General features: G+C 45.6%; 47 protein-coding genes and 1 riboswitch. Of the genes, 2 read left to right on the top strand and 45 right to left on the bottom strand.

The annotated features are described in order from the left end of the window. Positions 1-343: 343 nt before the first annotated feature. The 17 genes from ARA78_RS12555 to ARA78_RS12475 all read right to left on the bottom strand — a co-directional run bounded on the left by ARA78_RS12555 (position 344) and on the right by ARA78_RS12475 (position 24438). A complete protein-coding gene (locus ARA78_RS12555) occupies positions 344-1276 on the bottom strand; it encodes a cation diffusion facilitator family transporter (RefSeq protein ID WP_015534011.1) in 933 nt (310 codons plus the stop codon). A gap of 175 nt (positions 1277-1451) precedes the next feature. Further along, positions 1452-1535, bottom strand: a riboswitch (NiCo riboswitch). Positions 1536-1608: 73 nt separating this feature from the next. Then, positions 1609-4377: a glycoside hydrolase family 3 protein gene (locus ARA78_RS12550; protein ID WP_055280632.1), complete on the bottom strand. Its 2769-nt coding sequence runs from the start codon at positions 4375-4377 to the stop codon at positions 1609-1611. Between the two features lie 255 nt (positions 4378-4632). Then, positions 4633-5877: a bifunctional glutamate N-acetyltransferase/amino-acid acetyltransferase ArgJ gene (gene argJ, locus ARA78_RS12545; RefSeq protein ID WP_022216915.1), complete on the bottom strand. Its 1245-nt coding sequence runs from the start codon at positions 5875-5877 to the stop codon at positions 4633-4635. 245 nt (positions 5878-6122) lie between these two features. Continuing rightward, the gene (gene gltX, locus ARA78_RS12540) at positions 6123-7799 is read right to left on the bottom strand and encodes a glutamate--tRNA ligase (protein ID WP_015534016.1); all 1677 of its coding nucleotides are present in this window, start codon (positions 7797-7799) and stop codon (positions 6123-6125) included. A 145-nt stretch (positions 7800-7944) separates the two neighbouring features. After that, positions 7945-8463: a pyridoxamine 5'-phosphate oxidase family protein gene (locus ARA78_RS12535; protein WP_022216916.1), complete on the bottom strand. Its 519-nt coding sequence runs from the start codon at positions 8461-8463 to the stop codon at positions 7945-7947. A 105-nt stretch (positions 8464-8568) separates the two neighbouring features. Then, positions 8569-9453 carry a diacylglycerol/lipid kinase family protein gene (locus ARA78_RS12530; RefSeq protein ID WP_015534018.1) on the bottom strand — a complete coding sequence of 295 codons (885 nt, stop codon included), beginning with the start codon at positions 9451-9453 and terminating at the stop codon, positions 8569-8571. After that, positions 9428-10177, bottom strand: coding sequence for a lysophospholipid acyltransferase family protein (locus ARA78_RS12525; RefSeq protein ID WP_022216917.1), 750 nt, complete (start codon positions 10175-10177; stop codon positions 9428-9430). Before ARA78_RS12525 ends, ARA78_RS12530 begins: the two co-directional genes overlap by 26 nt. Then, positions 10174-11130: a Gfo/Idh/MocA family protein gene (locus ARA78_RS12520; protein ID WP_055280631.1), complete on the bottom strand. Its 957-nt coding sequence runs from the start codon at positions 11128-11130 to the stop codon at positions 10174-10176. The genes ARA78_RS12525 and ARA78_RS12520 overlap by 4 nt, the downstream gene beginning before the upstream one ends. A gap of 297 nt (positions 11131-11427) precedes the next feature. Continuing rightward, positions 11428-12402, bottom strand: coding sequence for an aldolase catalytic domain-containing protein (locus tag ARA78_RS12515; RefSeq protein ID WP_055280630.1), 975 nt, complete (start codon positions 12400-12402; stop codon positions 11428-11430). A 250-nt stretch (positions 12403-12652) separates the two neighbouring features. Next, complete coding sequence (locus tag ARA78_RS12510; RefSeq protein ID WP_055280629.1) at positions 12653-14071, bottom strand: glycoside hydrolase family 1 protein; 1419 nt, start codon at positions 14069-14071, stop codon at positions 12653-12655. 99 nt (positions 14072-14170) lie between these two features. Beyond that, complete coding sequence (locus ARA78_RS12505) at positions 14171-15136, bottom strand: ROK family protein (RefSeq protein WP_015534022.1); 966 nt, start codon at positions 15134-15136, stop codon at positions 14171-14173. Between the two features lie 58 nt (positions 15137-15194). Beyond that, entirely contained in the window at positions 15195-16682 is a 1488-nt protein-coding gene (glpK, locus tag ARA78_RS12500; protein WP_055224567.1) for a glycerol kinase GlpK, read from the bottom strand. 33 nt (positions 16683-16715) lie between these two features. Then, on the bottom strand, positions 16716-19517 hold the full coding sequence (locus ARA78_RS12495; protein ID WP_055224565.1) for a translation factor GTPase family protein: 2802 nt from the start codon (positions 19515-19517) through the stop codon (positions 16716-16718). Positions 19518-19618: 101 nt separating this feature from the next. After that, entirely contained in the window at positions 19619-20686 is a 1068-nt protein-coding gene (locus ARA78_RS12490) for a lysylphosphatidylglycerol synthase transmembrane domain-containing protein (protein WP_156329488.1), read from the bottom strand. Between the two features lie 161 nt (positions 20687-20847). Continuing rightward, complete coding sequence (locus ARA78_RS12485; RefSeq protein ID WP_055280627.1) at positions 20848-21894, bottom strand: Fic family protein; 1047 nt, start codon at positions 21892-21894, stop codon at positions 20848-20850. Between the two features lie 224 nt (positions 21895-22118). Further along, the gene (gene cysK, locus ARA78_RS12480; protein WP_004851367.1) at positions 22119-23048 is read right to left on the bottom strand and encodes a cysteine synthase A; all 930 of its coding nucleotides are present in this window, start codon (positions 23046-23048) and stop codon (positions 22119-22121) included. Between the two features lie 79 nt (positions 23049-23127). Then, positions 23128-24438, bottom strand: a complete 1311-nt coding sequence (locus tag ARA78_RS12475) for an O-acetylhomoserine aminocarboxypropyltransferase/cysteine synthase family protein (RefSeq protein ID WP_022058096.1) — start codon at positions 24436-24438, stop codon at positions 23128-23130. A 504-nt stretch (positions 24439-24942) separates the two neighbouring features. On the opposite strand from ARA78_RS12475, the gene ARA78_RS12470 reads away from it, so the two are divergent. Next, on the top strand, positions 24943-25377 hold the full coding sequence (locus tag ARA78_RS12470; RefSeq protein WP_015534027.1) for an RrF2 family transcriptional regulator: 435 nt from the start codon (positions 24943-24945) through the stop codon (positions 25375-25377). Between the two features lie 29 nt (positions 25378-25406). Here ARA78_RS12470 and ARA78_RS12465 read toward each other — a convergent pair whose 3' ends face one another. From ARA78_RS12465 to ARA78_RS12385, 18 genes are all read right to left on the bottom strand, one after another. Further along, complete coding sequence (locus ARA78_RS12465) at positions 25407-26603, bottom strand: hypothetical protein (RefSeq protein WP_055280626.1); 1197 nt, start codon at positions 26601-26603, stop codon at positions 25407-25409. A gap of 95 nt (positions 26604-26698) precedes the next feature. After that, positions 26699-28462 (bottom strand): threonine--tRNA ligase, encoded by a 1764-nt coding sequence (thrS, locus tag ARA78_RS12460; protein ID WP_022216928.1) that lies wholly within the window; start codon positions 28460-28462, stop codon positions 26699-26701. Positions 28463-28902: 440 nt separating this feature from the next. Beyond that, complete coding sequence (locus tag ARA78_RS12455) at positions 28903-29922, bottom strand: S66 family peptidase (RefSeq protein ID WP_055280625.1); 1020 nt, start codon at positions 29920-29922, stop codon at positions 28903-28905. 33 nt (positions 29923-29955) lie between these two features. After that, positions 29956-30264, bottom strand: coding sequence for an AzlD domain-containing protein (locus tag ARA78_RS12450; RefSeq protein WP_022216930.1), 309 nt, complete (start codon positions 30262-30264; stop codon positions 29956-29958). Beyond that, positions 30264-30971 (bottom strand): AzlC family ABC transporter permease, encoded by a 708-nt coding sequence (locus ARA78_RS12445; protein WP_004851386.1) that lies wholly within the window; start codon positions 30969-30971, stop codon positions 30264-30266. Before ARA78_RS12445 ends, ARA78_RS12450 begins: the two co-directional genes overlap by 1 nt. A 32-nt stretch (positions 30972-31003) precedes the next feature. Beyond that, positions 31004-33124 carry a transglutaminase-like domain-containing protein gene (locus ARA78_RS12440; RefSeq protein WP_156329485.1) on the bottom strand — a complete coding sequence of 707 codons (2121 nt, stop codon included), beginning with the start codon at positions 33122-33124 and terminating at the stop codon, positions 31004-31006. Positions 33125-33163: 39 nt separating this feature from the next. After that, on the bottom strand, positions 33164-34255 hold the full coding sequence (locus ARA78_RS12435; RefSeq protein WP_055224555.1) for a DUF58 domain-containing protein: 1092 nt from the start codon (positions 34253-34255) through the stop codon (positions 33164-33166). A 36-nt stretch (positions 34256-34291) separates the two neighbouring features. Then, entirely contained in the window at positions 34292-35251 is a 960-nt protein-coding gene (locus tag ARA78_RS12430) for an AAA family ATPase (RefSeq protein WP_055280623.1), read from the bottom strand. A 74-nt stretch (positions 35252-35325) separates the two neighbouring features. Beyond that, the gene (locus ARA78_RS12425) at positions 35326-36126 is read right to left on the bottom strand and encodes a tetratricopeptide repeat protein (protein WP_015534032.1); all 801 of its coding nucleotides are present in this window, start codon (positions 36124-36126) and stop codon (positions 35326-35328) included. Between the two features lie 41 nt (positions 36127-36167). Further along, positions 36168-37157 carry a 2-hydroxyacid dehydrogenase gene (locus ARA78_RS12420; RefSeq protein ID WP_015534033.1) on the bottom strand — a complete coding sequence of 330 codons (990 nt, stop codon included), beginning with the start codon at positions 37155-37157 and terminating at the stop codon, positions 36168-36170. A 106-nt stretch (positions 37158-37263) separates the two neighbouring features. After that, positions 37264-38799: a HAMP domain-containing sensor histidine kinase gene (locus ARA78_RS12415; protein WP_055280622.1), complete on the bottom strand. Its 1536-nt coding sequence runs from the start codon at positions 38797-38799 to the stop codon at positions 37264-37266. Position 38800: 1 nt separating this feature from the next. Then, a complete protein-coding gene (locus ARA78_RS12410; RefSeq protein WP_015534035.1) occupies positions 38801-39511 on the bottom strand; it encodes a response regulator transcription factor in 711 nt (236 codons plus the stop codon). 254 nt (positions 39512-39765) lie between these two features. Beyond that, complete coding sequence (locus tag ARA78_RS12405) at positions 39766-41265, bottom strand: TrkH family potassium uptake protein (protein WP_055280621.1); 1500 nt, start codon at positions 41263-41265, stop codon at positions 39766-39768. 23 nt (positions 41266-41288) lie between these two features. Next, positions 41289-42692: a Trk system potassium transporter TrkA gene (gene trkA / locus ARA78_RS12400; protein WP_055147099.1), complete on the bottom strand. Its 1404-nt coding sequence runs from the start codon at positions 42690-42692 to the stop codon at positions 41289-41291. Between the two features lie 94 nt (positions 42693-42786). Next, a complete protein-coding gene (locus ARA78_RS14420) occupies positions 42787-42918 on the bottom strand; it encodes a hypothetical protein (protein WP_278319472.1) in 132 nt (43 codons plus the stop codon). 39 nt (positions 42919-42957) lie between these two features. Then, positions 42958-43725: a hypothetical protein gene (locus ARA78_RS12395; RefSeq protein ID WP_015534038.1), complete on the bottom strand. Its 768-nt coding sequence runs from the start codon at positions 43723-43725 to the stop codon at positions 42958-42960. Beyond that, complete coding sequence (locus tag ARA78_RS12390) at positions 43709-45214, bottom strand: AAA family ATPase (RefSeq protein ID WP_015534039.1); 1506 nt, start codon at positions 45212-45214, stop codon at positions 43709-43711. The genes ARA78_RS12395 and ARA78_RS12390 overlap by 17 nt, the downstream gene beginning before the upstream one ends. 101 nt (positions 45215-45315) lie before the next feature. Beyond that, entirely contained in the window at positions 45316-46194 is an 879-nt protein-coding gene (locus tag ARA78_RS12385; protein WP_015534040.1) for an AraC family transcriptional regulator, read from the bottom strand. Positions 46195-46389: 195 nt separating this feature from the next. On the opposite strand from ARA78_RS12385, the gene ARA78_RS12380 reads away from it, so the two are divergent. Further along, positions 46390-47694 carry an MATE family efflux transporter gene (locus ARA78_RS12380; protein ID WP_055280620.1) on the top strand — a complete coding sequence of 435 codons (1305 nt, stop codon included), beginning with the start codon at positions 46390-46392 and terminating at the stop codon, positions 47692-47694. Between the two features lie 61 nt (positions 47695-47755). On the opposite strand, the gene feoB is transcribed toward ARA78_RS12380, so the two are convergent. The 10 genes from feoB to ARA78_RS13945 form a co-directional block, all read right to left on the bottom strand. After that, positions 47756-50092: a ferrous iron transport protein B gene (gene feoB / locus ARA78_RS12375; RefSeq protein ID WP_055280619.1), complete on the bottom strand. Its 2337-nt coding sequence runs from the start codon at positions 50090-50092 to the stop codon at positions 47756-47758. 159 nt (positions 50093-50251) lie between these two features. Beyond that, entirely contained in the window at positions 50252-51667 is a 1416-nt protein-coding gene (locus tag ARA78_RS12370; RefSeq protein WP_055147091.1) for an MATE family efflux transporter, read from the bottom strand. A 33-nt stretch (positions 51668-51700) separates the two neighbouring features. Continuing rightward, positions 51701-52327, bottom strand: a complete 627-nt coding sequence (locus tag ARA78_RS12365) for a methylated-DNA--[protein]-cysteine S-methyltransferase (RefSeq protein ID WP_055280618.1) — start codon at positions 52325-52327, stop codon at positions 51701-51703. Positions 52328-52362: 35 nt separating this feature from the next. Next, positions 52363-53037 (bottom strand): DNA alkylation repair protein, encoded by a 675-nt coding sequence (locus ARA78_RS12360; RefSeq protein WP_055280617.1) that lies wholly within the window; start codon positions 53035-53037, stop codon positions 52363-52365. Positions 53038-53136: 99 nt separating this feature from the next. Next, positions 53137-54087, bottom strand: coding sequence for a hypothetical protein (locus tag ARA78_RS12355; RefSeq protein ID WP_055280616.1), 951 nt, complete (start codon positions 54085-54087; stop codon positions 53137-53139). Between the two features lie 126 nt (positions 54088-54213). After that, a complete protein-coding gene (locus ARA78_RS12350; RefSeq protein WP_004851427.1) occupies positions 54214-54408 on the bottom strand; it encodes a hypothetical protein in 195 nt (64 codons plus the stop codon). Positions 54409-54423: 15 nt separating this feature from the next. Beyond that, complete coding sequence (gene gltS / locus ARA78_RS12345; protein ID WP_055273905.1) at positions 54424-55611, bottom strand: sodium/glutamate symporter; 1188 nt, start codon at positions 55609-55611, stop codon at positions 54424-54426. A 124-nt stretch (positions 55612-55735) separates the two neighbouring features. Next, entirely contained in the window at positions 55736-56713 is a 978-nt protein-coding gene (locus ARA78_RS12340) for a TAXI family TRAP transporter solute-binding subunit (protein WP_055280615.1), read from the bottom strand. 233 nt (positions 56714-56946) lie between these two features. Continuing rightward, positions 56947-57093: a hypothetical protein gene (locus tag ARA78_RS13950; RefSeq protein ID WP_156329483.1), complete on the bottom strand. Its 147-nt coding sequence runs from the start codon at positions 57091-57093 to the stop codon at positions 56947-56949. Between the two features lie 101 nt (positions 57094-57194). Further along, positions 57195-57362: a hypothetical protein gene (locus ARA78_RS13945; protein ID WP_156329481.1), complete on the bottom strand. Its 168-nt coding sequence runs from the start codon at positions 57360-57362 to the stop codon at positions 57195-57197. Between the last annotated feature and the right edge of the window lie 309 nt (positions 57363-57671).

Below are 57671 nucleotides of genomic sequence, written 5' to 3'. Positions count from 1 at the left end.
TGTGTATTTTCTTTTTTCGTGGCTTTTCAGAATGCATATATCTGCATCCGGTGCTTTTAACTTTTCTTTAGGATAACATATTTTTTGACTGTTTTCAATTATTTGTGATTGTTTCAAGGTGATTTTCACTTGATTTCAGTCACTTTCAATCAATCTATATGCATAATATCATCGTAAATGAAGATTGTCAATCATTATTCTGCATATTTTTGAAGATTTCTGAATTATTCTGATTGTTTTTGACTATTTGCAGGTTTGGTACTCGTTTTGCAGCTTCCAACACACAAAAATAAGACACAGACCAAATCTGATCCGTGCCTTACTCTGCGTTATCAATCTATGATTATTCTGCCACATCCGCAGGATTGACATGCACCATCACATGCTTTACCTTTGGAAAATTCTTCTCTATTCCCTCATGGACCTCTTCCGCTATCTCATGCGCATGTCTTAATGTATATGAACCGTTTACACCTATCTCCACATCTACATATATTTTGTTGCCAAATATCCTTGTGTGAAGAAGATCAACACTGAGAACTTCTTTCTGGGCGAGCACAAAATCCCTCATCTCTTTCTCTGTCTCTTCATCGCATGAGTGATCCACCATCTTATCCATGGCATCCTTGAAGATATCGTATGCCGCCTTAGCTATGAATACAAAGATAACAATACTTGCAATGGAATCCATAACCGGGAATCCCATCATCGCACCACCGATACCGACAAGCGCGCCGACCGATGACAGCGCATCTGATCGGTGATGCCATGCATCTGCCATAAGTGCGCTTGAATCTATCTTCTTCGCATAGTGTCTTGTGTACCAGTACATTATCTCCTTTGTGACAATGGATACAACAGCCGCCACCAGTGCCAGCATCCCCGGTTTCTGCAGGCTTTGGTAATTGCCACCGATTATGTCCTTAACCGCCTGCGAGCCGATCTTGATACCGGTATACAGCAGCACTATAGACAACACGATCGCTGCCACACACTCAAGCCTCTCATGGCCGTAAGGATGCTCCTTGTCGGATTCCTTCGACGCCAGCTTCACCCCAATTATGACTATTATGGTGCTGAACACGTCTGATGCTGAATGTACCGCATCACTTATCATTGCATTTGAATGTGCAAATATTCCCGCAAATAATTTGAATACTGACAACAGTACGTTCTGTACTATCGTTATAAACGATACTTTATTTGCAACCTTTTTAAACTCATCCTCTGATACGGCAGATGCCGCCATCGTGTTTATTTTGTTTGCGCTTTCCATATAATCAGCCATCCTTTCCTAATGAACACCAGTCTATTGATAATCACCTTAATCAAAAGACCGATGCTGTGCGATCAATATATTTCAGAAAGCTCTTATCACTAAATATATGTGGGAGATTTTATAGAATGTCTAAAAGAGTATAAAAAAACACCCACGACTCAGTATTAGTAACTACTGTCCCGTGGATGTAAAGATTCCACTGCCATGATGGCCCGACTCCTTGGCTTTCGCCAATGGTCTGCTCAGTTTGTACTGTAGATTTATATGCAGTGCAAAGAGTTAATTTAGGTTACCATCTATGGCAGTCTATGTCAATATTTATTTTCAGATCAAAATTCTTTTTCAAAACTAAACTTAATATCCTTGAGATCAAGTCCATTCGATTTCACATACAGTCGGAGCACATTGAATCTGCCGTAAAATTTGACCTCTTTCCTGATCACAACATCCTTGCCGTCAGTTCCGTTAAATGTGAAATTGCTCACAGGGAATCCGTTGAAAAACAGGGTACACGGCAGCTGGGCAAGCTTTTCGAGTGTCGAGCTTCCCCTCAGGCTCACCTCATACTCTCCCGGATGTTCAACATCAAGTGCTATGACATAATTCGTGTCGGCGGTGCTGGCCTTCTCTGTCAGATCTATAAGTATGTCTCTGTCGACATTGATGTATTCCACATCATCAATTGAAAAATCGTCCGCCTGCTTTGGACGGTTTATTATCTCTACCTCTACAGGCTCTCCCACAAGACGCTTAAATGCATTCGTATTCATGGCAAAGTTACACACATTCTTTGCAATTCTCTGAAGCTCAGCTCTCAATATACGTCCGTCCTGAAGTGCCTCTATGACATTATCTCCGCCCATGTTCTTCGAGCCGTCCGGGCAGCACATATACATGTCATTCTGTGCCTGTATCATAGTCGCAAAGTCATTTGCATCCGGCTCCATACCCCTGCGGTTGATGGATGCCCACCAATCTGTCATGACCACGCCTGTAAATCCCCACTCATTTCTGAGTATCGTGGTATTCAGATCATAACTTCCTGCGGTGTAGAGACCATTTACCAGACCATATGTTGTCATAACAGAGTCGGCATATCCCGACTTGACAGCTATCTCAAATCCCTTCAGATATATCTCCCTGAGTGCCCTCTGGGAGATGATCGAGTCAGTTGTATGGCGGTGATACTCCTGATTATTTCCGCAGAAATGCTTGATCGTTCCGGACACGCCGCTGGACTTAAGTCCCTCTAACTGTGCAGTTGCAATGGAACCCGTAAGGTATGGATCCTCGGAGAAATACTCAAAGTTTCGTCCATTAAGCGGGTGACGGTGGATATTCATTCCCGGTCCAAGAAGAACCTCAACCTTATTTACTGTCATCTCAAGTCCGAGAAGTGCGTAAAGCCTTGTATTCAGTTCCCGGTTGAATGAAGATCCGCACAGAGTGCCATTTGGAAGTGAGAATGCCTTCATACCTGAGTCGAGTCTCATTCCCGATGGTCCGTCATCACAGCACACCGACGGAATCTTATGTGCGATCAAATTTGGCGATACCCCGGCAAATGCTGACGCTGTTCCCGCCGTCACAAGAGAACTTCCCATTCCCTCGCCGCGGACAAAGCATGCCAGATCCTCATCATCAAACTGCGCTATAAACTCATCCATGGTGGCCCTGCCTTCTCTTACATCAAGAAGCATAATTCCCTTGTCACCGGTAACCGGTATCTCCTCCGGCAGCTCCTGCTCTCTCCTGTCATACATATCAACAGTGACTAGAGGTGTCTCCTCATACTCTATAAGCATCCTGCCGTTCTCATCACAGAATGGTTTCATGCGGTCAAACTTCTCATATGGTGCAAGTGCCTCCTGAAGCTTCTGAAGCTCCACAGTCTCGGTAAGCTCAAAGAACAGACACTCTGTTGTATTTCTTATGCTGTTTCCTACATGGATAGTGTAGTCTCCAGCTTCAAGCACATAACAGTTTCTATGGCCCGTGACTCCCGAATCGTCAAATGATGCCATACGGTCAAGCGGAATCTCAAACTTCAGCTCATCGCTGAGTCCCGGAACAAGCTCCTTTGTCTTCGCAAAATCAATGAGCACTCTGGATGGCTTGCCAAGCCTGCCCTGTGGCATCTCACCGTACACCTGGACAACCTCCTTGCCAAGTCTCTTTCCTGTATTTGTGACTTTGACACAGATATTCGCCACGCCTTTTTCAAAATCCAGGCTTGCATGTTTTACGCCGATCTTGAAGTCTGTGTATGACAATCCGTATCCAAACGGATATCTGACCTTATCCTTTGCAAATGTCTCAAAGTAACGGTATCCCACATAGATATCCTCAGCGTAGAAGTTTCTCTCTTCGCCGCCGAAATTGTCATACGCAGGATAATCCTTGATATCGTAGGCTATCGTGTCTGTGAGTTTTCCTGAAGGGCTGACATCTCCTACGAGGACATCAGCCACTCCATATCCTCCGACCATTCCACCTTGCCATACATACATGCAGGCATCCGGGGAAATCGTGTCAAGAAATGACATATCTATAAGACCGCCGACATTCAAGAGAACGACCATCTTCTGGAAATTCTCTCTGACAAGTCTAAGCATATCAGTCTCTATATCAGTGAGCATAAATGCTCCTTTTTCAAGTGTATTGTCCTTGTCCTCGCCTGCCGTCCTAGCGATTATCACTATGGCCGAATCCGACTCGCCGGCAGCCTCCTGCACGAGCTCCTCTGTAACCGGCATCTCTGCCTGTGACCACGGCTCCTGTCCCCAGCCAAGTCCCAGCTCCACAGGATGTTCCTCATCCCATGCGGCATAAGTCTCTGCCAGCTTCTGATTGACATTTACATCTTTGCACTCGTTAAGTGCATCAAGGATTCCTACCACTCTGGCAACATTCACCATACCGCCTGAACCGGTTCCACTCTTATAATAATGGTTCTGCATACGTCCAAATACAGAAACCGTCTCTCCCTGCTTAAGTGGCAGAGCTTTGTTGTCGTTCTTTAACAGAACAAGTCCCTCTGCAGCCATCTCACGGGCTGTCTTCTCATATACTGCCCAGTCAAGTACTCTATCTTCCATGTATTTAACCTCCAACGTTTTGAACACCTATTTATTCACTACTTCACTATGTTATTTATTTTACAAGATTTATCCATTTTTTGATATGGAAAACTCTGTTTATTTGCTGTGCTGATAGCATTTCTATCCTGCTTACTATCTTACTTATTATCTTGCTTATTATTATTTTCCCGGTAATGCAGAAAAAACAATGGCGGGGATAAAGCTCCCCACCTCTGTTATTATATATTCAAATCTCACTGTATATATTTAAGACTATGAACGATAATCCCCATTGATCTTCACGTAATCATATGTCAGATCACAGCCCCATGCCTTGGCTGTAACATCGCCGATTCCGAGATCTATGTTGATGTGGATTTCATCTGAGCTCAATACCTTGGCTGCCTTCTCCTCTGAGAATGGTACGCCTGCGCCGTTGCGGCATACAGGAACTACGCCAAATTCTGACTCAAGGTCAACTGCAACCTTATCTATATCAAAGTCTGCCTCCGCATATCCGATGGCACAGAGGATACGTCCCCAGTTGGCATCCTCGCCGAACATAGCACACTTTGTAAGTGGGGAACGGATAACGCTCTTTGCCACGATAATGGCTGTGTCAAGGTCAGGTGCCCCTGCAACTGTACACTCGATCATCTTGGTTGCGCCCTCGCCGTCTGATGCAAGCATCATGGTCATGCACTCCATAACTATATAGAGGGCCTTCTTGAACTTCTCATAAGCTTCGTTCTCCGTGTCGATGAGCTTGTTGCCAGCAAGGCCATTTGCCATGACTGTCAGGGTATCATTTGTGGACTGGTCTCCATCTACTGAGAGACAGTTGTAAGTAACCTTTACGATCTCTGAGAGCGCCTTCTGGATCAGCTCTGATGTAATGGCTATGTCTGATGTGATGAAGTTAAGCGTTGTAGCCATGTTTGGATGGATCATTCCGCTTCCCTTTGCCATACCTCCGAGGGTGCATGTCACTCCGTCTATGTCAAACTGGACAGCAACCTGCTTGTCAACTGTGTCTGTGGTCATGATAGCATTTGCAGCCTTGTCGTTGCCGTCTGCTGTGAGACCGTCTGCAAGTTCTTTCATATGCTCCTCAAATGGCTCGATAGGGATGATCTGTCCGATGACACCTGTTGAAGCATTGATGACAAGGTTCACATCTATACCCAGGGCATCCGCTGCAAGCTGGGATATCTTCTCAGCCTTCTCTATTCCATCCGCGTTGCATGTGTTGGCATTCTTGGAGTTCACAATGACTGCCTGTGCCTTGTTGCCAGATTTCTTCAGGTGTTCCTTGGTAACTGTGACCGGTGCGCCCTTCACCTTGTTCTGTGTATACACGCCTGCTGCCACACATGGCACCTCTGAAAATACCATTCCGAGATCATTCTTGTTCTTGTCAGGGTTCAGTCCACAGTTAAGTCCATTTGCCGTGAAACCCTTGGCCGCGCACACGCCACCGTCTACATATGTATAACCATCATATATCTTCTTGTTCATAGTAATCCAATCCCTTCTAAATATATTTTAACCAATCTTCATCAATTGGATGTGCACAAGTATATAGTACAATCTGTAATCGTTTTGACATTAACTGATGCAGGACATACGAAGGCGCCGGCTCTCAGTGAGCCTGCGAGCGCTAGTGCCGCTGCAGCCTGAGTTGAGCGGGAGCGCTCCTGCATGGTTATGTCAAACACGATACAGACTATGTCAACTTAATGTGCACATCCAATTGATACATCCTATCTATTCACCCACGCAAGGAACTTGTCCAGTCTGCCCACGGTCTTGTCTTTTCCTATCACGTTCATGATCGTAAACAGGTCAGGTGAGTTCTGCTTGCCTGTGATGGCAACTCTGACTATAGTACATACATCTGTGATGCTTCCCTTGTATCCGTCAGGATTCTGCTTGTACTCCTTGACATTTGGACAGTAGCCGATCTTCTCGCCCATGACCTTCATGCTTGAGAACCAGTCCTCTGAGTCAAGGAAGAGATCCTTCTTGTACTCCTCGATAACCTCTGTGATCATCTCCGGTGTGTACTTCTCGTCTATCTCATACTGGAGATCCAGCTCATCCTCAGGTGTGTACAGATAACCGAACATCGCGCGCAGATCTGACCATTTGCCGACGTCCTTGCGGACCTTCTTGCCTGACATCTTCCACAGGTTGATGGTCTTCATGAAGCCGTCCTTGTCCTGTGTGCCAAATGTGTATATGTTCTCGTCATGCTCCTTTGCCCACTCCATGATGAGGTCGTAACACTCCTCGGCTGTGAGCTTTGAGATCATCTCCTTGCTGACATCATTGAGCTTCACCATGTCAAAAAGTGCGCCGCTGACAGGCATCTTCTTGAGTGATAATGTAAAGTCGTCTATTGTCTTGTCTGCATGTGCTGCATGCCACTCTTCGTAGTTGGAGTTTGCTATTGTCATAAGGTACTCAAGCACGCTGACTGATGGGAATCCCTGCTCTGCATAGAAGCCAACCGCAGCCTCCGGGTCCTTTCTCTTGCTGAGCTTTCTCTTTCTCTGGTGCTCTCCCTCCTCGTCCACTGTAACCTCAAGCTTCATGATAGGTGCGATGTGCGCATACTTTGGAAGCGCAAATCCACACAGATCAAAGAGCTGCTTGTGAAGTGGATATGATGCAAGCCACTCGTCACCTCTGATGACAAGATTTGTCCTCATGAAATGATCGTCAACTGCATGTGCAAAATGGTATGTAGGTATTCCGTCTGACTTCAGAAGTACCACATCCATGATATTCTCAGGCATCTCGATCTTGCCCCTGATAGGATCGCTGTAGATAACAGTCTTTCCTGCCTCGCCCGGACTCTTGAGTCTCACAACATATGGCTCGCCCGCTGCAAGCTTCTCCTCTATCTGCTCGTATGTCAGATTTCTTCCTACTGCATACTCGCCGTAATATCCTATGTCAACCTTTGCAGCCTCCTGCTTTGCCCTGATCTCATCAAGCTCCTCGGCTGTTGTGAAGTCAGGATATGCATATCCCTCCTGCATAAGCTTCTTGACACATGTCTGATATATCTCTTTTCTCTCACTCTGCTTATATGGACCATATATAGTCTCACCGCCCTCAAATGGTCCCTCGTCAAATCCAAGGTCAAACTTCTTCAGCGAATTGATGATCTCATTTACACCGTCCTCAAGCTCTCTCTTTCTGTCAGTGTCCTCTATTCTGAGGTAGAACACGCCGCCACTCTGCTTTGCAAGCTTTCTTGAGATCATGGCTGCATACAGTCCACCGATGTGCATGTATCCTGTAGGGCTTGGCGCAAATCTTGTTACCCTTGCTCCCTCTGGAAGATCTCTCTCCGGAAATCTCTTCTCAAGGTCATCCACTGTATCTGTTATATCTGCAAATATCAAATCCGCTAATTTGTTGTAATCCATCTCCTGTTTTCACCTTTCTGCTATATCACTTATCATCAAGAGTCTGCTTGATGATCGCTTCATTATATCCTGTCTGATTATAATTTGTATTATGTTTTACGTCAATTCCTTAAACCACAATGGCAATTGCATAGATTCCATATACTTATCGCCTTGACTTACACGTAAAATTTTCCACAACTATCTCATACACATTTACCGCTGCCAGCATCTGGTCTGAGTAGTTATACTTCTTCTTTTCTACCTTGTCAAACGATCTCATATTATCGGTATTTCTCGCAAGCTGATGATTCATAAGGCAGTTGAGTGCCTCGCACTTTTCCTCAGGATCTGTCAGCTTTCTGGCTGTGCCATTTCCCATGATACTGCTGTAGAGATAACCAAAGCTGCAGGCATTTGGTCCCTCAACCAGATAGTGATCTGTGTCCATCTCTATAGCCACCTTCGGATCCGCTGCCAGAGCATCCACCTTCCTGCCCTCACCGGCAGAGTGGAAATAAAGCTTCAGAACATCCTCCTCGTAGGTATAACCGAAATTCAGCGGAACTATGTACATTCCCTCTTCATCGTGAACCGCCATCCGGAACACCTTACACGAATCAAGTACATCCACTATCTCTTCACGATCTGTTATCATCCTGTCACTTCTCCGCATCTCCCGCATACAATACCTCCTTTTTCAGCGTACAATCTATTAAAATAGTATAAATGACGTCAGCATATTTGCAAGTTTTTTGAACTTTATATTATTCGGATTTTCAAAACTTTTTTATTTCTGATCCAGGCTCCACGCTTTAACTTTGTATGATGTAACTCCAAGTATCGTCTCGCCGTCTATCTGAAGTGGTGTCGGGCGATCAAATTCAACCTCAACCTCTTTTGCGTTGAATATATCAACATGCTTTTCGTACTTGACATGCTCTCCCTTGAATATAGAAGGAAAGATCATAAGGGTTCCAAGCTTGCCCTTGCCGCGGAACACCATAACCGAAACTGTATGCTCCGGATTCAGTCTGTCCTGCCCGGGGGTAGCCATCATTCCGCCGCCATAATATCTGCCATTCATGGTTGGCACGAGCCAGGCATTTTTATATTCATGACGGACTCCATCCACTTTCACCACAGCATTTCTCGGTTTGAATGCGTAGAGCAGGCCTTTGATAGCTATAGCCGTGTAGTTCACAGGCTTGTTCTTATGAGTTTTCTCATTCTTTGTCCTCTGGCGGTCGCCCTCCTCACAGCAGTAACCGTCTATTCCGAATCCAACATTGTTCATGAACAGCCACTTTTTGCCGTTGATCGTCACCTCCGGCAGATGCTGTATGTACTGATTTATCTGGTAATCCGGAGTGTCATGACTGTTATGTCCTATGTCCTTTGCAAAGTCATTGCCGCTTCCGGAGGCATAATAGTAGATGGTATTCTTCACATCCATGTCCTTTATGTCATTCACAAATATGTTCAGCGTTCCGTCACCGCCGCACAGGATAACCTCGTCATCCTCTGCAAGCGATCCCATGAACTCCGCATATGAAGCGATCTCTGTCATCTTCTTGAGTATCGCATCAGGATATGTATCTGCAAGTGCCTGCACGTCATACATACATTTGCCGTTGCCCGCCAGTGAATTATATAAAATGTACTTCTTTCCCATAGTTTTTACCCTTTTCATCTTTCTCAAGGACAAGTCTCACCCTGTCGCTGATCTCATTCTTCTTCATTGCTTTTACCTCATCGGCAGGTATCACATCCACCACATCTATATAGACGTCAGATCTGCGCCTCAGCACATTCCTGTAGATATTCTCCGTTCCGTGTATCGCCATGACGACTATCGGCGCATGCGCTTTCTGGGCTATCCTGAAAACACCCGTGTGAAATGGCAGAAGTCCGCCCTGTCTGTTTCTCGTTCCCTCCGGGTATACTCCAACTGCCATATCTCCCTTCTGGAGAATCTCGGTAGCCGTCTTGATCGTAGACAATGCCTTACCCGGATCTGATCTGTCTATCGGCATAAAGCAGCATCTTCTGATGATCCTGCCGAATATCGGTATCTTAAAATTCTCCGGCTTGGATACAAATGCCACATCCCACTTCTTAAATACCTGCCATTCTATCAGCGGATCATAATTTGACAGATGATTTCCCACAAAGAGTGGTTTGACATCCACTGGAATCTTCTCCATGCCAGTCACATGCATTTTCACTCTTAGAAACCACATGGCAAATCCGGTGGCACCATACAGCAGATGCCTGTAGAACCTGCTGTCCTCCGTATACTGCCTGTCAGTTCTCACGAACAGACTGCACACGAAGAGAAAAAGTATGTACATCAGAAATATGGCTATGATTCCGCCAAGTATATATATAATTATCACTTTTTATTCCACCCGTTTCTAATGTCATCCATAAGCTTCATCATATATATAGACTCTGACAAAGGCATCGATTTACTCTGGAACTGTCCCTGTCTGATCATATCCAGACTCTCCATGATCTCATACTCATAACCACTTATCTGTTCCGGCACATCCACGTGTCTGATAAGCCTGTCCTCACAGTCAAATACATCTATCCACTGTGGATTATTTATATTCTGGACTATCATGTATCCCTTCTCACCGTAAAAGATACCTTTTCTGTCTGATCTTCCGTACATGCTGTGGGTTGTCACTGCCATCCTGCCGTCTCTGTATTTGACGGTTATACTCTCCTGTCCATCTACTCCAGTCTCGTGCATCATAACAGAGGACTCAATATCCGAGATATCCTTTCCCATATGCATGACAATGAAGTTCAGCCCGTAAACTCCCACGTCTAAAAGGGCACCCCCTGCCAGCTCTGGTCTGATCAGGCGCTCTATCTTTGATATCGGATAGGACAGATTGCAGGTCATTGTCCTGATATCCCCTATCACACCTGATTCAAGAATTTCATTTATTATCTGTCTGGACGGCATATACCTCGTCCATATCGCCTCAGCCACATACACCTTCTTCTCCGCTGCCAGAGCTGCGATCTCCTCAGCCTGCGCAGCATCGTAGGTAAATGCTTTCTCGCAAAGTACATTTCTTCCATGTTCTATGCAGAGCTTCATATGCTCATAGTGATGTGAATGCGGCGTTGCAATGTATATAAGATCTATAGCATCATCACTTACCAATTCTTCGTAACTCCCATAAGTCTTATCTATATCAAATTTCCCGGCAAATGCATTTGCCTTTTCCAAAGTTCTTGAACCTACCGCATACAGCTCCACATCATCCATCTTATTTATCGTATCTGCCATGACACCGGCAATCTTGCCTGCGCCCATTATTCCTATGTTCACGTGCTGTCCTCCTGTTATTTCTGTATGTTTTCAAGTACTGTCGCTGCTCATATCAATCTTCCCAAGTATTTCTCTTGTTGTTTTTTGACAAATTTTGACACTACACATCCGATTATAACACACAGCCCGAAAAAAAGAAGAAAAACTCCTGATGCCAGCGATAACTGACACCAGGAGTCCTCCCCTTTATCTTGAGCACCATAATAAGCACCCAACCCACTATATATGTTGTACTATGCATCTCTATCGGCTACACATATTCTACAGTGTAAAATATGTTGTTCCACAATCCGCATGTTACTCTCTGTACATAAGGTAGCTGTACATATCTGCATAATCATGTCTCTCATTCTTGATGAAATCGATGGCTTCCCTTGGATGCTGATTCAGCATTCCGGTCAGCATGTATGGCACATCATAGCCCCATACTGCATCTCCCTTTGCCTTGAGCGGAACCATGTACTGCTCTATGAACTTCAAGATGTGGTACAGGTTGTACTTGGGATTTCTGAGGAATCCAAGAAGAAGCTCAAGCGCACAATTTCCTGCGCCCCTGCCCATACAGCTTACAGTTCCATCGAGCATGCTCGCACCACTCCTCATTGCCTCAACAGTGTTGGCATAGGCAAGCTTTAAGTTGTCGTGTGCATGTATTCCTATCTTCTTGCCATACTTCTCTCCAACTGCGACATATTTCTCCGCGAGTTTCTTGATCTGCTCAGGGTACAGTGAGCCGTAGCTGTCAACAATGTATATTCCATCTACATTGCTCTTACCAAGCAGCTCAAGGGCAAGATCGATATCCGACTCCTGATCCTTTGAAACTGCCATGATATTACATGTGGTCTCGTATCCCTTTGCATGTGCATCCTCAATCATCTCGATGGCTGCAGGCATGGTGTTGATGTATGTCGCCACCCTCACCAGATCGATAACACTGTCGGCTCTGTCGATGATATCCTTCTTGTAGTCGCATCTTCCGACATCAGCCATAACTGAAATTTTCAGATCTGTATTGTTCTCTCCAACGATGGCTCTTATATCCTCCTCGTTGCAGAACTTCCATTTGCCGAATTTGTTCACATCAAACATTTCCTTGGAGGCCTTATAGCCGAATTCCATATAATCAACCCCCGCCTTGATGTTCGCTTCATAGAGGGCTCTTACAAACTCGTCAGTAAAATAGAAATCGTTGACAAGTCCTCCATCTCTTATTGTTGCGTCAAGTACCTGAATGTCAGGTCTGTAGGTGATCAGATCTCCGCCTATCATAATAGTGTCCTCCTTCTTGTTTTTTGTTTTTTGTTTTGATTTTCTCCTCAGTTTTCTCAGTTTAAACTTACGTCACTTTAACGCGTTGGTGTATGTTAGTGACTTTATTTAGTATAGCACATAAATAAATTAATGCAAGGACTTTATTTTATCTTTTACGCAAGTAAATCTACGTTTTAGCACAATTATATCGCAAACAAATCTCAAGCAACTCTCACCCAGTCTCCCAGTGCTTTTACTCAACTACAAGCTAGCTCAGATCCTCGCCGTTAGTCTCGATGACCTTCTTGTACCAGTAGAAGGAATCCTTTCTGTATCTCGCAAGATCCTTCATGTCAAACTCATCTCTGTTGACATATATAAAGCCGTATCTCTTGGTGATTCCCTCGTGGGTGGACACGAGATCAATTGCTGACCAAGGACAGTAACCCATCATCTCTGCGCCCTCGTCTGCTGCCAGCTTAATCTGCTCTATATGCTTTCTTAAGTACTCTATACGATAGTCGTCGTGTACCTTGCCGTCCTCTGTAAGCTTGTCATATGCGCCAAGACCATTCTCTGTCACAATCATAGGAAGGTGATATCTGCTGTACATCTCTCTTATAGTTGCCCTGAAGCCGTCAGGGTCTATCTCCCAGCCAAACTCTGTGCGGAGAAGATTTGGATTTGGATACGCCTTGTATACCCCCGGCTCAATACCGGCTGATTGCTGATCCTTTTTTTCTGAGTCCGTCACAGCAACCGGGCTGTCATCCCACTCAACCGTTGCAGTGTTATAATAATTGAAACCTATAAAATCAGGCTTTGCCTGCTCCATGATATCCATATCTCCAGCCTCAATAACAGGGATAGCGTCATGCTCTTCAAGGAACTTCCACACCAGGTCGTTGTATCTTCCATACACTGCCATATCAAGGTAAAGCCAGTTTCTTATCGCGTTGAAGTTCTGTGCTGCCAAGACATCCTTCGGCTTACATGTGGCAGGATATACCAGTGAAATATTTGGTGCAGGACCAATCTTTGCACCAGGACACATCTCATGGAGAAGCTTCATGGCCTTTGCCTGAGCAAGGAGCATGTGGTGATTCTCCTGATAAAGCTTCTTGTATTTATTTGTCACGCCCTCCATGTTGCAGGTTCCGATCACGTCACCCACAAGTGTGAGCATGTTCTGCTCATTGATAGTCAGCCAGTACTTTACTCTGTCTCCATAATTTGTGTAGAGAAGCTTTGCAAATTCAACAAACTCGTCAACACTCTCTCTTCTCGACCAGCCACCTTTTTTCTCAAGAGCCGCAGGAAGATCAAAATGGAACATTGTGACAAGCGGCTCGATTCCGTACTTGAGGCACTCATTTATCACATTGTTGTAGAAGTCAATTCCCTCCTGGTTGACTCTGCCGGTTCCCTCTGGGAGGACTCTGCTCCACGCGATGGAGAATCTGAATGTCTTGAATCCCATCTCAGCCATGAGGGCTATGTCCTCTGCATATCTGTGATAAAAATCAGCACACACATCCAGCTCACTTGTTCCCGCTGGAACTGTCTTGATGTCCTGCACACTTGGGCCCTTGCCGTGTGACAGATTGGCGCCCTCAACCTGATATGCGCTTGTCGATGCTCCCCAGAGGAAATTCTCCGGAAGTCCATGTTTCTTTGTGATTATCATAATTTTCCCTCCATGGATTTACATTTTCAATAGTATTTATAAAAGAGATGAACCATCTGTTTCAGTTCATCTCCATCTTACGTTTGTTTTATTGCGATTTTATTTCACGCCCTCATACTTCTGCTTATAGTTGTACAACGCGCCAAGAAGATTCGAATCATTGCGGAACTTGCATGTGTCGATAACCATGCCATCGTAGGTCTTTGTAATCTTTCTTATCTTGTCCACATACTTCTTAACCCCCGGAACAAAGTTCGGATTGGCACTCATTCCACCTCCGATAAGTATGACATCCGGATCTATCGTCATGTACAGGTTACAGCAGAGCTTTGCTATGGAGAAGTATGAGTCCTCAACCATATCTATGATCTCCTGATTGCCCTCATCTATCCATTGATATACCATCTCACCGGTCACCTCTTCTGGCTTCATATGCATTATCTTGGATGCCTTGTATGTAATGGAGCTTGCAGTACATGTTGAGGTTACCATGAACGGGTTATATTCAAATGTCTCCTCAACAGTCAGCTCTTCACAGCATCTGACATTATCAGCTTCTTCCCTTGTCATGTTCATGAGGGCATATGACAATTCACCTGCCAGAAGTCTCTTGCCTCTGTGGATCTTTCTGTCAATGATTATTCCACCGCCGATTCCTGTACCCACGACAACGACTGCTGCATTTGTAGCCGTACTGGCATTGCCCAGCCACAACTCTGCGAGAGCCGCACATTTGCCATCGTTCTCAAGGGCTACAGACACACCGCCGCATGCCTCTGATATGAGATCACCAAGATGTGCACCATCAAGATACTTGATCCCGCCACCGCCGTACACTATGCCGCGCTCGACATCTATCTGTCCAGGAAGCCCCATGGCAATTCCTGTTATGTCACAGTCCAGTACCTTCTCGTCATACACCTTCTTGATCTGCGCCACAAATGCCGGAGTTCCAGCCTCGGCATATCTGTCGGTTGGAGTCTTACCCTTTCCCGATATATTGCCCTCATCGTCCATTAACGCATACTTTATAAATGTTGCCCCTACATCAAATACTAAATACATAAGTCCCTCCTGTTTTCTCATTACCCATTGTTTTTTCTTTCTATATATATTTTTATATTCACCTTGTCACTCTCGTTCTCTCCACTGCGTCCTTCCAGCCTGCAAGGAGCGTCTCCCTCTTATCCTCGGTTATCCCCGGCTCAAATCTTCTGTCGGCCTTCCAGTAGCCCTTGATCTCATCCAGACTGTCATAGTAGCCAACAGCAAGTCCAGCCAGATATGCAGCACCCAAAGCTGTTGTCTCCGTGATCACAGGCCGCACTATCTCGGCATTCTCTATATCTGCCTGGAACTGCATGAGGAAGTTGTTGGCACTTGCACCGCCGTCCACTCGAAGGCTTGTGATTGAAAGTCCTGCATCCATCTCCATAGCCGCAAGAACATCCGATGTCTCATATGCCAGCGATTCGACTGTCGCCCTGACAAAGTGCGCCTTATTTGTTCCCCTTGTAAGGCCGAACACTGCCCCTCTGGCGTACGCATCCCAGTAAGGAGCGCCAAGGCCAGTAAACGCAGGTACCACATATACACCATTACTGTCCGACACCGACAGAGCAATACGCTCAGTATCCGCCGCACTGTCTATGAGCTTCATCTCATCCCTGAGCCACTTGATAGCTGCTCCGGCCACGAACACACTTCCCTCAAGCGCATAGCTGACTTTTCCGTCAAGTCCTATGGCTATGGTGGTGAGAAGTCCCTGCTGCGAATCAACTGCCTTATCCCCCGTGTTCATGAGGAGGAAACAACCTGTTCCGTAGGTGTTCTTCACATCACCTGCCTCAAAGCAGCACTGTCCGAACAGCGCAGCCTGCTGATCTCCGGCAACTCCCGCTATAGGCACCTCGCCGCCAAATATCTCTCTGTCCGTGTATCCGTATATCTCACTGGAATTTCTCACTGCCGGAAGCATGCTCTCTGGGATGTTGAACTTTGCAAGCAATTCCTTGTCCCACTCCAGTGTATGAATGTTGAAAAGCATGGTACGCGATGCGTTTGTGTAGTCCGTTGCATGGACTCTTCCGCCCGTGAGCTTGTATATAAGCCATGTGTCAACAGTTCCGAACATCAGCTCCCCTGCCTCTGCGCGTTCCCTGGCTCCAGGCACATTATCAAGTATCCACTCTATCTTCGTTGCAGAGAAATACGGATCTACTATCAGTCCCGTTTTCTCTCTTATCACCTTGTCATATTCTTCAGCCTTAAGCTGCTCTATCCTGTCCGCAGTTCTCCTGCACTGCCACACTATGGCATGATACACCGGATTGCCGGTCTTTCGATCCCACACTATGGTTGTCTCTCTCTGGTTGGTGATTCCTATGGCGGCTATGTCCTCGGTGCGGATTCCCATGGTCTCCCTCGCCTCCATCATCACCGACATCTGGGTTGCCCATATCTCCATAGGGTCATGCTCCACCCATCCGTTATTCGGGAAATGCTGGGTGAACTCCTTCTGTTTCACTGAGCATATCCTGCCTTCCTTATCAAATATTATCGCCCTTGAGCTGGTCGTTCCCTGATCCAGCGCCATTATATAATCTGCCAAATTGCCCTCCTTCTGATTTACGGACGCTCGGCCCTAGTCATTTTTCAAATAATTCTCTCTCAGGTGTTCGTTCACCCTCTCAACCTCTGCCTTGAAGTCTCTTGAGGACATGCGGATCGCACCCTGGCCCATGGTGACTATCTGCTCCAGTCCGTCCGATGTGACCACAGTGACCTTGTGCTTTCTCGCAATCTCATGTGTGAGCTTTTCTATGTGCGCATCGGCGGTCTCGCCCTCTTTTGTGTACACAACCTCTATATCGTCATAAGGAAATCTCTCCCCCTTGTTGTCCTTCACCTTGTAGCCGTCAAATACCACTATCAGATGACAGTTCATATATCCCTGATAGTTCGACAGGATATCCATGAGTTTTCCTCTGGCGGAGTCTATGTTGTGCTCCGACAGTTCCCGAAGTGTATCCCACGCAAATATGACATTGTAGCCATCCACTATGACATAGTCCTCGCCACTCTTTCTGCGCTTGAATGCTCCAGGTGTTGCTATCCCTCTATCGGCTGGCCTGCTGCCCACAAGAGGCCCATTCCCGGGCTGCCTGTCTCTGGACTGACTTTTATTATACTGTCCATTTCCACGATATCCCGAACTTGGAGAACCTCCTGCCGTACCGTCTGCTGCACCAGCAGACGCGCCGCCCCCAGCCGTGCCTTCTGTCACACCACCGGCTGCTGTTCCATTTACCTTATACTCAGATGTAGTTCTCCTGAATCTTCCGTTCAGTGCCACATCCTTATCCTTGTAATCTCCGCCAAATGTCCTTGCAAATATCTCGCTGAGCTCCTCATCTGTTATGGACATCTCCGATACACTCTTTCCCGGCCTGTTCACCGGAATATCCATAGCATAGCCATCTTCCGTGTAGCCAAGCTGGCCCGAGATCTCAAATCCCGGATCCTCCTTCACATGCATGTTCTCATACACATCATACCAGTCCACCAGATAACCTGCACCGTGGGCACAGAATACCGATGAAGATGGATTAAACCTGTCTAGCTCAGGATCATAATGTCTCTCAGCCAGAACCTCTTCGGTGTTGTGGCACGGCTGATAGCCGTCTATATCCACCTGAAGCCTGCCTGTACCTCTGGAAAATGCTGTGAGTTCACTGTAATACTCTCTCATGGTATATACCGGGGCATGTCCCGTGATGACTGTCGTCTCACCGGATATCTCCTGACCATCCATAGTTCCGCTCATTTTCACTATGTCTGCAAGAACCCTTCCGGCATACTCCTGTGGTACCTCTATTTTAAATGCATACACAGGTTCCAGCAAGACACTTTCCGCCATCATAAGGCCCTGTCTCACCGCCCTGTATGTCGCCTGTCTGAAATCTCCACCCTCAGTGTGCTTCTGATGTGCGCGCCCCGCGGTGATGCTTATCTTCATATCCGTGATTGGCGATCCCATAAGCACTCCCCTGAACTCACGCTCCTGAAGATGGGTGAGTATCAGTCTCTGCCAGTTCTTATCCAGTACATCCTCGCTGCAAATGCTGTCAAAGCACATTCCACTGCCATTTTCCATAGGTTCAAGCAACAAATGTACCTCTGCGTAGTGCCTGAGCGGTTCAAAATGTCCTACACCCATGACTGGAGCCGCGATCGTCTCCTTGTATGATATCCTGCCCTGTCCGTATGTGATGGCAATTCCAAACCTGTCTCTTACCATCTGAGCCACTACCTCAAGCTGTACCTGCCCCATGACCTTGATGTATATCTCTCCTGCGGTCTCATTCCACTGCACCTGGAGCTGGGGATCCTCTTCCTCAAGCAGTCTGAGCTTTGACACCATCGTGACCGCATCCACATCAGTCGGGTACATGACCTTATAGCTGAGAACCGGCTCCAGACTTGGGAGCTCTCCATCCGGACAGGCACCGATTCCCTGTCTGCCGTAGGTATTCACCAGTCCCGGAACAGCACAGACACATCCGGCGGGAACCTGGGTTACCATGTCGTACTTTGCACCGGAGTACACCCTTATCTGGTTGACCTTCTCATGGCTCTCCTCCCCCTGACTGTTTCTGAGCGTCAGCACATCCTTGAGCTTCAACACTCCTCCAGTGACCTTCATGTAGGTGAGTCTCTCGTCCTTATCGTCACGTCCTATCTTGAACACTCTGGCGCCAAATTCTTCCCCGCGCACAGGTTCCACTACATATCTGTTCATGCCGTCAAGAAGCTCTGACACGCCCTCATTCTTGAGTGCAGAGCCAAAGTAACATGGGAACAGCTTTCTGCCCGCAATGGCATTTACCACGTCCTGTTCATCATTTGCCCCAGTCTCAAGAAAATGTTCAAGCATGGCCTCATCGCACATGGCGATCTGCTCTCCTGAATCTTCACATAAAAAATCGACACAGCCATCACTCAGTCTGTGTCTGATATTGTCCATGAGGTAATCTCTGTCATAGCCAGTCATGTCCATCTTATTGACAAATATAAATACAGGAATCCCATATCTCTCAAGCAGCTTCCACAGGGTCTCAGTGTGGCTCTGCACTCCGTCCATGCCATTGATGACCAGAACCACATAATCAAGGACCTGCAATGTTCTTTCCATCTCTGTTCCGAAATCCACATGTCCCGGAGTGTCAAGCAAAGCTATATGCATATCAGCATATGCAAGCTCTGCCTGCTTGGAAAATATCGTGATCCCCCTGTCCTTTTCCTGACTGTCCGTATCTAGATATGTATCCTGATGATCCACCCGCCCAAGCTTTCTTATCTGTCCTGCCTGATAGAGCATCGCCTCCGACAGGGTGGTCTTACCCGAATCAACGTGGGCCAGTATGCCCGCGACTATGTTCTTCATATGTATCTTTTTCCCTTCACCAGCCGATATATATCACCTGCCATGCATCTTGCTGACCATTGATATATATCGGTTCTTTATAAACTCATTTATCGGTTCAGCTATGAGTCTGTATCCGCCATGCTATCGCCATCTGGGATTCCCTGTTTTTCATTCTGCGCCGCCTTATATCTCTTGAACCTCTTGAAGAATATGGCTGTAAATGCACCTATGATAAAAGGGAACATGAATGTGGCAAATCTATAGAGAAGTGCCATGGCTCCGGCTGCAGCAGAACCAACAAGTCCCGAATAGATCGCTGTCATAACAAGCTCACTTGATCCGATTCCTCCCGGCATAGGAATGACTGCCGCCAGCATGACACTCATGGCTGTTATACCTATTGACGTGACAATATTCATATCACACAGGTTGTGACACACTATATAAGGTATGGCAAACCAGCACGCGAACTTGCATATATCAAGCAGCATGACTACCACTATAAGCCACGGTTTCTTAAGTACAACCCTGGTGGCATCCTCCATCATAGCTGTCTGCTCACTTAAACTGTCAATCTGCTTTGTAAATCGTCCTTTAAACAAAGCATCAGCTTTTTCAAGAAGCCATCTGAGGAATCTGTGAAACGGCGGCCAGCACGCAAAGAGCACTATCGCCATCGTTATGAGTATGGTCGCTATAACGCCGAGGACAACATATGAACTGTATTTGCCAAATACTCCAAGCATATATTCTCTGTTCGCAAGAAACAATGCCACCGCCATAACACATATGGTCATCTTGTGTATCGCATAATCAATAGAGTACAGACCAAGCGCTTTCGACGGCTGTATTCTGCAGTGTTTCATGAACAATGTGGATGCCACTATGGTACCGCTCCCAAGCGTTGACACCCTGTAAAATGACACAAAATACGTCATAATATTTGCATCGAAAAATGTCATATCGTTCTCCACCTGTCGCATGAGGATAAACGTTATGCAGCTCTCTATCACTCCGTATAAAAGCGTCGCTCCAAGAATGGCTGCCACAACCACGGGGCTTGTCTTTACAAGCTGCGACATTATAGGGCCTGCCATGTCACGGAACACATATATGATAAGTCCGACCAGCACCAGCACACACAACCATTTTATAAGTGTTTTCTGTCTATCTGATAGTTTTTTCATAGTCTTATATCCCTTTTCCCCTAATATCAATTCATTCAGATCAGTCTTATCCCAATCTGCCCACCATCTCAAATGCACCGGCAATCAGCTGCTGCCGTGGCGGATGATCTCCTGTTTCGTACAATAGATTAACAAGCTAATGGAAAAAATACAAGCATATGTTATTTCATTCTGACATAATAGGTAGACTTGCCTGTACCGCCTCTGCCTATATTGCCCTCTTTTACGAGTTTTCTGAGTGCTCCCTCTACCGAACTGATGCTGAGAGACGGACAAAGTTCCATTATATCCTGCTTTGTAAACTTTCCTATTTTCAGCAGTATTGCTTTTCGCACCATCTCAATCGCCGGCAACTTTTCCTCTACGATTTCAAAGCGCTCCTCAAAATCCTTATAAGCAGCCAGTATTGTCCCAAGGAGATATTTTATAAACGGGATCACGTCCTCTGTGCCCTCGTGCCAGCCTGCCTGGACTTTCCCAAGCGACTCATAATATAACTCCTTATTCCCCGCTATCTTTGCCTCAAGAGAAATATACTTTCCAACATAGAATCCACTTCTATATAGCAGAAGCGTTGTGAGCAGTCTGCTCATTCTGCCATTGCCATCATTAAACGGGTGTATGCACAGAAAATCATGTATAAAAACAGGAATAACGATCAGCGGCTCCACCTCGAAATTACCGATCACCCTGTTGTATTCCCCACATATCCTGTCCAGCGCTTCCGGTGTCTCAAATGGAGCCATCGGCGTGAACAGGACTTCCGTTTGCCCATCAGGATAAGTTGCGCTGATATAATTCTGCACCGTCTTTGTTCTTCCTGCAAATGGGTTATTCATATGACTGTACAACATCTTATGCAGCTGAAGTATATAATTCTGAGTTATAGGTATCGCATCAAAGCTTTCATGTATAACCCCCAGCACATCCCTGTAACCTGCTATCTCTTCCTCGGCTCTGTTCTTCGGTGTGGTCTTCTCCTCAACCAACTGCTTTATTCTTGTATTTGTTGTGACTATACCCTCTATGGCATTGGACGCCTCCGTGCTCTGGATCTTTGCTATCTCAACAAGCTTATCCAGTTCATCCGGACGCTGTCTTAAATACAGTTCCTGTTTACCTGCATATCTATATATTGCAGCTATGAGTCCAAGCACTTCAGAATCCCATTTTTCTTCTTTTATTTTACTGTAATTAAAAGTTCTCATTCCCTTAATTTACTCCTTTTCCCTTAAATATTAGCATATTTTAAGGGAAAGTCAACCCAATTAAGGGCATTTCCCCTCAAAGTTCTATCAGTTTTAAGGTTATCCAATTGTATACTATTTATGCAGCTAATTAAGGGTACTTTCAAAAAAAGCCACCACATCAAAACACGATGTGGTGGCTTTTCCATATAAATTCTATATCACAGCAATTACTATATATCCATTTAGCCGAATAACGGAGTTGAGTAATATCTGTCTCCACTGTCTGGAAGAAGAACTACGATGTTCTTGCCTGCATACTCAGGGCGCTCTGCGATCTGCTTTGCTGCAAAGTAAGCTGCACCTGATGAGATTCCTACGAGGATTCCCTCTGCTGATGCGATCTCCTTTGCTGCTGCAAATGCGTCATCATTCTCAACGGCGATAATCTCGTCATATACCTTTGTGTTAAGTGTGTCAGGAACAAATCCTGCACCGATTCCCTGTATCTTGTGTGCTCCTGAAACACCCTTTGAGAGGACTGGTGATGTGGCAGGCTCAACGGCGATGACCTTTACATCTGGATTCTTCTCCTTCAGATACTCGCCAACGCCTGTGATAGTTCCACCTGTTCCGATACCGGCTACAAATACATCTACCTTGCCGTCTGTATCCTCCCAGATTTCAGGACCAGTTGTGAGTCTGTGTGCCTTTGGATTGGATGGATTTACGAACTGTCCAGCTACAAAGCTGCCAGGGATCTCCTTTGAAAGCTCATCAGCCTTTGCGATGGCTCCCTTCATTCCCTTTGTTCCGTCTGTGAGAACTATCTCAGCACCGTATGCCTTGATGATGTTACGTCTCTCAACGCTCATGGTCTCAGGCATAACGATGATCGCCTTGTAACCCTTGGCTGTTGCTATGGATGCAAGACCGATACCTGTGTTGCCTGATGTAGGTTCGATGATGGTTGCGCCCGGCTTAAGTGTGCCGTCCTTCTCAGCATCCTCGATCATCTGGAATGCGATCCTGTCCTTAACGCTTCCTGCTGGGTTAAAGTACTCCAGCTTCGCAAGGATATTTGCCTTGAGATCATTCTTCTTCTCTATGTTTGAAAGCTCCAAAAGTGGAGTCTTGCCTATAAGCTCTGCTGCGCTCTTATATATATTACTCATATTATCGTACCATTACCTTTCCTGATATTTATTATGCTCACTATTTGTAGTCTTCTCTTATATTCATTATTTATATCGATTACTCCTGAATTGCCTTGAATGCCTCGTCAAGATCCTCGATGATATCGTCTATGTTCTCAGTACCGATTGAAAGTCTGATAGTGTTCTGCTTGATTCCCTGGTCGATAAGCTCCGCCTCGTTCAGCTCTGAGTGAGTTGTTGATGCCGGGTGGATAGCCAGTGACTTAACATCAGCGACATTTGCAAGAAGTGAGAATATCTCCAGGTTGTCGATGAACTTCTTGGCTGTCTCTGCATCGCCCTTGATCTCAAATGTGAAGATTGAACCACCACCGTTAGGGAAGTACTTCTTGTACAGTCTCTGCTGCTCAGGATCTGTTGAAACTGAAGGATGGTTTACCTTCTCAACAAGTGGATGATTGTTCAGGTACTCAACTACCTTGAGTGCATTTGATACATGTCTCTCAACACGGAGTGACAGTGTCTCAAGTCCCTGAAGGAATATCCATGAGTGTATTGGTGAGATCGTAGCACCTGTGTCACGGAGGAGGATAGCTCTGATCCTTGTGACAAATGCTGCAGGACCTGCTGCGTCTACAAAGCTTACACCGTGGTAGCTCTCATTTGGCTCAGTGAGCTGTGGGAACTTGCCTGATGCCTTCCAGTCGAAGTTACCGCTGTCGATGATGACACCACCGATAGTTGTTCCGTGTCCACCAATGAACTTTGTCGCTGAGTGAACTACGATGTCTGCACCGTACTCGATAGGTCTTACAAGGTATGGTGTTGCAAATGTGCTGTCGATAACAAGCGGAATCTTGTGTGCGTGAGCGATCTTTGCTATTGTCTCGATATCTGAAACCTCTGAGTTAGGATTTCCAAGGACCTCAATGTAGAGGGCCTTTGTGTTCTCCTGGATAGCATCCTCAAATGCCTGTGGATCAAGTGGATCAACGAATGTTGTATCTACATTGTAATCCTTGAGTGTATGTGCAAGGAGATTGTATGTTCCGCCGTAGATATTCTTTGCTGCTACGATGTGGTCTCCTGCAAGTGCAAGGTTCTGAATTGTATATGTAACTGCTGCTGCGCCTGAGCCAACTGCCAGTGCTGCAACGCCACCCTCGAGGGCCGCGATTCTTCTCTCAAATACATCCTCTGTTGGATTTGTAAGTCTTCCGTAGATGTTGCCGGCATCCTTGAGTGCGAATCTGTCAGCTGCATGCTGTGAGTTGTGGAATACGAATGATGATGTCTGGTAGATTGGTACCGCTCTTGCATCCGTAACCGGGTCTGCTGTCTCCTGTCCTACGTGTAACTGTAATGTCTCAAACTTTAAATTTCTCTCTGCTCTTGTCTTCTTTGCCATGATCTTATTCTCCTTAAATTCAAATATTTTATCTGTCATGCGCACCTGCCCATTCATCTTGTCATGTATATGAGCTCATGTGGCATTATACTCTTCTTTATTATTCTCTGTCTATTATGTATGATCTGTTATTTATATCTGTGTCATGATTATTTGTTCTGTGTTCGCTTTAACAGCAGCAACACATGACTTCTATGCAACACATTCGTCTGTCTTCATTAAGGTACTGCGGTTTAAATGTACTTCCCAGCATATCAACACCTCTTTCTTGATTTTCGTCTTTGAAATTTGACTTGATCGTATCATTTCTGTGATTATTTTTACTTTTCACATAATTCCTACTTGGAAACTATGAATTAAGCATAGCTGTATATTACAGCCTAATTCCCACTTTGTCAATAGGTTTTTTATGAATTATCTTGATTGTTTTTTTTCAGATGTTATAATAGACGTGTAAATGATGTGAAATCATCAGTAAATACAGGCATTTGGGAGGTTTATATTATGAAAGTATCCACAAAAGGGCGTTACGCTCTGCGTTTTCTTATAAATATAGCATCGAGGACAGACGGCAAGCCAGTGAGCATCAAGGATGTTGCCGCACAGGAGGAAATATCCGAGAAATACCTTGAGCAGATCACTTCTGTGCTGAACTCCGGCGGGCTGGTGAAGAGCACCAGAGGTCCACAGGGAGGTTATCTTCTCCGAAAAGCCCCTGAAGACATAACAGTTGGAATGGTTTTAAGGCTCACTGAGGGCGGCATATCTCCTGTTGCGTGCCTTGATGCAGATGAATTCCAGTGCGAACGCGAGGCAAGATGCTCCACCATAGGTCTCTGGCGCAGACTGGACAAAGCGATCCGGGACGTGGTAGACACCACCACCATCGCTGACCTTGTGGCAGAAAGACCTGAGGCGGCAGATAACTATTGCATTTAAATCATATATACATGCTTTTGTTATATTTTTTATACTTTTGACTTCAACAGCCGTATGACCTTCTCAACATACGGCTTTACACCATCCCCAGGGAACACATCTTCCGGCATCTCAAATCCGTGTTCCTCACGATACATATAATACCTGTTATCTATGTATTCACCATATTTTTCACAGAGATCATATACCTCCATGGTTCCGAAATCATCCAGCATCGTCACCGTCTTCACAAGTATGCTGCCACAGAAATCCTCGGCTATCTCCTCCACACCCATACACAACATTTCCTCGGTGGGGCTTTTTTTATCTATGGAATATATCTGATCCATATACAGCATTTCACCACTTCCCAGGTCAATACTGCCAGCATCGCCATCTATAGACCATACCCTCGCATTATATTCCTCTGTCAGCTTTTCGCCTCTAAAATCCCAATATTTGATACTGGCCAACTCTTCGCCTTCGGTGACAAGCTCAAAGCTGTTCTCCAGGCACATCAGAACTTCGCCATCAATTTTCTTGTTATGCTTTTCTCTATCCCGGCGAAGTTTCAGCCGGTGATTATACAAGTCCTCAGCGTTTTCTATGAATCTCGTAGCGCATGTATACAGACTGCGGATATCTTCCCTGTTCAGGCCGGTCAAACGGTAAAATTGAGCGATTCCAGAATCCACACCACAATTTGTTCCTATCTCCAGCTCATACCGATCCGGCTTGTCACACTCCGGGGATCTCTTTATCCTTCTGAGAACATATCCATCCTCCACATGTGTCCCCTCCGTCCCAAGACACAGCACTTTTTCGTACGGATCTCCGCTATTATTCCTCACGATCTGGGCATCTTCCATGTCTGAATCAAGTATAGTCCGTATATCCGCCTTGAGCTGCCGGACATTCGGGAAGTCGTATGCCGCCGCATTTATCAGAGTCTCCCACACCTCTCTATCGTTTTCTTCGTTATCTCCAGCCTTATCCTTTTCTGTATTTTCCAGGTTATTTCTCTTGCTTACAAGGAGCTGCATATGATAGTCAAATGACAGTATTTTATTCTCCCCATTCTCAATGTCGAGTATATTATCTCCGTTCACGGCCTCCATATCCGGGTGTGTATAACAGAGCTTATATGTGCCATTCGTCCAGCAGAAAATATCGTTAAAAAGATGACTGAGATAATCATCGTCATGCTCGCAGCCACTCTCACGTATAAACTTATATCCCTGTCTCATATCCTATGCCTCCTCACATTATGCATTTATTTACAAAAATAATACCCTGTCCTTGCGGACAGGGTAAGTGAACCTGTGGTGTAAAATTTTCACTCTTACTTGTGAGCCATTGTCTTGATCTCTGTGTCGATCTTCTGTACGAACTCGTCAAGTGGAAGAACTGTTGTGTCAGCCTCACCGTGAAGTCTGTATGATACTGTTCCGTTCTCAGCCTCATTGAATCCGATTACGAGAAGGTATGGAACCTTCTGAACCTGACCCTCACGCATACGATAACCAAGCTTCTCTGCTCTGTCATCAAGCTCTACACGAACGTCGATGGCATCAAGGGCATCAACAACCTTGTGAGCATAAGCCATAAGATCCTCGTTGTCTGTCTTTACAGGCATAACTCTTACCTGTACAGGTGCAAGCCATGTTGGAAGATTGCCCTTTGTCTCCTCAAGGATGTAAGCCATGAATCTGTCGAGAGATCCAAGGATAGCTCTGTGGAGAACTACAGGTGTCTTCTTCTCGCCGTCCTTGTCGATATACTTCAGATCGAACTTAGCTGGCAGACAGAAGTCGAGCTGACATGTCGAGAGTGTATACTCATTTCCTACGGCCGGCTTAACATTTACATCAAGCTTTGGTCCGTAGAATGCAGCCTCACCGATCTCCTCTGTGTAATCGATTCCTATATCATCAAGAACTTTTCTAAGTGCATTCTCTGCTTTGTTCCACATCTCATCGTCATCGTGATACTTTACCTTGTCCTCTGGGTCACGGAGTGACAGTACGCATCTGTAATCTGTGATTCCGAAATCCTTGTATGTGTCAAATATGAGCTTAACAACTCCTGCAAACTCTTCCTCGATCTGGTCTGGTGTCACAAATATATGTGAATCGTTCTGACAGAAGTGTCTTCCTCTCTCAATACCCTTGAGTGTACCACTTGCCTCAAATCTGAAGTCGTGTGCGATCTCAGCGATCCTGATAGGAAGATCCTTATATGAGTGCATCTTGTTTGCATATATCATCATGTGGTGCGGGCAGTTCATTGGACGAAGTACAAATGACTCTCCCTCCATCTCCATTGCCGGGAACATGTTGTCCTTGTAGTGATCCCAGTGACCTGATGTCTTGTAGAGGTTTACTGTACCTACACAAGGTGTCATAACGTGGAGATAGCCAAGCTTTCTCTCCTTGCGCTTGATGTAGTTCTCAAGCTCCTGCCATACTGTATATCCCTTTGGAAGGAACATTGGAAGTCCACGTCCTACAAGGTCATCGACCATGAAGAGCTGCATGTCCTTGCCGATCTTTCTGTGGTCTCTCTCCTTTGCCTCCTCAAGTAACTGAAGATGCTCCTCAAGCTCCTCCTTTGTAGGGAAGCACACACCATATATTCTCTGAAGAACCTTGTTCTTGCTGTCGCCCTTCCAGTAAGCTCCTGAATGTCTGATGAGCTTGAAGTTACGGCAAAGCTTTACATTGTCTACGTGAGGTCCACGGCAGAGGTCTGTGAAATCACCCTGCTCATAGCATGTGATCGTTCCATCCTCAAGTCCATTTATAAGATCGAGCTTGTACTCGTCATCCTTGAACATCTCAAGAGCTTCTTCCTTGGATATCTCCTTGCGGATGATCTTCTTGCCGCTCTTGGCAACCTTCTTCATCTCTTTCTCGATGGCTGCGAGATCTTCCTCGCCTCTGATAACGTCATCGCCGAGATCTACATCGTAGTAGAATCCTTCTGCAACTACCGGTCCTACCCAGAACTTTGCCTGTGGGTACAGATGCTTGATAGCCTGTGCCATAAGATGTGCACAGGAATGATTCAGTGTCTTAAGCTGTTCGTCTTCTTTGAAATTAACCATGTCAGTTCTCCTTCTTACTTCTTATAAAGTGAAAATAAATTGCATGTAACAACTAAAAAAGCACCCTTAGATATAATCTATCTAAGGGTGCGTATGCACGTTTCCACCTTAACTTTTAACTCAATTATGCCTTTAACGCAGCTACGCGGTGACGCTTATATCGCGCACGGCTCGGGAGTGGTCTTCATGTGATATATCATAAGCTGCTCCCACCATATGTTCTGGCTCACGTCTGATTCATATCTGAGTCCGATTCACATATGCAGCTCTCTCTGGATGCATCCACCACACTACTCTTTCCGTCTATGCCTTTGTCTTATCTGCCACCTAGTGTAGCACGATATATTTTTTTTCACAATAGTATTTTTTATTTTTTTGCCTTTATTTTTTCAACCATTTTCAGCCTTTTTCAGCCAATCAAACAGCCAACAGACTTCTCTCTACCTCATTTCCATGGAAAGACTCATATCCTGGCCGTCCACCATAAGAGTTCCTATGCTGCCGCATACCACAGGCATCATCGGTGACAGATGTCCGAGATCCACATCCATCACGACAGGCACATTGTATTTTCCTATGATCCCCAGCACAGCCTGATACTGGTCAAGGCCCATCATCTCCTGTCCGAACTGCAGCGGTCTGCCGATCATAAAGCCCTTACAGTATCTGAACCATCCGCCGTTGTCCATCTGCCACATGGCTCGTCTTATGGACATGACGTTCAGATCACAGGACTCGAGGAACCAGATAAATCCATCATCCTTATATCTCTCAAGGAATTCGCCAACATGGTCAAACTTTGTTCCTATAAGGTTCACCAGACAGTCCATGCAGCCGCCTATCATTCGCCCGCTCACCTGGAACTTCTCAGGATAGCCCTTTATCACTCTTGGCTCTGTGATGTTGTATGGCAAGAATGGATGTTCCTCATCCCTGAGGGATTCCTTCTCCCATCCGTCATATCCGGCAAATGACAGTTTCTGTCCCTGAAGGACCGCCATAGCATCCGCAACTGACCGGTGCCACGGCTCCTGTCCAAATGCCGCCGCACACGGACCATATATGGACGCCGTATCGCACAACGTTGTGAGCAGGAATGTGAGATTTGTGTTGTCCGAATATCCCATAAACCACTTCGGATCTGCTGCCCTCAGTCTGTCAAAATCAACATAGTTAAGTATCTCGCACATGAGCTCTCCACCGCCGCAGGATATGAGTGCATCGTTCTTCTCCGATGTGTAATAGTCATTTATCTCCTGACCGCACAGCTCCGGCTTGTTGCTGATTCCTATGCCCTCACCGGTATAACAATTTGGCCCGATCTGTATACCGAATCCCATATTTCTGAAGTTCTCCTGCGCTCTGCCAAATGCAGTCTTATACGGCTCTGTATCACAGCCAAATGATGGCGCAACGAAACCTATCGTATCGCCCCTTTTTATAAATTTCGGAAATCTCATATATTATCCGCAGGTATCCCTGCCTACCTCCTTCTACACAAACTTCAATATCCACTCCACCACGAACACGGTCACACATGCCGCAGCAGCGACAACTATAAGTCCCTTCTGCTTTATTCCCAGTATGAGTGCAACCGCAAATCCACACACAGCGCTTATAATACTCTCCGTACTGTATAAAATGGACGGAAGTGTCAGCGCCGTGAGACATGAATACGGCACATAATATAGAAATGAATTGACAAATCTGTTCTCTATCTTCTTGCGGAACGCCACCAGCGGCACCATTCTTATGAGGTAGGTGACGACCGCCATGGTTATTATATATATGTATATATTCATCACTGCACCTCCTTTTTCTCAGCAGTTCCCACTGGGAAGAATATAGCCCCTATCACAGAGGCTGCCACCGTGCTTATGATTATGGCAATTCCAGTCGATATAAACTTGAATATCGGAACGTAATACAACACGCATGATATGGCAGCAGCCACAAGTGCCACTATGGCAACCGGTCTGGACTTCCTGGCAACCGGCATGACTATGGCGACGAACATTCCGTAGAGTGCCAGACTGAGTGCGCTGCTGATTGACTTTGGAAGAAGTCCTGAGGCAATCGCACCGAACAGCGTTCCGCCCGTCCAGCCGACTATCGGAAGGAGCTGAAGTCCTATCATATACCCAAATGTCAATTCCTTCACATGGCCCATCGCCACCGCAAATATCTCATCAGTATTTGCAAATGCGATTACGAGTCTCTCCTTGATTCCAACTGCCTCCCCAAGCTTCTGTGAAAGTGACAGGCTCATGAGAGAATATCTCAGATTGATTATGAACTGGGTGAGTATCATCTCAACCAGCGTTCCCCCTGCAAGGATAATCTTGAGTCCTGCAAACTGTCCCGCACTGGTTACATTTGTCAGGCTTATGATGACCGCCTGAAAACTTGTGAGTCCGCCCTTTACCGCCAGCAGACCAAAACTAAAACTTACTGCGAAATACCCCAGTGCTATCGGTATTCCATCCTTTAACCCTTTTCTAAATTCCATCTTAAATACTACTTCTTTCGTGACAAATTATGTTATCTCTTCCTTCTGCGTCCTCCGCAGTCGTAACACTTTACATACTTCCACACAAATCTGTCCTTGAACCCAAGGCCAAGATATGTGTATGCCCTTACCTTTGTATACAGCTTTCTGGCAGCCGCGATCTGCCTGTCATCCGGCTCAACGCGTCCGTATACAGCAGCCTGAACCCATTTTATAAACTCTGTGAACTCATCGCCCTTTATAAAGCTGCACGACTCCGTGACAGTGTCGGCATACTCCGTGTCGTTCTCACTGACGTTCTCTATGGCACCAGAAAACACCATCATATCATACATCGCCGTGGACATCTCGTATATAGCTGATATCCTGTTTCTTCCCACAAGCCTGCGTCTCCTGCGCGCAACTATCGTCCTTCTTCTGAAGATGACTGCGCCCCACAATATCAGTATCACGGCAAGCACAACAACGACTGTTCTGAACACTCTGTTCTGTACAAGCTCCGACAGACCATCCCCGGCATCCCCTGGTGATCCCGACTGCGCATCTCCACTGCCATCATTCGGGACATCGACCTGATTGCCATTTTCTCCTGTGCCATTTGAAGAATCACCATCCGTCTCCGTAGTGACTTCTGTATTCTCTGACATCTGGGTTGTCGAATCAGTTGTCGCCTCCGTTGTTACATCCGGACTTGAAGTCTCCTCAGAAGTCTCCGGCTCCTCTGTATCATCCGATGAATTGTCCGCAGTATTATCACCGCTGTAATCCGGTTCCTTCGGTATCCCCAAAGTATCCGCCCTGTCTCCAAGCGGTGTGGCATCCACGATCACCCAGTCACCGTCATCCTCACTGTACGCTTCAATCCACGCATGACTGTATTTATCCAGAACCACCGCACGGTATGTTCCATCCGACTGCTTTATCCACGCAGACGACGGCACCACATAACCTGTATTATACACGGTGGAGATTCCCAGTATCCTGAAGCCCACCGCCGCCGCAGAAGCAAAGTGAACACAATATCCCTCATGAACGTCATACATCGCACTGTTGACTGGATCCTCACCCTCGGTAAATTTCTTTGGTGCTGTGGTATATGACATATGCTGTCTTATATATGTCACCAATTTGTCCATGACCGCATTGGAAAACTTCTTATCTGGCGCATATCCCTGTATCTCTGATTCGTATCTTGCAAATGTATCCTTATCATAATACACCATGACCTCATCATCAGGGCTGTGTCCATCCGCCCTTCCGTGCCACGACCCATTCTCATATGTAACATAGCTTCTCGACTTGACGTAGAGATTTCCCTGAGGCTTATCCTCCCTGATTATCTCATCCACAACTTCATCACCGGGATTGACCTCAGAATCATCCACCTTATAGTAACCTGAATATCCTTTGTTACTTTCCCCCGACAGAAAATATTCCATGTTGTCCACCATGTCGAGCAGTTTCCCTTGTTCCTTCACACCTCTGTCGTATACGCCGTCATATACAAGAAGGGTGACAACAAGGCACGCGGCAAATACCGTCACAGGAACTGCAATGTTCCACACCACCGACAGCGGCTGTCCCATTCTCATGAGAACATATCTCGCCACGATAAGTGACAATACAGTAAGCACTACTCCGGGTGCACTCACAGGTACACTGAGTGTTGCGCCAGCAAGCATAAACAAAAATGCAAGTCCGATAGCTATCATCAGACTGTTACACCTGTATATCATATAAGTGGCAAAGAACATTGACACCGCCACTATAAAAAGCACAAATTCCGTCACAGCACTCACGCTGACATAGTCAAGATCTATGAGTCCTGTCTTTATCCCATAAACCTTTTTCAGATCATATGCTATGCTGTATACCATGCCCTTTCCTCCGGCATAGAGCAGCTTTCTTCTGGCAAGCCCCCATCCCAGCAACACAGTAACCGGAACCACAATATCGAGTATCCTCTGTTCTTTTCTCAAAATGTACCACAGAGAATAAACCAGTGCTATCACCAGACTTCCTATGATATACGCACCCACAAGATTGGTGGAGTCCATATATTTATTTATATCCGAGCTGTATGCGATATCGCCCACAAGGTATGTCATACCAAGCGACAACGCCCATACAGCCAGTCCCAAAACAACTCTCACTTCCACACCTCTGTAATTCTATGATGATGCCTGGAGAATCTACACCGTGATATAGGATTTTGCAAGATCCTCCTTTATGGTTTCAAATCCCACCTGAAAACTTTCATCTCCACACTCTATATTGCCATTCATGTCTATGTCGATGAAGCTTGTGAAATCCTCACCTCTGTATCTCTCTCTGTACATTCCTATCACATCGTAGCTGTCATTTGTCCTGGCATCCACATACGACAACCTTGCAGCGGCATCGTACACATCCTCCTCACGGACTATGCGGTATCTCGTTATGGACATCTCCTCCGGATCATACCACGCTATAAAGTGAGGGACTTTAACATCTATCAGTGAAAAGCTCACCGATACCATGGATTCCAGCGCAACAGACATTGCCTGTCCATAGTGACGGCAGTTTCTTCCATCGAGATCCATACAGATGATGACCGGACACGACAATGCCTTTGATGTATCCCTGACCATTATCTCATCCTGTCTGGCCGACAACTTCCAGTGGATACGGGTCATCCTGTCTCCAGGTCTGTACTCTCTCACCTGATACACCTCGGTCGAGTCATCGCTTCTCACATCCGAATAATATACATCACTGTCCGTCACAAAATCTCTTGTGTTCTTCGTGACCTCCACCGGAACGAGATAGCACTGAGGCAATACGTAAATGTACGCCGTTCCACCAACCTTTTTCCTGATTGAGAAAATATGGAAAGCATCATATATCCTGACGCCCGATGCCTTTATCTCGTATCTTCCGCTGACATCCAGCTTCATCTTTCCCACGCACTTTCCATACCTGTCATCTATCTGTTCAAATGTACTCTTCTTCTTTTTCTTCATACCCGGAGCAAGAACACTGAACACAGCTGCCACATGGGGTACCTGACCACCGGTGACAGATACCGCAAGTTCCGGACAAAATGTACTGTTCTTCTCAACCACAGGTATATTCATCTGCATCTTAACACTGGTTCTTATGTATCGCACGATCAGCCCGGCTATAAGACTCAGCATGACAGCAGTCATGATCACCGCTGCGAAAAAGTATGATTTTTCTTTATTGATTATTCCTATATATACACATGCCCCTATCAGGACAATATACAATATTCCTCGTCTCATACGACATCCTACCACTACACGCTTCCAAATCTCATGCTACTTTTTCGCCGAACTTCTTCGTCTAACCGACGGTTTGTACACCCTCTCCATTATGTCCTTGAGCACAGCCTCCTGTGTTATGTGGTTCACCCTTGCCTTGGCACTTAAGACTATCCTGTGTCTTATGACGTCCGTCCACACCATCTGCACATCCTCAGGTATGACAAAATCTCTCCCACTTATATATGCCCAGCTCTTCGCCATCTTGGTGAGGGCTATCGTTCCTCTTGGACTCACTCCTAGCTCAAGGCTTGGATTCTCTCTGGTTCCAACAACAAGCTGGCCTATATAAGAATACACGTCATCGCTGACCTTGACATGCTTTACTTCCTCCCTGATAAGCCGCAGCTCAGACGCACCTATTACAGGCTTTACATCCTGAAAGCCATCAGCGGAGGTTCTTCCCTTAACTATATCCAGCTCACTCTCTATGGATGGATATCCCAGCTTAAGGCACACCATAAATCTGTCGAGCTGGGAATCAGGAAGAAGCTGTGTTCCGGCACTGCCGATAGGGTTCTCCGTGGCAATTACTATAAATGGATCCGGAACCTGATATGTCACTCCATCCACAGTCACATGTCCCTCCTCCATAACCTCGAGAAGTGCCGACTGTGTCTTTGGAGATGTTCTGTTTATCTCATCTGCGAGGAACAGATTGCACATAACAGCACCCGGTCTGTACACAAACTGATTTGTCGCCTTATCGTACATCGTAAATCCCGTTATATCTCCCGGAAGGACATCCGGTGTAAACTGGACTCTCTTGTTCTGGAGCCCCATTGCATTTGCAAATGCAAGAGCCATCGTCGTCTTGCCGACTCCCGGTACATCGTCCATGAGAATGTTACCGCCTGCGATTATCGCCGCCATTATCTTGGCAATACACACGTCCTTGCCTATGACGACCTTCTTCACCTCATCTATAACGTCCATTACCTTGTCATTATAATTCATCTCGTTCTCCCATCCTTCAGATTATCTGTCTACATACGCAACAGGGAGGAAGCTCTTCCACTTCCTCCCTGTTATCATTGCTGCTGAAGCTTCGCCTTTACCGTCTCTATATTATTCATTATAACTCTGTATGTATCATTGTCCCCATAGACACTGTAGAGTTCTTCTGCCGCAAGCTGATAAAATTTGAGTGCCTGCTGGTAGTCCTCCTGTCTGTACCACACCTCTGCAACAGCAGACAGCGCAGCACTGTAGTGATATCCTCTGACACCCTTGAGCTGATATCTGCGCACCGCCTCCGTCAGCTTGTCCTGAGCTTCCTTGAGCCGACCTGCCCTGAGAAGGCTCTCGCCGAGATTGGCATATGTGGCAACAATCTCCGTACCAGCATTCTCATGTCTTTCTATGATGCTGAGCGCGTGCTCCAGTGCATCAACAGCCTTGTCGTAATCGCCAAGCTCCTGATAAATGAGCGCCACGTTGTTATAATAACCCGCCAGCAATATATCATATGGACCGAGCTGCTCCGAATATATGTCATACACCTTCCTGCAATAGGACAGGGCTTCCAACAGGTTACCTGCAGCCCTGTTCTCATTTGCAATATTCATGAGAGCGGTTCCATATGGAACTGTATCTTCAATCCCCATCTTATGAGCGAGCCTCATGACCTGCCTGCAAAAATACAGTGCCTTGTCGTGTTCTCCCGTGGTACGGTGAAAACCGATAAGCTCATTGTATATCGCAAGCATGGAATCAGTATCCTTTTCATATTCAGCATCGCTTAGTGCCTGGGTAAGGTATCTCTCCACCTCCGGCAGTCTGTTCTCTGCGAACAGCTTATCAAGCCCGCTAAAAACCTCATTTATATTCATATAGTCAACCTCAATTTCTCTCACAATATCCTGTCATCACATCATAACACAATATTCGATTCATTTACAGACCCATTAAGGAAATCCATGGCATTGTCCAGAGTGGTCCTGCTTATCGCCTCCAGTGCCTCCTCTGTAAGGAATCCCTGATGAGACGTCACTATCACATTTGGAAATGACAACAGTCTCGCAGTGATCGAGGACTCCAGTATGTCATCCTCCCTGTTCTCAAATACATTTGGAGTCTCCTCCTCGTATACATCCAGCCCGATTCCGAAGAATTTTCTGCTTCTGATCCCAGCTATGAGATCGTCGGTCTTGATGAGTGCACCTCTGGAGGTATTCACCAGGATCACGTGATCCTTCATCATGCCAATGGTCTCTTCATTTATCATATGGTAGGTCTCGTCGGTCAGCGGACAGTGAAGCGATATAAGATCAGATCCCGCCAGAAGCTCAGGGAGCTCCACATATCTGACAAAATCAAGGTCCGGATTCTTATACATATCGTAGGCGATCACATCCATTCCAAATCCATGACATATCCTCGCCATGGCAGCCCCGATCTTACCGGTTCCGACAATACCGGCTGTCTTGCCGTAGAAGTTCATGCCTGTAAGTCCGACCAGACTGAAGTTGTTCTCCCTCACCTTTATATAGCTCTTGTGCAGTCTCCTGTTCACCGCCATGGCAAGTGCCATCGCATGCTCCGCCACAGCCTCAGGCGAATAGCCCGGAACCCTCATCACAGTTATACCGCATTTTTTTGCCGCATCCATATCCACGTTGTTGAAGCCCGCGCATCTCATCAGTATAAGCTTCACGCCCGCATCACTCAGCGCATTCACAACGGGTGCACTCACATCCGAGCTGACAAATGCACATATGGCGTCATACCCCTTTGCAAGTCTTGCGGTCTTCACCGACAGATCTGTGTCCACATAATCTATGGTCAGCTTGTCGTACTGATCTTTTATCGCATCGAACGACTCCATGTCATAACGCTTTGTATCATAAAATAATATATTCATATCTGTTCCTCCTGTTTTTTCCTCTATCGGTATAATGTGTAGCATTGCTTTTTTCTATGTACAAAAACGGAGATTCTCTGAACTGTGTACAGAGGATCTCCGTTTATTATTTGCGTGACAGTATAGCTGTAAGTCCCTGAGTCGGAGCATGTGAGTCATCGTTATCCAACATGTTAGGCAGTATGAGTGTCGCCTCATACACCTTGCCCTTTCTGCAGGTCGTAAATGATCCATTCATCTCCTCAGCCATCTTCTGACATGTCAAAGTACCTATATGTGTGCTCTCAGCCTTGCTGCTTTCCGGATTTATATAATTTCTGAAATAAATTCTTACCTTTCTCCGATCTATATATACCCTTATATCTATGCTTTTTGATTTGTCCGAATACTTTCTGATGTTGGTAAATACATTGTCGGTTATCCTCTTCATACCCTGAAGATCAACGTAAATTTCGGCTTCCTTGTCCGAGATATCAATGTCGAACTGATATCCATTCTCGCCCAGGAGCACAACATACTCTCCAAGCATCTGGTCAAGGAACGGCCCCGCCGGGAACATCTCCATGTTGAGATCCTCACCGCCCTTTGAATATACATAGAAGTATCTGAACATCTTGTCCGACATCGTCCTGAGCTGCTCCGCCTTCTCAGCACTTATCCTTATGTATTCGTCAAGCTCCTCCTGGGATGAATACTCCTTGTTCTGCATGAGCTCCAGATATCCCGCCATGACTGTGAGCGGAGTTCTTATATCATGGGCCATGGCTGTGACCAGATCACTGTTCGCCTGCCATGCCTCACGCTCCCTGCTGAGCTGCTCAATAATGGTCTGCCTCATGGTGTCTACATTCTCCGCCAGCATACAGATCTCATCCTGACCGTGTATTGTTATCGGCCCATTGATATCCACATCCTTGATATCCATGACCTCATTTGTGAGGCGTCTCATTCTGCCTATCTCTCTTCCGAAATAGACTATTATCACACCGATGAACAGGATACAGCATATGACGAATATCGCTATCTCTCCGACATCCTTGATCGTATCATCCGAATAGTCAACTATGCAGACATCAAACACTCCATCCTTGAATAGCACAGGATAGAAATCGTAGTCAAATTCATTGAGGTCTCCTCGCAGCATGCTGGAATTGCCGTAGTAAGCTCCCTCATCCGCGGTCACCGCATCGGATTTCTTCTGGGATTCGCTGCTCGAGGATGCCTTCCTCTTGATCTTTCTGATATTTCCATAGTTGTCCTGTAACAGAATGATTATCTCACCAGTCTCCGAATTCGTTATGACATATTTGTATGCGCCCTTCTTCTCTATCATCCAGTCAGAGTCGAATACTATATCATTGTTGTTATAAATCAGTATGTACACATTGTCGTGCTGCTCCTGCCATGCCCTGAGTGCCTGCGTATCCGTAGCCTTTATGGAATGGCTGGTCACATATGAAGCAAAGCTCTGGATCTGTCTGGCGGATCTCTTCTGTGTATTCGTGTCACTCATGTATACATTTTTCATGTAGCTGTTCAGTGCAAATGTTCCTGCAAAAAAAGCCGATATGGACAATATTAGCCCAAGCAGTATGATCACAAACAGCTTTACCCTGAGTGTCCGCTTAAATGGCATCTTCATATCAGTCTACCTGATATCCCTTTCCATATATGGTCCTAATGATCTCAGGCTGCGCTGAGTTGTCCTCTATCTTCTGTCTGAGTCTGAGTATGTGTACCATGACCGTATTGGAAGATGAAGGAAGATACTTCTCCTGCCATATATTCTCGTAGAGTGCCTCGAGTGACCATGGCTTTCCTCTGTGCTCCACCAGGAAGAACAGAAGTGCATACTCCTTGTCGGTGAGCTTGATGACCTCACCGTTCTTGATCACAATCCTCTTAAATGAGTCAATATTTATATTGCCGACTGAGATATTCTTTGGATCGGTCTCTGATTTTCCGCGGTACACCTTGTATCTTCTGATAAGAGCATTCACCTTGCGGTTAAACTCGCTCTGGGTGAATGGCTTTGCCAGGAAATCATCGCCACCCACATCGTATGCCTCGTTCTGATCCGGCTCCTTCGTCTTCGCCGTCAAGAAGAGGACTGGGATAGATGAAAACTCTCTGATCTGCTGGCATGCCTCAGTACCTGAAAGCTTTGGCATCATTATGTCCATAACTATGAGATCGATGTCCTTGTCCGCACGCACGGTCTCGACAGCCTCAACTCCATCGGCAGCCTCCACAACATCGTATCCAAGTCTCTTGAGATATATATTGAGCAGCGTTCTGATGTCCTGCTCGTCGTCCACTATAAGTACTTTTACAGATTCTTTTTCGTTCTCCATATCGCATTACTCCTTATCCACACCAAATGTATGTACATTATAACAAATACTCATATCTTTATTCCATTCTAAACTTCTTTGTAAGGAAATTTAAGTCATAAAAAACGGGAACCCTCACTATGTGAGAAGTCCCCGCCTTTTCTTTATAAAATGATTGGAAGAGCTATAGTTAGGTGTGTCTAACTGTTTCTGAGTATATCCAAATTGCCAACATATGTCAATAACCTGCCCGCCATTTGTAATGATAACATTTATCAGTTCGCTCTTCTCTCCTGTCTTCTTCGCTTTATGCCTCTCCATGCCCCCATGATCATGTCCCTGTACACGCCAGGATTGAATATGAGCAGCAATGGGAAGAGCTCCAGTCGTCCCGCAAGCATGTCAAACATCAGAACATACTTGGTAAATCCCGTCAGCCCGCCAAAGTTTCTGGTAGGTCCTACCTCGGAAAGACCCGGTCCTATATTGTTGAGACACGATGCCACCGCAGTGAAGTTGGTCACCAGATCCCTGCCCTCAAGGGACACAAGAAATACAGACAGGGTAAATATTCCCATCAGCGTGATGAAGTATACATTTACCGCCCTGACTACCTCGTGCTCCACCGGTTTGCCATCCATGTTTATCTTCTTGATATTCTTCGGATGGAAATACGAACTCAGCTCCTTGACAACGGTCTTGAACATTATCACGAGTCTCGACACCTTCATACCGCCACCGGTGCTTCCCGCACAAGCTCCGACAAACATCAGTATGACCAGCACCGTCTTACAGGTCTGTGACCACTGGTCAAAATCCGCCGATGCGTAACCCGTCGTGGTGATGATCGATGCCACCTGGAAGGCCGCATGTCTTATAGCATCTCCGATATTTGCCATAGTCTGCATCAGGCTCAGAGTTATTATCGTTATTGCACCGAGTATTATCAGCAGATATGTCCTGACCTCCTCCATAGAAAGTGCCTTTCTGATGTTCCTGAACAGCACAAAATAATAAAAGTTGAAATTCACACCAAACAATATCATGAACACAGTTACAACCCACTGTATATATGGTGAGAAGCTTCCAAAGCTGTCGTTCTTTATTCCAAAACCGCCTGTTCCGGCTGTTCCAAATGCCGTACACAGAGCATCGAACAATGACATATGTCCAAACATAAGGAAAATGGCCTCCAGAACCGTCATTCCGAAGTAGATAACATACAATATCCTGGCAGTGTGCTTGAGTCTTGGAACAAGCTTTCCAACGGATGGCCCCGGGCTCTCCGCCTTCATCAGGTTCATATTTGAACCGGACGCACTGTTCATCGGAATGATGGCAAGCAGGAACACCAGAACTCCCATACCGCCTATCCAGTGGGTAAAGCATCTCCACAGCATCATGCCATGTGACATACTCTCCACATCGCTCAGTATGCTGGCTCCCGTTGTGGTGAATCCCGATATGGTCTCAAACAGTGCATTTGTGAATGAAGGGATCTCCCCTGAAATGACAAATGGCATGCAGCCAAATATACTGAGCAGTATCCAACTGAATGCCGTGGCTACACATCCCTCTTTGAGATATATGGTCTGATTTGCCGGTTTTCTAAGTGTCATAAGCGTTCCTATCACAAGACATGATATTATGACTATAAGGAACGCAAATATTTCATGTTCCTGATATATGAGAGATGTCAGGCATGGAATGATCATGAGCAGACCCTCAAGTCTTATGATCTGGCCAAGTATAAATACTATCATGGAATTATTCATAATCTTCTCCTAATCAAACTGCCTTAAGCAAGTATATCTCTTATATCCGTAAATCCTGTCTCAGTGGTGACTATCATGGCCGTATCTCCAACCTGTATAGAATCCTGACCTGTTGGAAGCAGGATCGAACCGTTTCGATTTATAAATGCTATGAGGAGGTTCTTCTTGAGATTGAGATCCTTCAGCGGTATATCCGTCACCTCCGACTTCTCATCCACACGGAACTCTATCGCCTCAGCTCTTGAGTCAAACATGTGGTAGAGTGTCTCTATGCTGTTACTGTTGGAATTCTTCTTCGCACGGACATATGCGACTATGGACTCCGCAGTTATACTGCATGGATATACAACACTTCCCAGATCAAGGCTGTTTATGACCTCTCTGAAATTGCTCCTGTTTATCTTGGTTATCGTCTTGGCATTTGAATGTTTGCGGGCGTGGAGAGTCAAAAGTATATTCTCCTCGTCGATTCCTGTCAGGGACACAAATGATTCAGTCTCCGCAAGACCCTCCTCGTTCAAAGTCTCCTGATCCGTTCCATCACCATTTATGATTATCGCCCTCGGCAGAAGGACTGAAAGCTCCTCACAGCGCTTCTTGTTCTCCTCTATGATCTTGACGGATATTCCCATGTTCACGAGCTGTCCAGCCAAATAATATGCGACATTTCCTCCACCGATTATCATGGTGTTTTTGACTCTCGCAGTCTTGAAGCCTATATGCTCCATGAATTTTCTGGACATAGGCCGTGTTCCCACACATGACATGATGTCACCGGCCTTGAGGACAAAATCACCGGAAGGGATATAGAACTCCCCGGCTCTCTCAACTGCCGCTATAAGTATATTTATCGGCTTCTGTTTATTTGCAAGATCCTTACCGAGATCAGCTATGCTCTTGTTGTCCAGCACATTCTTCTCAGGGATCTTTATCCTGGTCATCTCCGCCTGTCCGTGTGCAAATGAATTTATCTCAAGAGCCGTTGGCAGATACAGTACCCTCGACACCTCGATTGCAGTCTCAAGCTCAGGGTTTATGATCATGGTAAGTCCAAGCTTCTCCCTGAGATAGCTTGCCTCCTTGCTGTAATCCGGGTCTCTGAGTCTCGCTATGGTCGCGCAGTCTCCGACCTGCTTGGCTATGGTACAGCACAGGATGTTGAGCTCATCCGACGACGTGACTGCAGCTATCAAATCTGCGTTCTGTATTCCCGCCTCAAGCTGCACGCTGTGATTTGCTCCGTTTCCAACTATTCCCATAACATCATACTGATTTGCGTATGTTGCGACCTTCTGGGGATCCTTGTCTATGATAGTTATATCATGCCCCTCATTTGCAAGCTGCTTGAGTATGGCCACGCCAACCTTTCCACAGCCCACTATTATGATCTTCAATCCCGTCTTCTTGCTTGATCTGCTACCAAACACGGATTTATCCTCCTTGATTACCTTCAATTAGCTAAGCCAAGTATAGCATGCTAAATATAAAAATCAACACCTGCCACTTTTCTTTACTGAAACCTTACACGAACAGTCTTATTATGCAGCACACCAGCACAAATATGACAAATGCTATGCCGACTATCATATTTGTTCTCTTGCTGAAACCTTTGGTGGGTTTTCTGTAGATTCCGTCATCTTCTTTGTTCTTCATAGCCTTTTCTGTCTCCTGTTTTATTGTTATGAGTTTATTTTATATGTGATTTTCCGCAATAGCCTTAAGCCTCTTTATGAGCAGATTCACATTTGTGTGCCTCTTCAAAGAATTTTCCCCACTCTTTATGAAATCCCATGACTCCCCATAAGTCATATCTGTAGTCACAGTCTCATTCTCCTCAAAAAAACGCTCCAGCGATCCCGACGTCTCATGCTTCATCGAGAACTCCGCCGCCCTCCGCACCTTGCCGTGCTCATCTGAATTTGCATCCCGATACAGGAAATGATCCAGGTTGCTCGAAAAATAGTATACGGAGTATTTTATCTTTTTACTTCCTATCTTTATTGATGACAGCGAAGTGAGCACATCCAGATTCGCACTCTTGCAGAGATTGCGCTCCTTCACGTGATCCGGATTTGCCGTCACAATGATATCCGGGTAGTATACCGGCTTGTCTTCATTTCCCCCATCAGTCACGACCAGATTGTCATCTATGTACGCCCCATCCATATCCACAAAATGAATTATCTCCACAATGTCCTTCGGATACAGGCCCGTCCTCTTTAGCAGAGGACTGACCATTATCTCATCTATAAACCGCTCTATGTTGTCAGGATGTATGCCATTCTTTGAGGTTATATCACCGCCAAAGCTTCCGTCATCCTGCATGAGCATGGCAAATTCCAGAACAATATCAGGATCTATATCCTCCAGAAGCTGTCCAAATGGCACCTCAAGAGCATTCCGGTCCGACACTCCCTCGACAAGGAACAGGAAGATCTTCTTCTTAGGTCGTTTCCCCATGATCCATACCTGCCTTTCTGAATGCCGATACAATCTTGAACCTCTTCGTATTCCTATACAGCTCCTCGTCCTGTTCTCCAACCACGATCTCCCTGAAATAAGTATTTCTGAGATTGTTGCTGCTTCCGATTCCCTTCATACGAATATACCTATTTCTCGGATTTGTCGTAGTGAAATATATATAATCCTTGCTTATGACCTCCAGCGGTCTGAGGTTATGCGATGTAAATATAAACTGCCCCTTGCCAGACTCCTGGAACGTCTGCAGCACCTCTCCCAGAAGATACTCAAACACACCGGCATCCAGCTCGTCTATGGCTATCGTGCACGACTGCTCATTGTACGCATCTATTATCAGACTGAGCACCGACACGATCTTGCGGATACCGTCGGACTCGTACCTGAATGGCATGTGCACTCTTCCGTCAGGCGCAGCCTCCTGATTGTGGAACACACTCATGTCCGTCTCATTTCTGCTGGACACTATCTCCACCACATGTCCCATACTGCCATCCTTCATGAGGGCAGGCGACAGCTCGTGAAGATCAACATTAAGTCCCGGAACTATCTGGCTGAGGACTATGTTTATATTCTCAAACTGGCTCTTTATCTCGCTGAAGACTATCTCCGGCATGATGTTCGGCACATCCGTCTTCAGAAGGAATTTACCGCTCTGTGTGTATAGCGGAAGTCCGTAGTTGAGTCTTATATATCCTGTTGATTTCGTGTCTACCACATGAAGATAGAGCTGGCTGTAGTACGCCAGCTCCAGTATAACCTGATAAAACTCAGAGTATAACCCGCACTCATCGCACACCTTTGCAGTTCCGAGCGAGAAGATAAACGACGCCGACTTTTCCTGCGCCAGTCTTCTCACCACATTCAGCTCATCCACGAACTTTCTGTCATTTGTTATGAAATATTTCTGCTTCGATACAGGCCCGAACGGCATGTCGTCAGTGCATGTGTCAATCACAGGCTGAAGTATCATCTTCCTGCCCTCAAAATCACCTGACATACTCAGTTTCTCACCCGATATGCGGACTCTGTAGCTCGGCTGGCCACTGTTCTGATCCTCTCCTCCGTACTGTCTGAATCCGTTATTTGTCTCATTCTCCACGGCGGACATGAGGAATTCGTACACAACCTTTCGGATGCGTCCGTCCTCGTACTGAAGGTCAAATGTAAACTCCAGTCTGGCCATCTCCTGACCCTTTGCCACACATTCTGCATACACCGCCGGAACCTCAGCTCCAATCATCAGAAGCTTCAGTATGGCAAGCGCCTCTATAAAACTCGTCTTACCCGAGCCGTTCTGTCCATAAAGTCCCAATATATCTGATTCTGTTCCATACGGAACAAACTTCTTTCCACAGGCAAATACTATCTCTCCATGCTCCACACTCTTGAAGTTGTCAAGCACCGCTTTCTGCAGTCTTATCGTGGGAAGCCTATCCCAGTGGTCTTCTCTAAATTGTCTGATTCTCATTCACGGTCTCCTCAGATGCTCTTAATATAACGTCATAAAACTGTATTACCATTATATTGTTATCTCCAATTTCCGTCAACAGCCATCAAGTTTTTCGAATTTTATATTCTGTTTTTTTGATCTTTCACAGCTTTACCATTTCTATATCTTAACGGTGGTTCTCCCACCGCCGCAGAAAATTTCCTGATAAAATAACTTACATTTGGGTAACCTGATTTCATGGCAATCTCGGTAACCGACAGATCTGTGGACTCGAGAAGATGCCTTGCATACTTAAGTCTAACATAGTTCACATACTGTGTGAGCGTCATGTGAAATCTCTCACTGAAGAATCTTGACATGTACTTTTCCGACAGATGAAAATGTTCAGAAAGCTCAGCAAGACTTATGTGCTCATGATAATTATCCTGTATATATATAAGTATCTCCTTTTCCAGTCCACCTGACGCTCTCCCTGTCTTCGCTTCAAGCTGATCGTATTCCACTAAAAGATCTACAACCTGCAACAGTCTGATTCTCACCTGTATCTGTCTGTGTGTTCCAAATTTCCCATTTTCCTCTGACAACTCATCAAGAATAGGTATAAGTTTTTCAAGCAGATTCCGATTCGTCACTTCAGGTCTGAATTCCCGTGTGTGATTCCTAAGAGGAAAAAATATCTCATCCTCCAATTCATCCTTGGTCTGAAATGATATGAATTCCATCGGAAACAGAAATGTAAAATAATCCACCGGTGTTTCCGGGGCGGCCATCATATGCAGCACTCCCGGACTTACTATATATACAGCTCCGTCATCCCCTATAAATTTCTGTCCATCAATCTCAACCATAAGTGGACCTTTCCTTACATATATTATCTCCACCTCATCATGCCAATGAACCGGGATCTGGAATGCATGTGGCCAGTATCTCATATGATACTCACAAAATGGATATTCTCTTGTCCCGTGTGGATGATTTTCCTTTAATTCTGCGTACATTGTTATCCCCTGATATTGATTTATTATATATTGCGTTGCCTTTTATATCATGCAACTTCGTCATATTAACTCATATGTAGAATATGTGCAACTTTTAATTGAAATAGTACAAGATTCATGCGGTATCAATGCGATATTATACAATTTAGTTATAACTCATGATTTTATACCCATCACCAAAGGAGTACTGATTATATGAAGAAATTATCCGCACTTTTTATACCTATATGTTTTGAAACACTATTCTATATGCTGTCTGGCATGGTTGACACACTTATGCTCTCATCAGTGGGCGACTATGCCGTGGGTGCTGTCGGAACCGCCAACAGTTATATCGGAATGTTCATCATCATGTTCTCCATCATATCATCCGGCATGATGACGGTCATGACTCAGAATATCGGCGCAGGCAGACCTGGGATTGCTTATCAGGCACGCCAGCTTGGTCTTATATTCAACTCAGTCATAGGTATGGGAATGTCTATATTCCTGTTCATTTTCTCCGAAAATATTCTTGATCTGATAGGAATAGCCGGAAACCTCAGGGAACCTGCCATGAGCTATCTTGAGATCGTTGGCGGAGGGTGCTTCCTGAACGCGCTGATTCCAATATTTGCAAGCTACCTCAGGGCATTTGGACATACAAAGCAGCCTCTCATCGCTACCATAATCGGCAACCTTGTAAACTTCGCCTTAAATGCAGTATTTCTCTTTGCGCTGCATAAAGGGGTGCAGGGTGTCGCTACAGCGACAGTCATATCCAAGGTTATCAACCTTGCAATTGTTATCTTTTTCTCCTGCACCCTTGTAAAAGCAGGAAAAAATCCCGAAAGGCTTTCTAACAGAACTGTCCTTTCACAGATCATCAGAGTCGGACTGCCATCTGCATTCGAATCCGTTCTGTACAATGTCGCCATGATGCTGGTGGTCAAGTTCCTGAACCAGATGGATACTGACGGAATAAATGTCACGGCACGATCCTACGCAACCCAGATAAGCAACTTCTCCTACTGCGTCGGCTCAGCGCTCGCCCAGGCAAATGCCATCATGACAGGATGGCATATCGGTTCCGGCGATATAGATGCATGTAAAAGAGATACCAAAAAGGCCGCCATCATCGGTGTGATCGTGGCGACCTGTCTTGAAACTTTATTTGCAGTCACAGCCCCATGGGCCATGAAACTGTTCACCGACAACCCGGACATGGTACATATTGTCACAAGGCTCCTTGCTATTGACATCATCCTCGAGGTTGGCAGAGTTACAAACCTTGTCTACGGCCAGGCCTTAAAGACCAGCGGAGATGCGGTATTCCCGGCCGTCATAGCAGCTGTCTTTATGTACGTGTGTGCTGTCGGCGGTACATGGATGTTCGGCCTGCACCTTGGGCTCCTTGCAACCGGCGCCTACATAGGCCTTACCTGTGACGAATGTGTGCGCGCAGTTGGTATGGTCCTGCGCTGGCGAAGCGGAAAGTGGACGGAGAAGAAACTGGTGTGATAATACCCTAGTACCAGACATATTCCAGAATGTATCAGACCAGACATACGCCAGGCTTTTATCACAGAATTCCACCTATCATATACACCACAAATGCCGCAAACCACGCCACAACGCACTGCCAGATCACTACCATGACAGCCCAGCGATGTCCCATCTCTCTCTTGATGGAGGCGATGGCTGCTATACAAGGCGAGTAAAGCAGGCTGAATACGAGCAGCGATGCTGCAGCCCTGGTTGTGATAGCTGCGGTCACTGATCCGTTAAACAATATCTCAAGTGTGGATACCACACTCTCCTTCGCCATGATACCGCTTATGAGCGACGTACATATTCTCCAGTCGCCAAGTCCAAGCGGCTTAAATATCGGCACCAAAAGTCCGGCTATCGCAGCAAGTATGCTGTCCTGCGAGTCTTTCACCATATTGAGGTGCATATCAAAGCTCTGAAGGAACCAGATACATATAGTTGCAAGAAATATAACTGTGAACGCCTTCTGAAGAAAGTCCTTTGCCTTCTCCCACAGGAGCTGGCCTACGTTCTTCGCACCCGGAAGTCTGTAATTTGGAAGCTCCATGACAAAAGGAACCGCATTGCCCTTAAACAATGTGCTCCGATAAACCATAGCCACAATTATTCCTATCGCAATTCCAAGGAAATAAAGCCCTGCCATAATAAGACCGCCCTTTCCAGGAAAGAATGCGCTTACAAAGAACGCATATATAGGAAGCTTAGCCGAACAGCTCATATATGGAGTGAGCAGAATAGTCATCTTTCGGTCTCTCTCACTCGGGAGTGTCCTGGTTGCCATGACGGCCGGAACCGTACAGCCAAAGCCTATCAGCATCGGAACTATACTCTTGCCGGAAAGTCCAATCTTCCTGAGCAGCTTATCCATGACAAATGCAACTCTGGCGATGTATCCGCTGTCTTCCATGAGCGACAGGAAAAAGAACAGGGTAACAATTATTGGAAGGAAGCTGAGCACACTTCCCACTCCTGCAAATATTCCGTCCATAACAAGGCTCTTGACCACCACATTTACATTTGCTGCGGTGAGAAGCTTTCCCACCTGAACCGTGAGTGCATCTATCCCCATCTCTAAAAGTTTCTGAAGTCCAGCTCCGATCACGTTAAATGTCAGATAGAACACCGCCAGCATGATACCTATAAAGCATGGGATTGCGGTATACTTACCCGTAAGAATGCGATCTATCTTTTCGCTTCTGATCCTCTCCTTGCTCTCCTTTGGCTTGACTACACAGTTTTCACATACCTTTTCTATGAAATTAAATCTCATATCAGCTATGGCTGCACTCCGGTCAAGTCCTCGCTCTTTTTCCATCTGGATTATCAGATGTTCTATCGTCTCTTTCTCGTTCTCATCAAGTCCAAGCCTGTCAAGTATGAGATGATCTCCCTCTATGATCTTGGTAGCAGCGAATCTAAGCGGCAGATCTGCCGCCTTTACATGATCCTCTATAAGATGCGCCACCGCATGTATACATCTGTGAACAGCTCCGCCAAACTCATTCTCATCACAGAAGTCCTGTCTTCCAGGCTTTTCCTGATACTTGGCTATATGTATGGCGTGTCTTACAAGCTCATCCACACCCTCGTTTTTTGCCGCAGATATAGGCACAACCGGGGTTCCAAGCATTGCCTCCATCCCATTTACATCTATGGAGCCCGAATTACCTGTGACCTCATCCATCATGTTGAGTGCGACGACAACCGGTATCTCCATCTCAAGAAGCTGCATTGTGAGATACATATTTCGCTCTATATTAGTAGCGTCTACTATATTGATGATAGCCTTTGGGTGATCATCAAGCACAAAGTTTCTGGACACGATCTCCTCGCTGCTATAAGGAGACATCGAATATATTCCAGGCAGATCCGTCACGGAAGTATTCTCCCTGCCCCTTATCGGACCATCTTTTCTGTCGACAGTTACTCCAGGGAAATTGCCTATATGCTGATTTGATCCTGTAAGCTGATTGAACAGAGTCGTCTTTCCACAGTTCTGGTTGCCAACCAGGGCAAACGTAAGTCTTGTTCCTTCTGGAAGCGGATCACCATCCCCTTTGACGTGATATTTTCCTTCCTCGCCAAGTCCTGGATGTTCCTTCTCCTCTATGATCTCAACTCTGGTGTGAGCTCTGGATCTTGTCTCTATCTGCTCTGCATCTATCTGCTCTGCATCAGCCAGTCTGAGTGTAAGTTCATATCCATGGATCTGAAACTCCATAGGATCGCCCATCGGAGCAAGCTTCACAAGGGTGAGCTCCGCACCGGGTATAACACCCATGTCAAGAAAATGCTGTCTTAGCTCTCCTTCACCGCCAACTGCCTTTATTCTGGCGCTCTGTCCTACCTTCAAATCTCTCAGTGTCATAATTGATTATCCTTCTTTCATCATTCGTCCAGATTCATCCACGCAGTCTTTCAGTACCACAAAATCGTCTGTCGAATGCCGTCTCTTTATGTTTATTGATATTTTTCTCAATTATAGCACGATAAGTTCTATGCACAATATATAGATCCTGATTATCGTCTATATTTTCACGGCTTTTTCATGTGCATCTCTGTCTATAGAAATCAGTTCCTTAAGTTCCCTCACCGTAAACACACCGCAGACAATCGCAGTTATTCCGTCCGCTATCGGTCCCGCATACATGACACCATCGATTCCCATGAATATAGGGAATATGATGATGAGAGGAAGCAGAAATAGTATCTGTCTTGTGAGTGACATGAACACACCAAGTCTCGCCTTTCCTATAGAGTTGAAGAAGTTTGATGTCACCGGCTGGATTCCATTTACGATGGTTAGGAACATGTATATCCTGAAATATCTCTCGGAAAACTGGAAGTACAGCTCGCTTCCCTCTCCAAATGCGCTGATGATCTGTCTGGGGAATATCTGGAATGCTGCAAATGCCACCACCGACAGAGCCGATGCTGCTGCCAGCGCCAGAAGATAAGTCTTTCTCACCCTCCTGTACTTTCCTGCACCATAGTTGAAGCCTATGATCGGCTGGGTTCCCTGTGATATTCCTATAACGATCGCCATGAATATCATGTTTACCTTGCTTATTATTCCTGAACACGCAAGTGGTATGTCGCCTCCATACACCGACTGTGCTCCGTATCTTGACAAAGTATTGTTCATGACAACCTGGACTATCGCCATGGCTATCTGATTGAAACACGCCGACGCACCGAATCTGAATATATTGCCGCAGGGCTCTCCTCGCATAACAAAACTTTCCCTGGTAAGATGTATTGTCTTGAAATGGAACATATATCTGAGGCTTATGGCAAATGATATGATCTGTCCTGTGATAGTTGCCAGCGCCGCACCGCGCATACCCATATCGAGCCCGAATATAAGTATCGGATCAAGTATAGTGTTGATGATGGCACCTGTCAGCATGGATATCATTGAATACCTCGGACTTCCATCAGCCATGATCAGCTTGCTCATTCCGGTATTCGCTATCAGGAATGGGAAACCTATCGCTGTTATCCTTGTGTACTCCTGTGCAAATGGCAGAACCTTGTCAGTTGCGCCGAATGCCTTTAGCATAGGTGTCAGGAATATTGTCGTCACAAGGAAAAGTGCCACGCCAAATATCGCCATGAGACAGATTCCATTTCCTGCTGCCTCAGCCGACTTCTTCTCATCTCCGGCACCAAGCTTCAATGAAAAGCTGGTCGCACTTCCTATGCCAAGAAGAAGCGATATCGCGGTACATGCCGTTGAAAGAGGAAATGCTATATTTGTCGCAGCATTTCCAAGCATTCCCACTCCGTGTCCAATAAATATCTGGTCAACTATATTATAAAGTGCTGTCACCAGCATGGATATGATACACGGTATGGCAAAGGTTGTGAGCAGATGTGCCTCATTCTCATATCCAAGGGGATTGTTCTGATTTTCATTTGTCTTTGTGTTATCAGATGTCATGATTCTGTATTGCCTTTCTGTCTGTATTGCGACTCAGTTTTTCATTCCATATTTCTTCAGGTCTACCCGGTCATTTTCAACCTCTATGCCGTCTGCCCTCAGGCGGTCCGCCTGGACATTTGCTCCACCGAACGCAAATGCTCCCGCAAGCTCACCCTTGGAATTCACCACTCGGTAACACGGTATATTCTCAGGATCAGGATTCTTATGAAGTGCATTGCCCACGGCTCTCGCCATCTTCCTGTCACCTGCCATCTCCGCAACCTGGCCGTATGTTGCAACACATCCCTTCGGAATCTTCTTCACCGCATCGTAGATCCTCTTTGTCGGACTGTAGGTTACTATGTCATAGCTATCCGCTATCATCTGCTTCACAGCATCCTCTGGCACACTTCCATCCAGTATGATAGTGTTCCAGTGTTCTTTGTTCTGATGCCAACCCGGTATGACAGACTCAAATGCCTGCCTCCAGAAATCCCGGCTTTCCGGATCAGCCTTCACATTCAGATTGATATATCCATCCCTCTCATAAGTCCAAAGGAATGCCTTCTTGCTTCCCTTGACTCTCACAAGCTGCCAGTTCTGATCGTGAAATGGAGCCTCCTGATACGTGTCAGGAAACGACAGACCGTATGCCAAAGCTTCCTCTCTTGTTGTCATTTGTATTTTTCCTTTCCTGTGTTGCGATTATGTAATTATCTGTATCCCTTGAGGTATTTCTTCTGCTCATCAGTTATGCGGTAACTCTCCACAGCCTTCTGTATCGTCTTTCGGTGAACCCAGTCAGACATGCGGTGCTCTTCTATGTACGGAATGACCGCATCCCACTGCTTTGCCAGTGCTGTCGCCATGTACCATGCTATCATCATGTTGACATAATACTCATCAGACTCAACTCCCGCCACCAGCTTCACATATTCAGGATCAAAATCAGCATCCAGATAAAGCCTCATGAGCATTCCTATTCCATACCGTATAGTATATGTCTCGCCTGAGGCGATCCAGCGCTTGATGACCGGCAGCAATTCTTCCTTGTGCTTTTCAAAACACTTCGGTGCCGGGAAATCACAGGTTGCCCAGTTGTCTATATACGGAAGAAATCTCTCTACCTCTGATAGACATTTATCATAGTCCTTTATCCAGGTTACGAGCATCATGTGAAGATTGTTTTCCTCGTAATACTGGTGTGGGAGCTCATCAATAAATCTGTCCTCCAGCTCTGTTCCAGCTATACTCTTCGCATATTTTCTGAGCACGGGAACTCTTATGCCTATGACAGTCTCCTTGTCGGTGTCAGGCATAAGCCTGCTGTGAAAATCTCTGTACTTTATATCCTGAAGTTCAAACAGATGCTTTTGAATCTCCTCCATATTTTCACCTTACGCTTTCTAATTTTCTCGTTGTTAGTTTTCCATTTTCTACATTTTTCTATTCTAACTCATAATTGTATACAACTATTATATCTAATACTATCTGAATTTCTTCACATGCTCCGATATAAACCGAAACAGTTCGATATTGACCTTCTCATTCTTCTCCTCCGCCTCAAGATATTCAGGCACTGAAATATCTGTCTGAACCTCTCCGCATACATCAACACCCAATATTCTTGAATGTCTTATACCACCGGCATATCTTTCATCATTACGACAAGCGTCTGTATTTTTTTCTTCACCCTGACCGCCAAGAAAGACACTGAGCAGACGTTCAAGTCCATCGATTGACATATCCCCCTGACTCCAGTTCGTCTCCGTGTATTCTGTTCCGAGGACGTCTTTGTCTATAGATATGTACAAAGGCAGATCTGTTCTGATATGTTTCAGCTTATCCTCAGGCAGTCCACCATGCAGGTCTTTGGCAGAAAATATCAACAGTCTTTCGCTTGAGATATCCCGGGAAATATCATACGAATCATCGTACTCAGCTTCTTGTACATTATACCCACATTTATAGCTTTCCACATTTTCTTGTCTCCCCTTGGAACCTTTATAACTTTCCAAAGTCTGCTCTATATCTGACTCCGGCGGACCTACAACCACCAGCTGTCTTAGATTTTCATTCTGTATAAGAGTCTGTCCCGCCCAGTCTCCGCAGCTCATCATTTCTGGAACCATAGGTATCTGCATGTCTGTATGATGATCATACATAACCAGCCCAAACGGTTCGGTTATATGATCTGTTATAATCTTCGTTATATAATGATAATTTCCCGAATCTATATAATGTATACCCTGGATTCCGTACGGCTCTATCCTGCCCCATATTTTTTCATACGCATTTTTTGAACAATACATATCTGTCTCTTGTATATCAGAGCAATCTATGTATCTGAATCTATCTATATCCTTTATATCCTCATCACGATATACGTGAGTAAAATCCAAAATCATATTCTCATTTTTCACCTTGCTGTCACCCATATACAACCCCCATATATCCAATAACAAGTCAATTTCGCAGCAATATCGATTAACCTGTCAGTAATAAAATAATCTTAATACAAAATCGCCCGACTGTATTCTAACACAACCGGACGATTTTAATCACTATTTGTCTTTCTTTTTCCTTATGTGGATCTCCGGGATTGCCACCGTGTCATATGTCACAGACGAGTCATCCTCACCCACATTATCCTCATTGTCATCATGGCTCTTTGTGTTCACCTCAGGAATAGCCAGATTGTCAAATGACATGTTGAATCTGTGATGCTTTTTATGCTGTTCTTTATTTTTTTCTCTCATAGTTGGTTATACCCCCTAAAGTATGTTTATGAAAAATGTAATTACCAGGCTGTTCAGGAAGTCAGCAAATAAACTTCCTATAAGCGGTATTATCAGATATGCCTTGACCGAAGGAACATAGCGGTCGCATATAGCCTGCATGTTCGCCATGGCATTTGGCGTTGCTCCCATACCGAATCCGCATGTTCCGGCGGACAGAACCGCCGCATCGTAATCCCTGCCCATCACGTTGAACACAACAAAATATGTGAATAGCATCATGAGTATGAGCTGCGCCGAGAGCAGTATGATCAGCGGAAGTGCAAGTTCTGCAAGCTGCCACAGCTTCAGGGTTATCATCGCCATTCCCAGGAACAGTGACAGGCAGATACCACCAAGGTTGTTGATCTCACCCATGTATATATCAAACTTACCGGAATACTCTCCGATATTTCTGATGACCGCAGCCGCGATCATCGCACCTATATATATAGGAAATGTAAGTCCTGTCTTTGTGAGGAGTTCCGATATGATGGTTCCTATTCCTACTGCTATGATGAGCTGAAACACTGCTGCCGCATACATATTGGTATGACGCTCATGTTTCTTCTCATCCTCAACCAGTATACTGTCGTCCTCGGCAACTGCAGTATCCAGAAGTTTCTTCCTGTCTATGAGTCTCTTGCCAATAGGGCCACCTATAAGACTTCCTGCGATAAGTCCAAATGTTGCCGCAGCCGTGCATATAGTTGTTGCCCCCTTGACATCAAAATCCTCCAGCACCGGGCCAAACGCTCCTGCAGTTCCATGACCACCTACCATAGGTATAGATCCCGTGCAGAGTCCAACAAGCGGATCAAGATGCAATAGCTTACTCACCCCGAGTGCCAGAAAATTCTGGGACACTATAAGCACCACAACCAGTCCAAGGAATATGAACAACGACTTTCCTCCGCTCTTTAAAACCTTGAGATTCGCCTGGAATCCAACGGATGTGAAGAAGAATACCATGCACACCTCTCTCAGCGTATCGTCAAATGTAAATTCTGCTATGCCAAGACTGTAACACACACAGGTCAGGACTGCGAAAAGCAGACCTCCTATGACCGGCGCCGGTATGCAGAATTTCTCCAGGAAATTAATTCTTTTCTTCAAAAACTGTCCCAATATAAGTACCAGAACTGACACCGCCAGTGTCTGATACATATCTATCTGTATCTCCATGTAAGACCTCTCTTATCTATATTATATACACATGCAGACATCCGTGATCAGATACCTATTTACCCAATATCATCTGCATATATTCTTTTCCGCATTCAGTATATTTATTATCAGCAGCTGACAACTACTGTTCAGCCGGGATCTCTATTTCTTTTTTCTGATAATAAGCTTTCGCACCATCATGAAATGGAATGGTCACGTTCTTCACAGCCTCACTCTCATCTATCTGGAAGGTGAGTGCTATTGAATACTGGATATCCTGCGCATGTTCAAAGAGAAGTCCTGTGAGCTCCTCCACTATCTTCTCATCCATATCATCCCTGGCGAGGAGCACTGCTCTGACACCGAGTGTCACAACATCCTGAGTCTGTCCCTCGTAGGTTCCCGCTGGTATGGTGTAATCCGTATAGAAGCCGTACACGGATTTTAGTCTGTCCCTGCATTTGTCATCTATTCCGATGAGCTTTACGTCACATTCCTTAGACAGCTCCTCGATCACCGAGGTCTGTATACCTGCTGTACAAAAGAATGCATCTATCTGTCCTGATTTGAGTTCATTTGCCGCATCCACATAATCGAGATTAACCGTGTCAACAAGGGATTCCACAAGGCCGGTCATCTTAAGTATCTGCTCTGCATTTCTCTGGGTACCGGACTCCTCCTCACCCACAGAAATCTTCTTGCCCTGAAGATCATCCAAGCTGTCTATTCCCGAGTCAGCTCTCACCACAATCTGACACGCCTCAGTGTACAGGCTGGCAACTGCCGAGTACCCTCTGTACCTCTTCTTGTCCGTGGCGCCTGTTCCGTTGTAGGCCGCATCCACCAGATCCGCCTGGGCTATCGCCATGTCCACATATCCGTCGGACAGAAGCCTGATATTCGCCGTGGAGCCTGCAGTAGCCTTTACCTCAAAATCAAGATCCTCATCCTCCGAGGATGCTATCTGCGCAAATGCGTTGGAGAACGCATAGTATCCGCCGCCAACTCCCGCGGCTCCCAGCTTCACGGAATCACTGCCGATGCCACACCCGGCAAGGGAAAGTGTCATCAGAATGGCTGTTCCCGCTACAACCATCCTCTTTATCTTTTTCAGTTTCATTTCATTTTCCTCCTTACGTGACTTGGCGAAAGATCTTTCTCTTCGCTATTACCACCACCATACAACAAGCCCGTATAACACGAAATAAAGGGCTTATCGCCCTTTATTATCGCCGTCCATATACCATGTACATCATTATTGTTATTTTACAACTATATTTAACAAAATGATATGGATAATTGTATTTTATATCTATAAAATCATCCTGAATCCGTCTATGAGAGCTATATTATTTACTTTTTTATAATTTTTACGCCCTTATCTGCATCAATAATGCCGCCCTTCGCTGTAAGCTTTTTATTCTTTCTGACATCCAGCTTAGTCAGTTTGTTAGGCTTGCAGAACAGTTTTTGAAGACTTCTGCTCTTGCTTACATTCAAGGTCTTTAAGCTATTATTACCACAATACAATGTTCTGAGTTTCGGTGTGTTTCCGGTCGACAGAGCTGTAAACTTTCTTCATCTTTTTGTTCTTACTCACATCAAGTCTGGTTATCTTGTTGCCTGAACTTGCTGTCTGGGAATGCCTTCTTATCAATCTTGACCTTGGCTGTAGCTGCGCTTGCAGTTACAACTCCATTTCCCCATACACTTCCCATAGATGCTGTCACCATCGCCGCAACGACCCCCGCAATAACCAATCGCTTCAACCCGGTAACAAATGTGTAATTTTTCCTGTCTCTCGTTTTTCTTTATCTCCCTTTATATAAATTTTCAGCATAAAAAGGCACATTTCTATTGTATATAAGTAAACTTAAAAGTCAACTCCGTATTGCTGCTTATTATTTTTATCATATTTTATTTTCTTGCAAATGCCGGAGCACTCCGGAATATAAACAAAATAAACGGCGGAGTCATTGTCTGATATGTACCCTCTTTACTGGACAACCAGTAAGGAGGGTATTTTTATGCGTTATAGTTATGAGTTTAAAATGATGTGTGTTGAATTGTATCATTCG

Source organism: Coprococcus eutactus, assembly GCF_001404675.1.
In the GTDB taxonomy this organism is placed as follows: domain Bacteria; phylum Bacillota; class Clostridia; order Lachnospirales; family Lachnospiraceae; genus Coprococcus; species Coprococcus aceti.
Note: the sequence above shows the minus strand (reverse complement) of the source record. Positions and strands in the feature narration are given on the sequence as shown.

Bases quoted from the DNA above. Each gene is read 5' to 3' on its own strand.
- ARA78_RS12555 (WP_015534011.1), bottom strand. From the start codon at position 1,276: ATGGAAAGCGCAAACAAAATAAACACGATGGCGGCATCTGCCGTATCA.
- ARA78_RS12550 (WP_055280632.1), bottom strand. From the start codon at position 4,377: ATGGAAGATAGAGTACTTGACTGGGCAGTATATGAGAAGACAGCCCGT.
- argJ (WP_022216915.1), bottom strand. From the start codon at position 5,877: ATGAACAAGAAGATATATGATGGTTATACATATGTAGACGGTGGCGTG.
- gltX (WP_015534016.1), bottom strand. From the start codon at position 7,799: ATGGATTACAACAAATTAGCGGATTTGATATTTGCAGATATAACAGAT.
- ARA78_RS12535 (WP_022216916.1), bottom strand. From the start codon at position 8,463: ATGCGGGAGATGCGGAGAAGTGACAGGATGATAACAGATCGTGAAGAG.
- ARA78_RS12530 (WP_015534018.1), bottom strand. From the start codon at position 9,453: ATGGGAAAGAAGTACATTTTATATAATTCACTGGCGGGCAACGGCAAA.
- ARA78_RS12515 (WP_055280630.1), bottom strand. From the start codon at position 12,402: ATGATAGGCGGAGATCTGATCACCTACAGACCTGACATTCAGGTACTT.
- ARA78_RS12510 (WP_055280629.1), bottom strand. From the start codon at position 14,071: ATGATAATCACAAAGAAACATGGACTTCCGGAGAATTTCCTCTGGGGA.
- ARA78_RS12505 (WP_015534022.1), bottom strand. From the start codon at position 15,136: ATGTATTTAGTATTTGATGTAGGGGCAACATTTATAAAGTATGCGTTA.
- ARA78_RS12495 (WP_055224565.1), bottom strand. From the start codon at position 19,517: ATGAAGAACATAGTCGCGGGCATACTGGCCCACGTTGATTCGGGTAAG.
- ARA78_RS12490 (WP_156329488.1), bottom strand. From the start codon at position 20,686: ATGAAAAAACTATCAGATAGACAGAAAACACTTATAAAATGGTTGTGT.
- ARA78_RS12485 (WP_055280627.1), bottom strand. From the start codon at position 21,894: ATGAGAACTTTTAATTACAGTAAAATAAAAGAAGAAAAATGGGATTCT.
- cysK (WP_004851367.1), bottom strand. From the start codon at position 23,048: ATGAGTAATATATATAAGAGCGCAGCAGAGCTTATAGGCAAGACTCCA.
- ARA78_RS12475 (WP_022058096.1), bottom strand. From the start codon at position 24,438: ATGGCAAAGAAGACAAGAGCAGAGAGAAATTTAAAGTTTGAGACATTA.
- ARA78_RS12470 (WP_015534027.1), top strand. From the start codon at position 24,943: ATGAAAGTATCCACAAAAGGGCGTTACGCTCTGCGTTTTCTTATAAAT.
- ARA78_RS12465 (WP_055280626.1), bottom strand. From the start codon at position 26,603: ATGAGACAGGGATATAAGTTTATACGTGAGAGTGGCTGCGAGCATGAC.
- thrS (WP_022216928.1), bottom strand. From the start codon at position 28,462: ATGGTTAATTTCAAAGAAGACGAACAGCTTAAGACACTGAATCATTCC.
- ARA78_RS12455 (WP_055280625.1), bottom strand. From the start codon at position 29,922: ATGAGATTTCCGAAATTTATAAAAAGGGGCGATACGATAGGTTTCGTT.
- ARA78_RS12450 (WP_022216930.1), bottom strand. From the start codon at position 30,264: ATGAATATATACATATATATAATAACCATGGCGGTCGTCACCTACCTC.
- ARA78_RS12445 (WP_004851386.1), bottom strand. From the start codon at position 30,971: ATGGAATTTAGAAAAGGGTTAAAGGATGGAATACCGATAGCACTGGGG.
- ARA78_RS12435 (WP_055224555.1), bottom strand. From the start codon at position 34,255: ATGAGACGAGGAATATTGTATATTGTCCTGATAGGGGCATGTGTATAT.
- ARA78_RS12430 (WP_055280623.1), bottom strand. From the start codon at position 35,251: ATGAATTATAATGACAAGGTAATGGACGTTATAGATGAGGTGAAGAAG.
- ARA78_RS12425 (WP_015534032.1), bottom strand. From the start codon at position 36,126: ATGAATATAAATGAGGTTTTTAGCGGGCTTGATAAGCTGTTCGCAGAG.
- ARA78_RS12420 (WP_015534033.1), bottom strand. From the start codon at position 37,157: ATGAATATATTATTTTATGATACAAAGCGTTATGACATGGAGTCGTTC.
- ARA78_RS12415 (WP_055280622.1), bottom strand. From the start codon at position 38,799: ATGAAGATGCCATTTAAGCGGACACTCAGGGTAAAGCTGTTTGTGATC.
- ARA78_RS12410 (WP_015534035.1), bottom strand. From the start codon at position 39,511: ATGGAGAACGAAAAAGAATCTGTAAAAGTACTTATAGTGGACGACGAG.
- ARA78_RS12405 (WP_055280621.1), bottom strand. From the start codon at position 41,265: ATGAATAATTCCATGATAGTATTTATACTTGGCCAGATCATAAGACTT.
- ARA78_RS14420 (WP_278319472.1), bottom strand. From the start codon at position 42,918: ATGAAGAACAAAGAAGATGACGGAATCTACAGAAAACCCACCAAAGGT.
- ARA78_RS12395 (WP_015534038.1), bottom strand. From the start codon at position 43,725: ATGGGGAAACGACCTAAGAAGAAGATCTTCCTGTTCCTTGTCGAGGGA.
- ARA78_RS12390 (WP_015534039.1), bottom strand. From the start codon at position 45,214: ATGAGAATCAGACAATTTAGAGAAGACCACTGGGATAGGCTTCCCACG.
- ARA78_RS12385 (WP_015534040.1), bottom strand. From the start codon at position 46,194: ATGTACGCAGAATTAAAGGAAAATCATCCACACGGGACAAGAGAATAT.
- ARA78_RS12380 (WP_055280620.1), top strand. From the start codon at position 46,390: ATGAAGAAATTATCCGCACTTTTTATACCTATATGTTTTGAAACACTA.
- feoB (WP_055280619.1), bottom strand. From the start codon at position 50,092: ATGACACTGAGAGATTTGAAGGTAGGACAGAGCGCCAGAATAAAGGCA.
- ARA78_RS12370 (WP_055147091.1), bottom strand. From the start codon at position 51,667: ATGACATCTGATAACACAAAGACAAATGAAAATCAGAACAATCCCCTT.
- ARA78_RS12365 (WP_055280618.1), bottom strand. From the start codon at position 52,327: ATGACAACAAGAGAGGAAGCTTTGGCATACGGTCTGTCGTTTCCTGAC.
- ARA78_RS12360 (WP_055280617.1), bottom strand. From the start codon at position 53,037: ATGGAGGAGATTCAAAAGCATCTGTTTGAACTTCAGGATATAAAGTAC.
- ARA78_RS12355 (WP_055280616.1), bottom strand. From the start codon at position 54,087: ATGGGTGACAGCAAGGTGAAAAATGAGAATATGATTTTGGATTTTACT.
- ARA78_RS12350 (WP_004851427.1), bottom strand. From the start codon at position 54,408: ATGAGAGAAAAAAATAAAGAACAGCATAAAAAGCATCACAGATTCAAC.
- gltS (WP_055273905.1), bottom strand. From the start codon at position 55,611: ATGGAGATACAGATAGATATGTATCAGACACTGGCGGTGTCAGTTCTG.
- ARA78_RS12340 (WP_055280615.1), bottom strand. From the start codon at position 56,713: ATGAAACTGAAAAAGATAAAGAGGATGGTTGTAGCGGGAACAGCCATT.